The 57,671-nt window shown below is 70.6% G+C and carries 46 protein-coding genes and 1 pseudogene (1 of these 47 running past the window's edge); 29 read left to right on the forward strand and 18 right to left on the reverse strand.

The genetic code is table 11. The features are described from left to right. From BKH32_RS06745 to BKH32_RS06755, 3 genes are all read right to left on the reverse strand, one after another. Positions 1–1,238, reverse strand: a 1,238-nt coding sequence (locus BKH32_RS06745; RefSeq protein WP_075249228.1) for a UDP-N-acetylmuramate dehydrogenase, incomplete at its 3' end; no start/stop codon positions are given. A 103-nt stretch (positions 1,239–1,341) separates the two neighbouring features. Further along, the gene (locus BKH32_RS06750; protein WP_003792170.1) at positions 1,342–1,440 is read right to left on the reverse strand and encodes a 30S ribosomal protein bS22; all 99 of its coding nucleotides are present in this window, start codon (positions 1,438–1,440) and stop codon (positions 1,342–1,344) included. A gap of 147 nt (positions 1,441–1,587) precedes the next feature. Beyond that, positions 1,588–1,830, reverse strand: a complete 243-nt coding sequence (locus tag BKH32_RS06755; protein ID WP_009394114.1) for a helix-turn-helix domain-containing protein — start codon at positions 1,828–1,830, stop codon at positions 1,588–1,590. A gap of 272 nt (positions 1,831–2,102) precedes the next feature. On the opposite strand from BKH32_RS06755, the gene BKH32_RS06760 reads away from it, so the two are divergent. Beyond that, positions 2,103–3,725, forward strand: coding sequence for a TrkH family potassium uptake protein (locus tag BKH32_RS06760; RefSeq protein WP_075249229.1), 1,623 nt, complete (start codon positions 2,103–2,105; stop codon positions 3,723–3,725). A gap of 62 nt (positions 3,726–3,787) precedes the next feature. On the opposite strand, the gene BKH32_RS06765 is transcribed toward BKH32_RS06760, so the two are convergent. Next, a complete protein-coding gene (locus tag BKH32_RS06765; RefSeq protein WP_075249230.1) occupies positions 3,788–4,498 on the reverse strand; it encodes a TetR/AcrR family transcriptional regulator in 711 nt (236 codons plus the stop codon). Between the two features lie 121 nt (positions 4,499–4,619). Here BKH32_RS06765 and BKH32_RS06770 point away from each other — a divergent pair, with 121 nt between their 5' ends. Then, positions 4,620–6,215 carry an MFS transporter gene (locus BKH32_RS06770; protein WP_075249231.1) on the forward strand — a complete coding sequence of 532 codons (1,596 nt, stop codon included), beginning with the start codon at positions 4,620–4,622 and terminating at the stop codon, positions 6,213–6,215. A gap of 40 nt (positions 6,216–6,255) precedes the next feature. After that, positions 6,256–6,924, forward strand: coding sequence for a potassium channel family protein (locus BKH32_RS06775; RefSeq protein WP_003789240.1), 669 nt, complete (start codon positions 6,256–6,258; stop codon positions 6,922–6,924). Between the two features lie 45 nt (positions 6,925–6,969). Here the strand turns inward: BKH32_RS06775 and dhaM are convergent, their stop codons facing one another. From dhaM to dhaK, 3 genes are all read right to left on the reverse strand, one after another. After that, entirely contained in the window at positions 6,970–7,395 is a 426-nt protein-coding gene (gene dhaM, locus BKH32_RS06780; RefSeq protein WP_075249232.1) for a dihydroxyacetone kinase phosphoryl donor subunit DhaM, read from the reverse strand. Continuing rightward, positions 7,392–8,051: a dihydroxyacetone kinase subunit DhaL gene (gene dhaL, locus BKH32_RS06785; protein ID WP_075249233.1), complete on the reverse strand. Its 660-nt coding sequence runs from the start codon at positions 8,049–8,051 to the stop codon at positions 7,392–7,394. The genes dhaM and dhaL overlap by 4 nt, the downstream gene beginning before the upstream one ends. A 66-nt stretch (positions 8,052–8,117) precedes the next feature. Further along, the gene (gene dhaK / locus BKH32_RS06790) at positions 8,118–9,134 is read right to left on the reverse strand and encodes a dihydroxyacetone kinase subunit DhaK (protein ID WP_075249234.1); all 1,017 of its coding nucleotides are present in this window, start codon (positions 9,132–9,134) and stop codon (positions 8,118–8,120) included. Between the two features lie 287 nt (positions 9,135–9,421). Between dhaK and BKH32_RS14415 the strand changes: the two genes are divergently transcribed. The 4 genes from BKH32_RS14415 (at position 9,422) to BKH32_RS06810 (ending at position 15,284) form a co-directional block, all read left to right on the forward strand. Then, on the forward strand, positions 9,422–11,608 hold the full coding sequence (locus BKH32_RS14415; RefSeq protein WP_256691246.1) for a hypothetical protein: 2,187 nt from the start codon (positions 9,422–9,424) through the stop codon (positions 11,606–11,608). A gap of 105 nt (positions 11,609–11,713) precedes the next feature. Then, positions 11,714–12,217 carry a nodulation protein NfeD gene (locus BKH32_RS06800; protein WP_075249235.1) on the forward strand — a complete coding sequence of 168 codons (504 nt, stop codon included), beginning with the start codon at positions 11,714–11,716 and terminating at the stop codon, positions 12,215–12,217. 110 nt (positions 12,218–12,327) lie between these two features. Further along, positions 12,328–13,779, forward strand: coding sequence for a flotillin family protein (locus BKH32_RS06805; RefSeq protein ID WP_075249236.1), 1,452 nt, complete (start codon positions 12,328–12,330; stop codon positions 13,777–13,779). Positions 13,780–13,907: 128 nt separating this feature from the next. Continuing rightward, entirely contained in the window at positions 13,908–15,284 is a 1,377-nt protein-coding gene (locus BKH32_RS06810; protein WP_075249237.1) for a hypothetical protein, read from the forward strand. 37 nt (positions 15,285–15,321) lie between these two features. Here BKH32_RS06810 and BKH32_RS06815 read toward each other — a convergent pair whose 3' ends face one another. After that, the gene (locus BKH32_RS06815; RefSeq protein WP_081376727.1) at positions 15,322–16,704 is read right to left on the reverse strand and encodes an MFS transporter; all 1,383 of its coding nucleotides are present in this window, start codon (positions 16,702–16,704) and stop codon (positions 15,322–15,324) included. 211 nt (positions 16,705–16,915) lie between these two features. Here BKH32_RS06815 and tkt point away from each other — a divergent pair, with 211 nt between their 5' ends. The 3 genes from tkt (at position 16,916) to disA (ending at position 21,914) form a co-directional block, all read left to right on the forward strand. Next, positions 16,916–19,006 (forward strand): transketolase, encoded by a 2,091-nt coding sequence (tkt, locus tag BKH32_RS06820; protein WP_178384572.1) that lies wholly within the window; start codon positions 16,916–16,918, stop codon positions 19,004–19,006. Between the two features lie 143 nt (positions 19,007–19,149). Further along, on the forward strand, positions 19,150–20,529 hold the full coding sequence (radA, locus tag BKH32_RS06825) for a DNA repair protein RadA (protein WP_075249240.1): 1,380 nt from the start codon (positions 19,150–19,152) through the stop codon (positions 20,527–20,529). 314 nt (positions 20,530–20,843) lie between these two features. After that, entirely contained in the window at positions 20,844–21,914 is a 1,071-nt protein-coding gene (gene disA, locus BKH32_RS06830) for a DNA integrity scanning diadenylate cyclase DisA (protein ID WP_143222750.1), read from the forward strand. Positions 21,915–21,973: 59 nt separating this feature from the next. Here disA and BKH32_RS14420 read toward each other — a convergent pair whose 3' ends face one another. The 7 genes from BKH32_RS14420 to BKH32_RS06865 form a co-directional block, all read right to left on the reverse strand. After that, positions 21,974–23,236 (reverse strand): hypothetical protein, encoded by a 1,263-nt coding sequence (locus BKH32_RS14420; protein WP_256691247.1) that lies wholly within the window; start codon positions 23,234–23,236, stop codon positions 21,974–21,976. Positions 23,237–23,451: 215 nt separating this feature from the next. Beyond that, on the reverse strand, positions 23,452–24,339 hold the full coding sequence (locus BKH32_RS06840; RefSeq protein WP_075249276.1) for an A/G-specific adenine glycosylase: 888 nt from the start codon (positions 24,337–24,339) through the stop codon (positions 23,452–23,454). A gap of 196 nt (positions 24,340–24,535) precedes the next feature. Further along, positions 24,536–25,114 carry a hypothetical protein gene (locus tag BKH32_RS06845; protein ID WP_256691248.1) on the reverse strand — a complete coding sequence of 193 codons (579 nt, stop codon included), beginning with the start codon at positions 25,112–25,114 and terminating at the stop codon, positions 24,536–24,538. Between the two features lie 454 nt (positions 25,115–25,568). Further along, positions 25,569–26,531, reverse strand: a complete 963-nt coding sequence (locus BKH32_RS13570) for a hypothetical protein (RefSeq protein ID WP_143222749.1) — start codon at positions 26,529–26,531, stop codon at positions 25,569–25,571. Positions 26,532–26,653: 122 nt separating this feature from the next. Further along, positions 26,654–27,139: a hypothetical protein gene (locus BKH32_RS06855; protein WP_075249242.1), complete on the reverse strand. Its 486-nt coding sequence runs from the start codon at positions 27,137–27,139 to the stop codon at positions 26,654–26,656. A 108-nt stretch (positions 27,140–27,247) separates the two neighbouring features. Further along, positions 27,248–27,880, reverse strand: coding sequence for an amino-acid N-acetyltransferase (locus tag BKH32_RS06860; RefSeq protein ID WP_075249243.1), 633 nt, complete (start codon positions 27,878–27,880; stop codon positions 27,248–27,250). A 126-nt stretch (positions 27,881–28,006) separates the two neighbouring features. Then, positions 28,007–29,152 carry a sugar-binding transcriptional regulator gene (locus tag BKH32_RS06865; RefSeq protein ID WP_075249244.1) on the reverse strand — a complete coding sequence of 382 codons (1,146 nt, stop codon included), beginning with the start codon at positions 29,150–29,152 and terminating at the stop codon, positions 28,007–28,009. Between the two features lie 376 nt (positions 29,153–29,528). On the opposite strand from BKH32_RS06865, the gene BKH32_RS06870 reads away from it, so the two are divergent. The 5 genes from BKH32_RS06870 (at position 29,529) to BKH32_RS06890 (ending at position 38,389) form a co-directional block, all read left to right on the forward strand. After that, the gene (locus BKH32_RS06870) at positions 29,529–31,340 is read left to right on the forward strand and encodes a glycerol-3-phosphate dehydrogenase/oxidase (RefSeq protein ID WP_075249245.1); all 1,812 of its coding nucleotides are present in this window, start codon (positions 29,529–29,531) and stop codon (positions 31,338–31,340) included. A gap of 171 nt (positions 31,341–31,511) precedes the next feature. Continuing rightward, positions 31,512–32,252 (forward strand): MIP/aquaporin family protein, encoded by a 741-nt coding sequence (locus tag BKH32_RS06875; protein WP_075249246.1) that lies wholly within the window; start codon positions 31,512–31,514, stop codon positions 32,250–32,252. Positions 32,253–32,342: 90 nt separating this feature from the next. Next, positions 32,343–33,878, forward strand: coding sequence for a glycerol kinase GlpK (glpK, locus tag BKH32_RS06880; protein ID WP_075249247.1), 1,536 nt, complete (start codon positions 32,343–32,345; stop codon positions 33,876–33,878). 440 nt (positions 33,879–34,318) lie between these two features. Next, complete coding sequence (locus tag BKH32_RS06885; protein WP_081376728.1) at positions 34,319–36,400, forward strand: heavy metal translocating P-type ATPase; 2,082 nt, start codon at positions 34,319–34,321, stop codon at positions 36,398–36,400. Between the two features lie 279 nt (positions 36,401–36,679). Beyond that, positions 36,680–38,389 carry an L-lactate permease gene (locus tag BKH32_RS06890; protein ID WP_075249248.1) on the forward strand — a complete coding sequence of 570 codons (1,710 nt, stop codon included), beginning with the start codon at positions 36,680–36,682 and terminating at the stop codon, positions 38,387–38,389. A gap of 391 nt (positions 38,390–38,780) precedes the next feature. Here the strand turns inward: BKH32_RS06890 and BKH32_RS13915 are convergent, their stop codons facing one another. Together BKH32_RS13915 and BKH32_RS06895 are read right to left on the reverse strand one after the other, a co-directional pair. Then, positions 38,781–38,924, reverse strand: a complete 144-nt coding sequence (locus BKH32_RS13915; protein WP_178384573.1) for a hypothetical protein — start codon at positions 38,922–38,924, stop codon at positions 38,781–38,783. A gap of 214 nt (positions 38,925–39,138) precedes the next feature. After that, positions 39,139–39,696, reverse strand: coding sequence for a TetR/AcrR family transcriptional regulator (locus BKH32_RS06895; RefSeq protein ID WP_256691253.1), 558 nt, complete (start codon positions 39,694–39,696; stop codon positions 39,139–39,141). Positions 39,697–39,934: 238 nt separating this feature from the next. On the opposite strand from BKH32_RS06895, the gene BKH32_RS06900 reads away from it, so the two are divergent. From BKH32_RS06900 to BKH32_RS06965, 14 genes and pseudogenes are all read left to right on the forward strand, one after another. Then, positions 39,935–40,615, forward strand: a complete 681-nt coding sequence (locus BKH32_RS06900; protein WP_075249250.1) for a GAP family protein — start codon at positions 39,935–39,937, stop codon at positions 40,613–40,615. 472 nt (positions 40,616–41,087) lie between these two features. Next, entirely contained in the window at positions 41,088–41,918 is an 831-nt protein-coding gene (locus BKH32_RS06905; RefSeq protein WP_075249251.1) for a (Fe-S)-binding protein, read from the forward strand. Then, positions 41,915–43,648, forward strand: a complete 1,734-nt coding sequence (locus tag BKH32_RS06910) for a LutB/LldF family L-lactate oxidation iron-sulfur protein (RefSeq protein ID WP_075249252.1) — start codon at positions 41,915–41,917, stop codon at positions 43,646–43,648. The genes BKH32_RS06905 and BKH32_RS06910 overlap by 4 nt, the downstream gene beginning before the upstream one ends. Next, entirely contained in the window at positions 43,648–44,298 is a 651-nt protein-coding gene (locus tag BKH32_RS06915) for a LutC/YkgG family protein (protein WP_075249253.1), read from the forward strand. The genes BKH32_RS06910 and BKH32_RS06915 overlap by 1 nt, the downstream gene beginning before the upstream one ends. A 273-nt stretch (positions 44,299–44,571) precedes the next feature. Next, the gene (locus BKH32_RS06920; RefSeq protein ID WP_256691270.1) at positions 44,572–46,035 is read left to right on the forward strand and encodes a mannitol dehydrogenase family protein; all 1,464 of its coding nucleotides are present in this window, start codon (positions 44,572–44,574) and stop codon (positions 46,033–46,035) included. Between the two features lie 217 nt (positions 46,036–46,252). Then, a complete protein-coding gene (locus BKH32_RS06925; protein ID WP_075249254.1) occupies positions 46,253–47,521 on the forward strand; it encodes an alpha-hydroxy acid oxidase in 1,269 nt (422 codons plus the stop codon). Positions 47,522–47,905: 384 nt separating this feature from the next. Next, the gene (locus BKH32_RS06930; RefSeq protein ID WP_178384574.1) at positions 47,906–49,489 is read left to right on the forward strand and encodes a peptide MFS transporter; all 1,584 of its coding nucleotides are present in this window, start codon (positions 47,906–47,908) and stop codon (positions 49,487–49,489) included. Between the two features lie 314 nt (positions 49,490–49,803). Next, the gene (locus tag BKH32_RS06935; protein ID WP_075249256.1) at positions 49,804–51,375 is read left to right on the forward strand and encodes a peptide MFS transporter; all 1,572 of its coding nucleotides are present in this window, start codon (positions 49,804–49,806) and stop codon (positions 51,373–51,375) included. A gap of 105 nt (positions 51,376–51,480) precedes the next feature. Beyond that, positions 51,481–51,792, forward strand: a pseudogene (locus BKH32_RS06940) (ClbS/DfsB family four-helix bundle protein); the annotation flags it as partial. Positions 51,793–52,042: 250 nt separating this feature from the next. Then, positions 52,043–52,567 (forward strand): PadR family transcriptional regulator, encoded by a 525-nt coding sequence (locus BKH32_RS06945; protein ID WP_060958115.1) that lies wholly within the window; start codon positions 52,043–52,045, stop codon positions 52,565–52,567. After that, positions 52,564–53,409 carry an ABC transporter ATP-binding protein gene (locus BKH32_RS06950; protein ID WP_075249257.1) on the forward strand — a complete coding sequence of 282 codons (846 nt, stop codon included), beginning with the start codon at positions 52,564–52,566 and terminating at the stop codon, positions 53,407–53,409. Before BKH32_RS06945 ends, BKH32_RS06950 begins: the two co-directional genes overlap by 4 nt. After that, on the forward strand, positions 53,406–55,619 hold the full coding sequence (locus BKH32_RS06955; RefSeq protein ID WP_075249258.1) for an FtsX-like permease family protein: 2,214 nt from the start codon (positions 53,406–53,408) through the stop codon (positions 55,617–55,619). The genes BKH32_RS06950 and BKH32_RS06955 overlap by 4 nt, the downstream gene beginning before the upstream one ends. 203 nt (positions 55,620–55,822) lie before the next feature. Then, positions 55,823–56,560, forward strand: coding sequence for a pentapeptide repeat-containing protein (locus BKH32_RS06960; protein WP_075249259.1), 738 nt, complete (start codon positions 55,823–55,825; stop codon positions 56,558–56,560). Next, complete coding sequence (locus tag BKH32_RS06965) at positions 56,557–57,096, forward strand: DivIVA domain-containing protein (RefSeq protein WP_075249260.1); 540 nt, start codon at positions 56,557–56,559, stop codon at positions 57,094–57,096. The genes BKH32_RS06960 and BKH32_RS06965 overlap by 4 nt, the downstream gene beginning before the upstream one ends. Here BKH32_RS06965 and BKH32_RS06970 read toward each other — a convergent pair. Continuing rightward, a protein-coding gene (locus BKH32_RS06970; RefSeq protein WP_075249261.1) for an RloB family protein crosses the window boundary here: on the reverse strand, positions 57,093–57,671 show its 3' portion. 30 nt of this gene lie beyond the right edge of the window; 579 of the gene's 609 nt are visible here — the last part of the coding sequence; its start codon lies beyond the right edge, outside the window — the gene reads right to left on this strand; its stop codon occupies positions 57,093–57,095. The genes BKH32_RS06965 and BKH32_RS06970 overlap by 4 nt on opposite strands.

The following is a 57,671-nucleotide window of genomic DNA, read 5'->3' on the forward strand; positions in this document are numbered from 1 at the left end:
CCGGCCACCACCGCGTCGCGCAGGCGCGCCAGATCCGCCCCGGTCGCGCCGCCCCGGTTGGTCAGCGCCAGAACGTGCTTGGTGGACAGTCCGGCCGGGGCGCCGGCCTCCACGGCGAAGCCCTTGGTGAAGCCCGCGTGGTCGATGAGCCAGGCGGCGCTGGTCTTGACCAGCCCCTCGATGACGGGGGCATCCTTGGTGCCGAGCACCACCTGCGAGTGGTCGGTGACCGGGAAGCGGGGCGCGTCCTCGGGCAGGCGCTCGGCCTGCTGCGTGGTCAGGATCGGGTTGGTGAAGAAGGATCCGGCCGACCAGGTGTCATGGTCGGTGCCGTCCAGCACCATCCCCTTGGAGCGGCGCAGCTCGAGAACCGCCTCGCGCAGCTCGCGCTCGGGCACGCGCTCACCCAGCTCGACGCCGAGCGTCCCGGCCAGCTGGGAGTAGGCGATCCGGGAGGACAGGGAGCCCTGCCGCACGGCGAAGGTGGCGTCGAGGACCACCCAGCGCCCGGTCGGCCCCCACAGGCGCCCGCCGCCCGCCTCGGTGTCGGTGAGGGACTGCTTGAGGCGCGAGTCCCGGTAGGCCAGCCCCAACTCGCCCAGCGCCAGCCAGACCACCCGGTTGCGCAGGCGGTCCCAGGCGCGCACGCTGGCGATGAGCTCGGCGACCTCGGCGCCGTAGGCCCCGATGTTCTGCACGGGGGCGGCACCCACCGTGCCGGGGATCCCGGACAGGGGGGCGAACCCGGCCCACTGGCTGGCGATGGCCTCGCGCACCAGGTCGTCCCAGGTGGTGCCGGCGGTGGCGGTGACCTCGACGCCGCCGCACACCGAGTCCGAGACGAGTGAGACCTCGGCGCGGGCGTCCCGGATGACGAGCCCGTCGAAGCCTGCGTCGGAGGCCATGATGTTGGAGCCGCCACCGATGACGAGGACGGGCGTTCCGGCGGCGTCGGCCTCCCGGATCGCCTCGGTCAGCTCGCTCTGCGTAGTGGCCTCGACATAGGTGCCCACCGGGCCGCCCACGCGAAGCGTGGTCAGCTCGGCCAGGGTGGTCGGCAGGGCGCCGGAGCCGGGCGTGTGCGCCAGGGCCTGGAGGGGTGCGGGCCAGGCGGACGGGTCGACGTCGACGCTCAGCGGGACGGTGCAGTCGCCTTCCACCGGCTGCGGCTCGGTCGACGGTGCAGCCGGCGCGGTCGAGGCCTCAACGGGGGCGCGGTCATCTGGGGTGGTGGTCAACGAAGGTCTCCGCTCTTCCTGATCGGTTCCTCGTGAGACAAGCAGGGCCCCGCTCACACCAGCGGTGTGCACGGAGCCCCGAGACGCGGACGGGCCGCTCGTCTCACTTCTTGTTGCGACGCTGGTGACGCGTCTTGCGAAGCAGCTTGCGGTGCTTCTTCTTGGCCATGCGCTTGCGGCGCTTCTTGATGACGGATCCCATGAGATCTCCTCGCAGTTCGCTTCGTAGTGCCCGCAGACCCTCCCTGCGGGCCGAGGCAGGCCGGCGAGGGTTATGCCATGGGGCGGTTGGTCGGCGCGTGAGGCTCAGCGGCCGACCACGCAGGTGACCGCCTGAGTGTAGCGGCTCCTAGGACCCTGATGCCTCTGACGCATCGTGGCCCCAGTCACCCAGCCCCGCGGCCAGGTAGTCGTGAACGGCGCGCTCGGGGACGCGGAAGGAGCGTCCGACCTGCATCGCGGGCAGGTCGCCGGAGTGCACCATCCGGTAGACGGTCATCTTGGACACGCGCAGCATCGCCGCCACCTCAGCCACGGTGAGGAACGAGGGGGCGCCGGAGGCGCTGGGGGATGTGGGAAGGCCCGGTGCCATGAGCTTGAGGTCCGTTCGTCGCGGGTGGCCCCGTCGGGGCAGGAACACCGCCAATATATCCCCGCACCAGCCTTCGCACAGGGTTTCTCGGGCACCATTCACCACAGGCGTCGCATTTCACACTCAGTCACCAATTGTCTCTGCCGCAACCTCGCTGATCCGCCTCGGAGCCCAGCCGCCGCGGCGGTGAGCACCGAGCCCCGGACGCCGGCTCCGAACACGCCGGCTCACAACGCCGGGAAACGTGACGAAGTCGTACCAGCGGTACCACAATGGCCACCGTGCCCCAGACAGACACCGCCCAGGAGCCGGAGCCCGGCCGCGGACCCCGCGGCGGGGCGCCGACCGGGAAGCACGGCGCCCCGCAGGTCGGCAGGCGCCGTCAGGCCCACTGGCACGCCCCGCTCGTGGGCGTCGTCGGCCACCCGTGGAAGCGGCGCAAGAAGCACCCGACCACCACAGAGGGAGCCGGCCCCCTTGAGGAGCCGCCCACCCGCCCCCCACTGCCGGGCACGGAGCCCACCGGGCTGCGCCGCCTGCTCAGGCACATCGAGCCGCTCGGCCAGATCGCGCGGGCCGCCCGCTTCTACCCGGCCCGACTGGCCGTCACCATCTTCGCGGCCATCATCATGGTGGTCACGCTTCTGCTCAGCCTCCCGATCACCACGGCGAGCGGAAAGCACGCCGACTTCCTCGACGCCCTGTTCACCGCCACCTCGGCAGTGTGCGTCACCGGCCTGAACACGGTGGACACGGCGACCTACTGGTCCACCTTCGGGCACGTCGTCATCATCCTGGCCGCGGCCGTGGGTGGGTTGGGCGTCATGACCCTGGCTTCACTGCTGTCCCTGGCGGTGTCCCGGCACGTGGGACTGACTCAGCGGATGCTGGCGGCCTCGGAGAACCAGTCGCGCCTGGGCGAGGTGGGCCGACTGCTGCGCGCCGTCATCTACACGGCCACCGGTTGCGAGCTCCTCCTGACGCTCATGCTGCTGCCGCCCTTCCTCAGCCACGGCCTCGATGCGGGCCACGCCCTGTGGTACGCGGTCTTCATGGCGCTGTCGATCTTCAACAACGCCGGCTTCGTCATCATGCCCGAGGGCCTGGAGGCCTACTCCTCCGACTGGTGGATCGGCCTGCCGATCATCCTGGGGACCTTCATGGGCGCCGTCGGCTTCCCCGTCATCCTGGACATCATGGGCCGACGACGACGCCCCCGCACGTGGAGCCTGCACACCAAGCTCACCCTGACCACCTACCTGGCCCTCACGGCCGCCTCAGCCCTCGCCATCGCCACCTTCGAGTGGAACAACCCGCTCACCTACGGCTCCCTGCCCACGAGTGGGAAGATCATGACCGCGCTCGTCAACGGCGTCAACGCCCGCTCCTCGGGACTGTCCACGATCCCTCCCGAGCACATGCACGAGGCGACCTGGTTCCTCCAGGACGCCCTCATGTTCGTCGGGGGCGGCTCGGCCTCGACGGCCGGCGGCATCAAGGTGACGACCTTCGCGGTCCTGCTGCTGGCGATCCTCGCCGAGGCCCGCGGCGACCAGGACATTGAGGCCTTCGGGCGGCGTATCACCCCCTCGACCGTGCGCCTGAGCGTGGCGGTGGCCTTCATCGGCTCCAGCATCATCGGACTGGCCACGCTCCTGCTCCTGCAGATGACCAACCTGTCCCTGGACCGGATCCTCTTCGAGGTCATCAGCGCCTTCGCGACCGTGGGCCTGTCCACGGGCATCACGCCCTCCCTGCCGGACGGGGCCAAGTACGTCATCGTGGTGCTCATGTTCGTCGGCCGTGTGGGCACCATGACGGCGGCCAGCGCCCTGGCGCTGCGCGAGCGGCGCCGCGTCATCCGAATGCCCGAGGCCAGCCCGATGATCGGCTAGCGCCCGCCGCCCCGTTTTCCGCACTTGCTCACCCGAGAGCCCACAGGCACCAGCGGGAACGATCAGCTCCCCTCGGGTTCCGGCCCGTCCAGGGCGAGCAGGTGCCCGAGGGTCGCGGCCGCGTTCTCCACATCCGCACGGCCGGTGATGAGCTGCTCGACGATGAGACCGAAGGAGACGCTCTGGATGAGTGAGGCCAGCTGCTCGGGACTCAGACGGCGGGAGATCGCCCCCGCCCTCTGCCCGTTGCGGCACAAACGGGCAAGACCGTCGCGGATGTCGTGGTAGTTCTCCTGGACCATGACGCGCATCTCGGGATCACGAGTCAACTCGCCCCAGGCGTGGTAGGCCAGTGGCGCCCAGGCACTCAGTCCGACGTCGTCAGCATCCTTGCGGACCTCGCCTCGCCGAGCGGAGGCTCGCCGCGAGGTGGAGGCAGCCTCGCCGGCGTGCTGCTCAACGTCGTCACGCTCGTAGTTGAGCAGGACGAGCGCCTCGATGAATCCCTGCTTGAAGTCCGGCAGCGCCTCGGACTCGGCGAGCTGCTTGATCCGCTCGACGAGTGGCCCCATCCGCCGAGTCAGGACCTCGCGCACGAGCGAGCGCTTGCCCTCGGGGAAGTAGCGGTACACGGTCGACGACGACATCCCGGCCGCTGCGATGACCTCGTCCATGGAGGTGGCCTGGAAGCCGTTGCGGGCGAAGCACTCCTCGGCGGCCTGCAGGATGCGGAGTCTTTGTCGCTCCCGGTAGGCGGCGGTCACTCGTGGCATGCCCCCAGCATAGGTGCCCCAAAACATCACAAATCGAAACGATCGTTGTTGACTAGACATTGAAGGAAGCCTAAACTCCCGAACACAAACGAAAACGATAATTTTGATATGGAGGTTCGCAATGACACTCACAGCGACATCCACTCTCAAGCGGACCGAGCCGGCACAGGAGACACAGGAGGAGACCCCCGCGGCTGCGCGGCGCCCCAATCGCCGCGCGGTCATGGTCAGCGCGGTCCTCACCCAGCTGATGATCGTCCTGGATCTGACGATCATCGCGATCGGCCTGCCGCACATGCAGGAGGACCTGGGAATGACCGTGTCCCAGAGCCCGTGGACGGTGACCGGCTACAGCCTGGCCTTCGGCGGTCTGGTGCTCTTCGGGGGAAGACTCTGCGCCGTGGTCGGCATCCGCCGCTCCTACCAGGTCGGTCTGATCGGATTCGGGGTCGCCAGCCTCGCAGCCGGGATGGCAGCCTCCTTCCCCATCCTGCTGGTGGCCCGAGTGGCCCAGGGCTGCTTCGGAGCCCTGTTGGCCCCCACCTCGCAGTCACTGCTCAACGTCACCTTCACCGAGCGCACTGAGCGCGAGCGGGTCTTCGCGGTCTTCGGCGCCACTGGCGGCCTGGGAGCGGCCGTCGGACTGCTCGTCGGCGGGGCGCTGACCGACTGGTTCAGCTGGCGCTGGGCCCTCTACATCAACATTCTCCTGGCCGCCGCCGCTCTGCTCATCGGGCAGCGCAGCCTCCCGCCGGCCGACCAGCGCGACCGCGGCTCACGCATCACTGCCGACCTGACCGGCCTGGTCCTGGGTTGCGGGGCCTGCTTCAGTGCCGTCTACGGGCTCGACCGGGCCCAGCAGACCTCCTGGACCTCGACGTCCACCGTCAGCTGGCTGGCGCTCGGCGGCGTCGCAGCGGTGCTGTTCGTGGTGCGCGAGCGCTTCACGAGCCGCCCGGTGCTGCCCCTGTCGATGATGGCGCTGCCCGTGCGGGCGGCCTCCTACGCCACACAGTTCATCGCCGGCGCCGCCCAGATGGGGGCGATCATCTACCTAACCTACTACATGCAGAACCACTTCGGCTACTCCCCTCTCAGGACCGGGGTCGTCTTCCTGCCGATGGTCCTTGCGCTGATCGCCACCGCGATCCCGGCCGGGCGCGTCATCGTGCCCAGGCTCGGGGCGCGCGGCACCCTGCCGCTGGGGCTGGCGGTGCTGACCGGCTCCTTCCTCATCCTCTCGCGCATGACCACGGAATCGACTTACGAGCAGGTGGCGCTGCCCGGCCTCATCGTCTTCGGGATGGGCCTGGGGCTGACGATGCCGGTCACCTTCAACTCCGGCACTCGCGGGGTGGATGCGAAGCGGACCGGACTGGCCTCGGCGATCCTGAGCGCCGCCCAGCAGATCGGCGGGTCCTTCGGGGTGGCGCTCATGACCTCCTACGCCACCCAGCACGCCGAGGAGTACGTGACCGACCATGCCGCGCAGGTCAAGGCGGCAGCCATGGAGGCGATGATGCGGGCTCAGGCCCTGCCGCAGTCGCCCGCGGGCAAGCAGATCATCGACACCCTCAAGGCCCAGCTCATCGACCGGGCGCAGCTCGAGGCCTACTCCGGTGGCTTCACGATGATGGCCTGGATCCTGGCCGGGGCGGCGGCGGTCCTGGTGGTCTGCAGAATCAGCCTGAGCCTCCGCCGACGCCGCAGGAGGTAGCGTAGAGTCCACTGCCTCACGGCCGACCTCAGGAGACCTCATGCCTGCCCCACTCTCGCGCACCGACTCCACGCTCGTCATCGGGCTGGGACGCTTCGGCTCGGCCGTGGCCGCCACCCTGGACCGGCTGGGGCGCGAGGTGCTGGCCGTGGAGGCCAATCCCGCGACCGTGCGCCAGTGGACCGGCCGCATCCCCCTGGTGGAGGCCGACGCCACGGACGTGGAGGCCCTCGAGCAGCTGGGCGCCACTGAGTTCGGCACCGCGGTCGTGGGGGTGGCGACCTCCCTGGAGGCCTCCGTCCTCATCACCGGAAACCTCGTGGACCTGGAGACCCCCCAGATCTGGGCCAAGGCCATCTCCCGCGCCCACGGCCGCATCCTGCGCCGCATCGGCGCCCAGCACGTCGTCTACCCCGAGTTCGACGCCGGGCAGCGCGCCGCCCACCTCGTCTCGGGTCGCATGCTCGACTACATCGAGATGGAGAAGGGCGGCTTCACCATCGTCAAGATGCGTCCGCCCACGGAGCTGCACGGCTTCACCATCGGCCAGTCCAAGGTGCGCTCGCGCTACGGGATCACGGTCTTCGGCCTCATGAGCCCGGGCGAGCCCTTCGAGTACGCCACCCCCGACACCCTGGTCTCGGCCGAGGACGTGCTCGTCGTCGGCGGGGACGCCGCCCTCCTGGAGCGCTTCGCCAACCGTGCGTGAGCCGGCCGGGCGGCCCCTGAGGCAACGAGGCGCGTCAGAAGCACGTCAGAAGGCGGCCACCTGGGAGCGCTTGGCCTCGGCGGCGCCGTCGGCCTCAGTGGCCACGGCCTGAAGATCCTTACCGATCCCGGCGGCGCCGTAGGCGCCGAGCAGTCCCTCGACGAATGGCGCCGCCGACAGGCGCGTCCGCTCGGCCAGGGCCGGCTCGAGCATCTCCATGGCCATCTCGGCGCTCATGATCCCGCTGCCCAGGTCGGCCAGGACCAGGACGCCCCCGCAGCGCTCAGAGAGGCGCTCCACGGCCTCGACGACGGCCCCGGGATCGGTGCCCAGCCCTCCGTCGGCGAGGCCCGCGGCCGTCTCGACCGGGACGTCGACGGCCACGATGAGCCGGCGCGCCAGGTCCAGGGCGGCCTCGGCCAGGGCGCGGGAGTGGGAGACCAGGACGATACCGACGCTCACAGGGCTCACGACGCCCTTCCCGCCACGACGTCGTCGAGGGCCGTCAGCAGCAGGACGGTGGAGGCGGCACCGGGGTCGATGTGTCCCACCGAGCGCTCCCCCAGGTAGGAGGCCCGTCCCTTGGTGGCCACCATGGGTTTGGTGGCCTCGCGCCCCTCGGCTGCGGCTCGCGTGGCGGCCGCGACGCCGGCGGCGAGGTCGCCGGGATGAGCACGCAGGGCCTCCAGGGCCGGGCTCCAGGCGTCGAGCATGGTCTTCTCCCCCGTGGTGGCCCGCCCCCGCGCGGCGATACCGCCGACCCCGGCCTCCAGGGCGCCCGCGAGCGCCTGAGCGTCGAGCGTCTCCTGGCCGGCCACGGCGCCCCCGGCGCGCAGGAAGAAGGTGCCGTACAGGGGCCCGGAGGCGCCCCCGACGGTGGAGACCAGGGTGGTGCCGACCTTCTTGAGCAGGGCGTCGGCACTGGCGAAGCCACCGGCCCCCACCGCCTCGGCGGCGGCGGCCAGGCCGCGCTTCATGTTGGCGCCGTGGTCGGCGTCGCCGATGGCGGCGTCCAGCTCAGTGAGCTCCTCGGCGTGCTCGGCGATGAGTGCGGCGCTGCGGCGCACCCAGGTCGCCAGGTCCGCCACGCTCAGCCAGTGGCGGGCGGCTCCCACCTCTGCGGTCATGTCGCTTCTCCTTCAGTCTCCTTGGGGTGCCCGCAGGCGATCGGGCACCCCGATTGTGCCAGGTCCTCACACACCCCAGCGCAGGCCGGGGGTGTTGACTGGGGCGTCCCACAGGCTCAGCAGCTCGGCGTCGGCGCGCACCAGGGTCAGGGAGCAGCCGGCCATGTCGAGGCTGGTGATGTAGTTGCCCACGAGGTTGCGGGCCACGGTGATCCCGGCGCCCTGGAGGAGGCGGGCGATCTCGCCGTACATGAGGTAGAGCTCGAGCAGCGGAGTGGCGCCCATGCCGTTGACCATGGCGATGACGCCCTCGTCGGCGCCGGCGGTCTCCAGCTCGGTGAGCTCGGCCAGGATGGGGGTGACGAGGCGCTCGGCGATCTCGGCGGCGGGGGCGACCTTCTCGCGGTGGCGTCCGGGCTCGCCGTGGATGCCGATGCCGATCTCCATCTCGTCGTCGGGCAGGTCGAAGGAGGGCTTGCCGTTGGCCGGGACGGTGCAGGAGGTCAGGGCCATGCCCATGGACCTGCCGGCGGCGTTGACGCGCGCGGCGATACCGGCGACCTCGTCCAGCGGGCGCCCCTGCTCGGCGGCGGCTCCGGCGATCTTCTCCACCATGACGGTCACGCCCACGCCGCGGCGTCCGGCGGTGTAGAGGGAGTCCTCGACGGCGACGTCGTCGTCGGTGACGACGCTGGCGACCTGGATGCCGGAGTCGGCGTCGACGATCTCGGCGGCCATCTCGAAGTTCATGACGTCGCCGGTGTAGTTCTTGACGATGTGCAGCACGCCGGCTCCACGGTCGACGGCGCTGGTGGCGGCCACCATCTGGTCGGGGACCGGGGAGGTGAAGATCTCGCCGGCGCAGGCGGCGTCGAGCATGCCGGTGCCCACGAAGCCGCCGTGGAGGGGCTCGTGCCCGCTGCCTCCCCCGGAGATGATGGCGACCTTGCCCTTCTCCTTGGGCCGGCGGCGGTAGACGATGTGCTGGTCGAGGTCGACGGCGAGCTCGTGGGGGTGGGCCGCGGCCATGCCCCGCAGGGCGTCCGTGACCACGTTGTCAACGGCGTTGATGAGTTTCTTCATGGCGCTGACGCTACCGCGCCACGGGCCCGCGTGGGGTCCCTCAGGCACCGAGGACCTCACTCCGTGCACATCGGTGCAGCCCGCCGTGGTCACGCAGGAGCGAATGCGCACCGAAGCGGTCGGGCGCTCGCCTCCCGGCCCACCGGCCCAGCGGCGACGCCCCTCACCCCCTCAACGTGAGCACGCCCACCACCTGGCCTGGGCGTCACCCGCAGAGATTCTGGGGACTATCTGGAGAGGTCCTTTTTTCGCGGCATCACTGAGTCGATTACAGGCAGGATAGGGGTATGGATCTGTCCGTCGTCGCCGTCGTGGCCACTATCGCAGCCGGTGTCTCCGTCCTGGTCGCCGTTGCCGCCGTCGTCGCCGCACGGCGCTCGACGGCGCATGCGGACCTGGCCCTCAAGGAGGCCTCACGGATCTCTCGGGCGAGCATCTCGCGGATCAACGAGGTCCAGTCCGAGGCCAGCTCGGCCCGCCTGGCGGCACGTCACGCCGCCGAGCGGCTGCGCTCGATGACCAAGGAGCGCACGACCCCCGACAGCGTCGCCGCATACCGGGTCTTCCTTCGCGAGGTCGTCGAGGACTCCAAGCACCTGCTGGGTCCCGAGGGCACCGGGACGATGAAGAACGAGGCGCTGGACCGCCTGCGGGTGGGGGCCCTGGTGGGCGGCTCGGACGAGGTGCTGCGCGCCATGCGCAACTTCGCCCTCCTGCGCACCCAGCAGCCCGAGGCCCCGTGGCCCAGTGCCTACGCCATGGCCTACGCGCGCCTGGAGTCGGACCTGGTCACCGCGATCCGCAACGACCTGGGCTCCTCCGAGGAGTCCTTGACCGCCGACCAGATCTGGGGCGCCGTCAACGCCCGCTGCGTCGACCCCGCCTTCCGGCTGGCCCTGCTCAGCCCCCTGGAGGACGTGCTGCGCAACGCCGGGCAGGACCCGACCCACTACGACCTCGACCACATCGTCAGGTTCGCCGACTACCCGAGCCCCGTCTCCTCCGCCGGGGCCATTGGGACCACAGGGGCCACTGGGGTCACGAGGGCCGCGCCCGCCGCCGGAGGCGCCGGCGCCTCCGGCTCAGAGCCCCGGCGGCGCTCGCGGCGGGCGCACAGCCGCGTCGCGCGGAAGGCCTCGGCGGTGCCCTCCGGGCCGGCCACCATTGCCCTGTCCGACGCCGATGTCGTGTGGCCCCCGCTCACCCCCGGCCGTCGGGGCGGGCGCGCAGCGGCTGCGGCGGGCTCCACGGCTGTTCCCGATCCGGCCCGGCCAGCGGCGCCAACAGTGCCCGCGACGACGACGGCCACCGTCCCCTCGCATGAGCCGGTACCCGGACTGTCCCCTTCGGTCTCCGACCTGGGCGAGCGGCCCAGCGGCGCGGAGCCGTCGGACACGGCGGAGGCCGCGCTCCCCCAGGAGCCGCAGCCCGACGCACCCTCGGGGCCGTCCACCGTCTCACTGCCCGAGGCCCCTTCACAGGCCGCCGGCGCCCAGCCGGCACCACCGGCGGAGACCTCGGCACGTCACGACCAGTCCCAGCAGTCCCCCGCGGGCCCGACGAGTCACCGAGCGCCCCAGGCGCGCAGGAGAGTCTTCGAGGACCCGACCCCCAGTCGCATCTCCCGGCGCCGACGCGCCCAGGCCGCCCTGACCGGTTCATCCATGCAAGCGGCCGCGGCTCCCGATGCGGTCACGGTCACGGGAACGGTCACAGCATCGCCCCTGGCCGCCTCCACGGTGCCGGCCTCGGGAGCATCGACGGCCTCGGCCAACACCGAGGAGACCGAGCCGGTCCTCGCCTCGACTCCCTCCGAGACGCCGACCGGGCGCCACGCCACCGAGACGCCCGCCCCACTGGTCGCACCGGCCGCGTCCACCAGCGCTGCACCGGCGAGGCCCCACCCGGCGCAGCCGCGCCCCGACGCCCTCGCCCCGACGAGCCCACCGCCCGCGCGCCAGGACGTGCCGCCGGTGAGGGCCGCGGCGGTATCCGCGCAAACCGTCACGGTGGCCACAGGCCCCCTGCCGCCCCCGGTTGTGCCCGCCACTGCGGACCCGGCCACGGCCGCAGGTCCTACGGGGGCGTCCGGCTACGGATTCCTCCCGCCTCAGGACCCGGCCCAGGCGCCCGCCCAGGCACCCGGGGACACCAGCCGCCCCGTACCCGACCCGTCGGGCCTGCCCATCCTCACCGCCTCCCAGCAGGCCGAGCAGTCCTTCGCAGTGGCTGCCGCCGGCGCCGTCCCCGCCGACGCCGTCGGAGCTCACCGGGCAGCAGCGGTCACAGCCGCTACAGCCAGCACAGCCGCCCCTACCGGCCCTGAACAAGCAGCCGATCCGGCTATGCAGGAGACCATGACCATTCCCACCAACCCCTCTGCCGCGACGGCCATCCCGACGGCGACGTCCTGGTCCCGAGCCCCGCAGTCCCCGCAGGACTCCGGCCGGCTCCCCCGAGCCCGCGGCGCCTGAGTCCAATCGGATTCTTCTCCCCACCCATCGCGGCTTCACGCCCCCGGCCCACGTGGCAGAATCCAGGTGTTGGAGGCCGAGTGGCCTGCACGGAAGGGAGCTGGTGTGGGCATCTTCGCCTGGTGCGCGATCATCGGCTGCACCGTCCTGGTGGCCGGCATCCTGTTCGACGGGCCGCTGGACGCCCTCCTGCCCGATGGGCTCGTGCCGATCCTCGCTCTGCCGGTGGCCGTGTTCGGAGCCATCGGCATGGGGGTGACGGCGACGACGGGCTCGGCCGCCACGCAGGCGCCGGCGGCGGTGCTGTGGGGCGTCCCTGCCGTAGCGGCTCTCGGATCCGGGGCGCTCATGCGCTGGCTGTGGAACCGGCTCAGGCGCTCCATGCCGTTGAACACGGCTCCGCCCACCGCCGCGGAGCTGGTTGGTGACAAGGTCACCGTCCTGTGGTGGAAGGACGGCAGCGGCGAGGTTCGCGCCGTCACGCGCGGCCACCAGCTCACCTTGCCGGCGCGCTCCGAGCAGCCGCTGCACTCGGGGCAGAGCGCCTGGGTGCTCGACGCCGTCGACTCCACCCTCACCATCGTCCCCTGGGAGCAGATCAGCAGCTGAGCCCGCCGGGGGCCGCCGACAAACCGCAGGCCCCGCCCGATGCTCACGCCGACGCCCCGCCCGCCGTCCTCTTCCCTCATCCCATCTCCCCACACAGAAAGGAACCCCGCATGGGTGTATCAATCATCGGCCTGATCGTCATCGTCGCCATCATCGTGCTGGCGGCGGTCGCCTACCTGTTCAGCCGCATCGTCGTCGTCCCCTCCAACCTCACCGGCCTGGTCTCCGGGTCGAACCGGGGCACGGTCAAGATCATCCACCCCGGTGGGCGCGACTTCGTCCTGCCGGTCATCCAGTCCATCCAGTACCTGCCCTTCACCCAGACCACGATCGGTTTCAAGGTCACCGCCGAGGACGAGAACAAGATCCATGTCAACGTCGCCGCCGTGGCCGCCGTCAAGGTCGGTGACTCCGACGAGCAGGTGCGCGCCGCGGCCAAGCGCTTCCTGGGCAAGCCCAACACGGACCAGGCCATCGCCGACTCCGCCCGGGAGGCGCTCATCGGCTCCCTGCGCTCGATCATCGGCCACATGACGGTCACCGACCTCATCTCCGACCGCGACGCCCTTCAGCGCAACGTCTTCGACGACGCCAAGAGCATCATGGCCAACATGGGCCTGGAGATCGACATGCTCCAGGTCTCCGAGATCACCGACGCCGGCGGGTACATCGAGTCCCTGGGCGTGCCCGAGCAGCAGCGTGTCGAGAAGGACGCCCGCATCGCGCGGGCCAACGCCGAGCGCGAGGCCCGCGACGCCGAGGTCACCTCCCGGCAGCAGATCGCCGAGCGCGAGCGCGACCTGTCCCTGCGTCAGGCCCAGCTCAAGGCCGAGACGGACAAGGCCCAGGCCGACGCCGACTCCGCCGGCCCGATCGCCCGCGCCGCCAAGGAGCGCGAGATCGCCATCATCGGGCAGGAGGCGGCCGAGGCCAAGGCCGCCCTGACCGAGCGCGAGCTGGACTCCACGGTGCGCAAGCCCGCCGACGCCGCCCGCTACCAGCGTGAGCAGGAGGCTCAGGCCTCCAAGACCGAGGCGCTGCTGCGGGCCCAGGCCGAGGCCGAGCGCACCCGTCTGGACTCCGAGGCCCAGGCCCAGGCCACCGTGGCCCGCGCCGAGGCCGAGGCCAAGGCGACCGCGGCCCGGGCCCGCGCCGAGGCCGAGGCCATCGCGTCCCGGGGTCAGGCCGAGGCCGACACGATCCGCGCCGCCGGTGAGGCCGAGGCCAAGGCCATGAGTGACAAGGCGGACGCCCTGGCCAAGTACGGCGAGGCCGCCACCCGCCAGATGCTGCTGGACAAGGCCCCCGAGATCGCACGGGCCCTGAGCGAGCCGCTGGCCAGCGTGCGCGACCTGTCGATCATCTCCACCGAGGGCGCCTCCGCCCTGCCCAAGGCGGTGGCCAACAACGTCGAGCAGCTCGATCTCATCCTGCGCAGCCTCGTGGGCACCGGACTGACCGACATGGTGGGCGGTCACCTGCCGGGCTCGGACGCCTCCACCGACCGTGACAACCATGACGGCGGGGCCCCGGCCGACGTCGTCGACCACCCATCGCGCTGACGATCGGCCGGTCCGCAACAAATTGAGATCATCCACGTGGCCGGGTGCGGTATTTCTCCGTCCAACCGCGCCCGGTCACGTAACATGTCCCCCGTCAATCCAGCAGAGTCAGTACCGGGCAGGTCACCATGCGTCGTCGCATCTTCCTCACCGCCGCACTCGGCGCCACCGCGGGCGCCGGTGCCCTGTCCTTGAGCGGCTGCGCGAGCATCAAGCAGCGCATCGCACGCACGCTGATCCCTCAACCACCCACTGTCCTTCACGCATCACTGTCCACGCCCCCGGAAGCCACCGCCATCCCGACCAACTTCGGCAGTGAGGCGGTGTGGCCCCTGCGCGTCAAGGAGAATCAGAATCATCCGTGGCCGACCAACGCGATGGTCGAGACCACCCGCGGCTCCTTTCTCATCGCCTATGACGTCAACAGCGACGACGACACCGCCGGCTTGTCCGGCGACCGCCCCATCATCGTGGACCTGAAGGGGCCGACGACCTACACCCTCGTACCGGACGACTCCGAGCACGGGTATCGCATCGAGCCGATGACAGTCCCCCAGGTCGGTGGCGTTCCCGGAGGAAACCGCATCGCCCCCGGCACACTCATCACCGAGCAGTTCACCAGCGCCGCTGCGTGTGACGACGAGTTCGCCTATCTCATCACCGGTCGCGAGGACGTCGTCAACGAGCGCCCCGAGAACCGGGGACGAGTCAGTCTGCTCAAGATCCGCCTGGCCGACCGCCGCATCGTCGCCAGCACGCTGATCGGGGAGAATCTTGCCCTCAAGGCGAGGGCGTCGACCTACCGTGCCGGCTCCTCGATGACACTGACCTCCGACGGCGCCAGCCTCCTGATCACCAGCACCGTCCCGCACCGGGCCCTGCGACTGTCGACGAAGGACCTGTCCGTACAGTTCGACCTGGACTCCGTCACCTCCCAGCGCTTCTGCGCGGTGGACGGCGGCGAGGCGGTGGCCCTGCTCAGTGACGACGAGAAGGTCCACACGGCCATCGTCACCCTCGCCGACGGCGTCACCCACCCCATCGAGAACGTGAGCGCCCAGCTCGTGCACCAGGGTTATCTCTACGCCGTCGACAGCCGCGCGAAGGAGCCGCCCTACCCCGAGGTGTGCATCAACCTCGCCACCGGTGAGCGGACCGAGCTGACGGATCTGCCGGTCGACAAGGAGGACAAGCACGCCAGCCTCACCGCGAGCAACGGGTACGTCATCAGGAAGACCGACTACATCCAGGTCCGCAAGAACGGCTCCGCGACCGCGATGCTCACCCGGAAGTCCACCGAGAAGGAGTCCTACAAGAGCGCGGCGATCTACGGCTCCATCCTCTACCTCGCCCTCAATGGCGGCCGTCTACGTCTCATCAACCTGGACACCGGTGCGGTGATCCTGGAGTCCCCGACCGGCGGCCAGCACGAGATGGTGACGGTGACGCCCTACGGATTCAGCAACGAGGGCGCCTTCTACCCGGCCACCGCCTGGAAGTCCTGAGCCCGCGCCCGCTGAAGCCCTCGCACCGCTCGGGCACTCAGATGACCTCGAGGGGCTCGCCCTTGGTCTCACGGGCCAGCAGGTAGATGAAACCGCCCAGGACCAGCATGGCCGCGAAGAAGAGGAAGGCCGGGACGACGGCCGCCAGCGGGTGCGCCAGCTCCTGGAGGCTGCCGGAGCCGAGCATCGCCCCCATGAGCAGGGGGCCGAGGATCTTGGCGCTCGCACCGATGCCGTAGCCCAGGCCCAGACCGGTGCCCCGGGCGTCGTCGGGGAACTGCTCACCGCCGAAGGCGTTGAGGATCCCGAAGGCGCCGTCGCCGAAGCCCATCGTGATGCAGATGCCGGTGAAGAAGACGATCCACGAAGCCTCCCAGTGGGCGGAGAGGGCCACGATGACCGCACCGAGCGCCCCGATGAGACCGAAGGAGAAGATCGTCCAGCGCCGCCCGATCCGGTCGGCGAGCCAGGCCGAGGTCAGGCGCCCGAGCAGATCCACCAGGGAGACTCCCATGAAGAGCGTCCCCACGGCGTCGGCGCCGATGTCGGTGAAGCCGATCTCCAGGAGCGTCTGCCCCCAGGACTGCACGGTGAAGGAGCCCAGGATGAAGCAGAAGGAGCCGACCGAGACGATGAGCAGGTCCCGCAGGTGCTTGCGCAGCAGCTCGCGGTAGGCGATGCGCGGTCCGGTCCGCACCGGCGGCAGGGCTCCGACGGCGTCGGGGCTCAGCTCCAGGGCCCAGGCGATGGACTCGCGGGCCTCGCGCTCGCGGCCCTGGGAGAGCAGGAAGCGGGGCGACTCCGGGACGAGCCGGATCCAGGCCAGCAGGAGGATCGGGAGGACCCCCAGCGCAATGAGGCCGCGCCAGCTGTCATGCAGGGCCCGCTGCGCCAGGGAGCCCAGGAAGAGCCCCAGCGGGATGAACACTGAGCCGAGCCCGGACAGCAGACCGCGCTGCCTGGTGGGCACGAACTCCTGGACGTAAGGGATGGAGACGATGTTGAGGCCCCCGACGCCCACACCGACCAGCACCCGCAGGAGGGCCAGCATCATCCACCAGCCGGTGGGGGTGAACACCGAGGCCAGGGTGAAGACGGTGAAGAGCAGGACGCACCAGAAGAAGGTGCGTCGTCGGCCCATCCGGTCGGCGGCCCGGCCCCACAGGACCGAGCCGAGCACCGTCCCGAGCCCGGAGCAGGCCAGGATGACACCGGTCTCGAAACCGCCCAGGCTCCACTCCCTCTGGAGCTGGACGACGGCGAAGCCGATGAGGAACATGTCGAAGAACTCAGAGACGTTGGCGACAATCGCCAGAGCGATGATGCTTCGCTGATGGTCCGTCAGGGGCCGGGAGTCGATCTGCTCCAAAGCGCTCCCGCGAGCCGCCGCCGACACCGGGCGTCCCATTGCTGTACCCATATGCGGCCCACTCTAGGCCAAGGGGGCGGCCGCCCCGGGCACAGGCCCCGGCTGTGAGAGACACACGCGCTCATGGTTGTACTTGCCCGCCTCCACGGAAGCGGGAAGGATCATCCCTGATGCCCGCCCGCGGATGCACCGCGATGCACCGCCGTCACGGCGCCCGTGGCCACGGGCAAGACGCACCCTCATGCACAAGGAGTCCGCAGTTATGAGCGCTGAGCCGCTGCTCACCGACCTCGACCGTCAGACCATCGCGGTGTCCAAGGCCCTGGCCGCCGACGCCGTGGAGAAGGCCGGGTCGGGGCACCCCGGCACGCCGATCTCCCTGGCGGGGGTGGCGTGGCTGCTCTACCAGCGTGAAATGGTCCACGACCCGGCGGACCCGGGCTGGCTGGGACGCGACCGGTTCGTCCTGTCCATCGGGCACGCCTCACTGATGCAGTACATCCAGCTGTTCCTGGCCGGATACGACATCGACCTGGAGGGCTTCACGGCCTTCCGCTCCCCGGCCGGCCTGCCGGGTCACCCCGAGTTCGGTGAGGTCGCCGGGGTGGAGACCACCACGGGCCCGCTGGGGGCGGGTTTCGCCAACGCGGTGGGCCTGGCCATGGCGGCGCGCCGCGAGCACGGGCTGCTCGACGCCGGTACCCCACTGGGTGAGTCGGTCTTCGACCACTTCGTCTACACGGTCCTCGGCGACGGCTGCATGCAGGAGGGCGTGACCTCGGAGGCCGCCTCCCTGGCCGGGACCCAGCAGCTGGGCAACCTCATCGCCATCTACGACGACAACGACATCTCCATCGAGGGCGACACGGACATCGCCTTCACCGAGGACGTCTCGGCCCGCTTCGAGGCCTACGGCTGGCAGGTGCTCGACGTCGACTGGCGCACCGGCCCCGACGGTTACGCGGAGAACCTTGAGGCGCTGCACGAGGCCATCGTGGCGGCCCGCGCTGAGAGCACGCGCCCGTCGCTGATCCGCCTGCACACGGTCATCGCCTGGCCCTCCCCGACCAAGCAGGGCCAGGCCTCCTCCCACGGCGCCAGGCTCGGGGCCGAGGAGATCGCCGGGCTCAAGCGGGCCCTGGGCCTGGACCCCGAGCAGAGCTTCATCCTGCCCGACGACGTCGTCTCCCACGCCCGCAAGCGGGCCGCCGACAACGCCCGGGCCGCCCGAGTGGCCTGGGACGAGCGCTTCGCGACCTGGCGGCGGGCCAACCCCGCCGGCGCCGCGCTGCTGGAGCGTCTTGAGGCCCACCGCCTGCCCGAGGGCCTTCAGGAGGCCCTGCCGACCTGGGAGGTGGGTGAGTCCCTGGCCACCCGTGCGGCGTCGGGCAAGGTGCTCTCCGCCCTGGCCGGTGTGGTGCCCGAGCTGTGGGGCGGCTCGGCGGATCTGGCCGGCTCGAACAACACGACCATGGCCGGCGAGCCCTCCTTCCTACCCGCCTGCCTGGCGCAGTCCGAGGGCGACGGGCCCTTCGGGCGCACCCTCCACTTCGGTGTGCGCGAGCACGCCATGGGCTCGATCCTCAACGGGATCGCCCTGGACGGGCTCACCCGCCCCTACGGGGGCACCTTCATGGTGTTCTCCGACTACATGCGCCCGGCCGTGCGCCTGGCGGCGCTCATGGGCATCGGACCGGTCCTCGTGTGGTCCCACGACTCCATCGGGGTCGGCGAGGACGGCCCCACCCACCAGCCCGTCGAGCACCTGGCGGCACTGCGCGCGATCCCCGGCCTGGCCGTGGTGCGCCCCGGGGACGCCAACGAGACCGCCGCGGCCTGGGCGGAGATCCTGCGCCGTCACGACGAGCCGGCCGGCATCGCCCTGTCACGTCAGAACCTCACCGTGAGCGCCTCCGCCACGGCCGCCGCCGAGGGCGTGCGCCGCGGCGCCTACGTCCTGGCCGAGGCCGCCGACGCCGATGGGCGCCAGACGGCCCCGGAGGTCGTCCTGATCGCCACCGGCTCCGAGGTCGGGGTGGCCGTGGCCGCCCGAGACATCCTCCAGGAGCAGGGCACCCCCACCCGGGTGGTCTCCGCCCCCTGCCTGGAGTGGTTCGCCCAGCAGGACGCCGCCTACCGGGAGCAGGTGCTGCCGGTAGGCGCCGCCAGGGTCGCCGTCGAGGCGGGTATTGCCCTGGGATGGCGCGATCTCGTCGGCGACGCCGGCGAGATCGTCTCCCTGGAGCACTACGGCGCCTCCGCCACCGCCTCCGCCCTGTTCGAGGAGTACGGCTTCACCGCCGACAACGTCGCCCAGCGGGCCCGCCAGGCCCTGGCCCGCACCCGCGGCTGAGGCCCGCCGCGCCCGCAGCCGCCCCACCAGCACCGAGCCGGGCATTTTTCGCGTAGCCCTACAGAAAAACCGTAGGGCTACGCGAAAAATGCCCGGCTCGACGTGTGGGGATAGATGTCGGTGGGCCCCAATACTCTCCGGTCATGCCCGCATCGAAGAGTCCCAAGGTCCCCAAGGTCTCCTACTGCTGCACCGAGTGCGGCTGGTCCAGTCCCAAGTGGATGGGCCAGTGCCGGGAGTGCCGCGAGTGGGGAACCCTGGAGGAGACCCGGGCCGCCGGCGCCGTGCGACCGACGGTGGCCGCCCGGCCCATCGGGGAGGTCAGCGCCACGGAGGCCAGGGCCCGCCCCACCGGGGTGGGCGAGCTGGACCGGGTCCTGGGCGGCGGGATCGTCCCGGGCGCCGTCGTGCTGCTGGCCGGCGAGCCCGGGGTCGGCAAGTCCACGCTGCTGCTCGACGTCGCGGCGAAGGCGGCCGCCATGGCGCGCGAGCGCGGGGACGGGCCGGTCCTCTACGTCACCGGGGAGGAGTCGGCCTCGCAGGTGCGGCTGCGGGCCGAGCGCATCGACGCCCTGGATCCCGGGCTGCTCCTGGCCGCGGAGACCGAGCTCGGGGCCCTGCTGGGGCACGTGGAGGCGGCCGGGCCCTCCCTGCTGGTTGTGGACTCGGTCCAGACCATCGCCTCGGCCCAGGTCGAGGGCAGTGCCGGGGGCGTCACCCAGGTGCGGGCCGTGGCCGGCGCACTCATCGCGGTGGCCAAGGAGCGCAATATCCCGGTGCTGCTCGTGGGGCACGTGACCAAGGACGGTGGGATCGCCGGGCCCCGGGTCCTGGAGCACCTGGTCGACGTCGTCACCCAGTTCGAGGGTGACCGCCACGCCCGCCTACGGCTGCTGCGGGCCGTCAAGAACCGCTACGGCCCCACCGATGAGGTCGGCTGCTTCGACCTGGGCGAGCGGGGCATCGTGGGGCTGGCGGACCCCTCGGGCCTGTTCCTGTCCGCCGCCCGTTCCGAGGTGCCGGGTACCTGCGCCACCGTGACCCTGGAGGGGCGCCGTCCCATGCCGGTGGAGATCCAGGCGCTCGTGGCCCCCACCAACGCCGGCTCCCCACGACGCACCACCTCCGGGGTGGACCACTCGCGCACGGCCATGGCGCTGGCCGTCCTCAGCGCCCGGCTGCGGGTGGACACCTCCAGCGCGGACGTCTACGTCTCCACCGTGGGCGGGGCTCGCGCCGTCGAGCCGGCCACGGACCTGGCCGTGGCCATCTCCGTGGTCTCGGCCGCGCGCAACCTGCCCACGCCCGCAGGCCTGGTGGCCTTCGGCGAGGTGGGGCTCACCGGTGAGGTGCGTGCCACCGTCGGCATCCAGCGGCGCCTGGCGGAGGCCTCCCGTCTCGGCTTCGACCGGGCGATCGTGCCGCTGGCGGGCTCGGCCGAGCTGCGCGAGGTCTCCGGGATGCAGGTGCTGCCGGTGGCGCACGTGGGTGAGGCCATGGGGGCGGCGCTCCCGCATGGCTGACAGGACGGCGCGGACAACGCAGGCAACCCAGGCAGCACAGGCGATGCAGACGAACCCCGGGGCGAGGGGCGGCCACGAGGGTCGAGCAGGTGACGTGTCCGCCATGGTTCCGCCGGGCGGCGTCAACAGACCGAGTGGTCCAGTGTGGGAAGGCCCTCTCCGAAGGTCGGCCCGCCTGCCGATACCATGGGGGCGTGAGCACCGGGGTGCGCGCTCACCTGGATGCTGCAAGGCTCGAAGGCCCTCAGCACGGTCCGCGCCCCGGCGGGCTCACTGTGCGATCCCTTCCCCAGGACACCGCGAGATCAGGAGAGATGATGATCGAGGCCGCTGGCCAGCTGCACGAGACGCTTGCGCTCGTCGCTCCCGGCACCGTCCTTCGCGACGGCCTGGAGCGGATCCTGCGCGGACGTACGGGGGCGATCATCGTGCTGGGCTTCGACCCGGTCGTGGAGGCCATCTCCTCGGGCGGCTTCCACCTGGACGTCGAGCTCTCCGCCGCCCGCCTGCGTGAGCTGGCCAAGATGGACGGCGGCGTCGTCGTCGACATGGACACCGCCCGGATCCGGCGCGCCAACGTCCAGCTGCTGCCCAACGCCTCGATCCAGACCTCGGAGACGGGCATGCGTCACCGCACCGCCGAGCGCGTGGCCCGCCAGACCGGGTTCCCGGTCATCTCCGTGAGCCAGTCGATGCGGATCATCTCCCTGTACGTCGACGGCAAGCGCCACGTCCTGGAGCCCAGCGAGTCGATCCTGGCCAGCGCCAACCAGGCCCTGTCTGCCCTGGAGCGCTACAAGGCCCGCCTCGACCAGACCTCTGCCGGCCTGGACTCCCTGGAGATCGAGGACCTCGTCACCGTCCGTGACGTCACCTCGGTCCTCCAGCTCATGGAGATGGTTCGCCGCATCTCCGCCGACATCGACTCCTACGTCCTGGAGCTCGGCACCGACGGGCGCCTCCTGGCCCTCCAGGTCGAGGAGCTCACCCGGGGCCTGCTCGCCGAGCACGGCTTCCTCCTGGAGGACTACCTGCCCGAGGGGCTGGACACGACCACCGTGGATGCGCGCCTGAAGTGGGTGGGCTCCCCCGCCCTCCTGGACCTGGCGATGGTGGCGCGCTCCATGGGCCTGGGCGGTATCGACGGCCAGGACCTGGACGCCCAGGTCTCCCCGCGCGGCCTGCGGATCCTCTCCAAGATCCCGCGCCTGCCGGTGGTGACGGCGCGCGCCGTCGTCGAGCGGTGGGGGTCCCTGCAGGGGGTCCTCGGGGCCACCATCGAGGAGCTCGAGGCGGTCGAGGGCGTGGGCGCCCAGCGGGCCCGGACCCTGCGCGACGGCCTGTCACGGCTGGCGGAGATCTCCGTCGTCGAGCGCTACTCCTGAGCTCCCCGGTCGCGAGGCCTTTCCGCCGGCCGCTGCATGGCCCCGCCTGTAGCCGGCCGTCAGCCGACGACGAAGACCCGGTCCTCAGTGAGGTCCTTGTCCCCCATGACGAAGCGGAAGCGGTAGGTTCCCGCGCCCGCGGCGTTGCCGGGGGCGGTCTGCGCCTGGCCCGCCGAGGGGCTCGCAGAGGAGGAGCCGGTGGCACTCGGCGTGGAGGAGGCCGATGCACCGGCCGGGGAGGCCGGTGCGGCATTGGCCGCCGCGCAGTCGGAGGTGGCCGCGTTGCCGTTCCAGGTCACGGTGACCTCGGCGCCCTTGCCCGCCGGCAGAAGGAGGGCCCGCTCGGTCTGGCCCACGGGACACGTCAGGGAGTCCCACACCTGCTGAGAGCCCGAGGAGACCCGCACCCCCAGGGCCTGGCTGCCGACATCGATCAGGCAGGGCGCCTGGCCGCTGTTGACCAGGGAGATGGAGAAGGTCGCCCCGGCGCCCACACCGACGGACTCGGGCCCCTGCACCGTGCTCGACAGGGCCGCGGGGTCGCAGGTTCCCGGCGTGGGGTAGACGGTGTGCACCTGGGCGGCGGCGCGCTCCTCATCCTGGGTGCGGATGGTGCTGCGGATCCAGAGGTAGCCGACAACGATGGCCACGATGAACAGCAGGAGGAGCAGCAGGACTCCGCCCAGTACCAGGGCACGGCGCAGACCGTAGCGGGGTTGGGGCGGGATCGGCTTGCGCAGGCGCCCGCTGTGGGGCTGGTCGGGGCCCTGCGGGATCGAGTCGGGGGCGCCGGTGAGCCGTCCGCCGCCGATGCGGGCCCACTGGATGCCCGCGCCCCATCCGTTTCGACGACGATCGGAGCGAGCCGTCTGAGTCGAGCTCGTCCGGGCGGAGCGAGCGGTTCCCGGCGCGGCCTGCCGCGAGCGCGCCGTCGAGGCCCCCTGGTTGCCCTGGGAGGGGCGGCGGTTCTTGGCGGTCTGTCCCTTCTGCGCCCTTTGGTCCCGGCCGGCCCGGGTCGGCGTGCCCGAGTGCTCGCCGGAGGGCCTGCCCGTCTGCTTCGAGTGCGGGGGACGTCTGGTCGACTTGGTGCCCGAAGCGCGGCCGCCGCGCCCCTTGGTCTGGGAGGATCGGGGCGTCCCGCCGGAGCGGGCTGAGGAGGACTGCCCGGCGCCCGACCGCGGCCCACCGCCGGAAGCGCTCTGCCGGTGGGGCCGGGACTGGGAGCCCGAGGACGAGCGCCCCGATGAGGACCCTGCGCCGCGACGGGCCGAGCCTCGTCGTCCTGCGCTTTCCCCATGGTTGCGTCCGCGTCCTTTGGCCATGGTCACGACTCTACCGGCGCCGCGGTCCCAGGCTCGTGAGCGCCCCGCCCCGGCGATGCGCAGGCCCGTGAGACCTTCGTCGTTGTCCGCGCGGGCCCGGGGTCAGCCGCCCGGCGCACCGCGGGTGGCGAGAGCTGATCCACCGCCGCTGCCCTCCGCAAGCCCTCTGGTGCGTCCCCGGCAGGCGGCCGGGCGGTACGCGGGTCGGCAGGCGGTTAGGGAAGCCGGTAGGTGGCGCCGTCGTCGTCGGTGGCGATGAGCCCGTCGGCCAGGAGCGTGGCCAGGGCGCGCGTCGGCTGCTCGGGGTCGGGAGTACCGCTGGAGGCTCGCGCCCCCGCCCTGGCGGCGCAGGCCATGAGCTCACCGGCCTCGACGCACCGCCCGTCGGCGGCCTGCCGCAGGCGGGCCATGACCAGTCCGCGGGCCTGTCGGTCGGTGCCGTGCCAGGCCTGGCTGCGACGTCGGCCCGCGTGGATGTCCGCGGGGCGGCCGGCCGCCAGCCAGGCGCAGCTCGCCCGCCACGGGCAGGCACCGCAGTCCGGCTCGCGGGCGGTGCACACCAGGGCGCCGAGCTCCATGACGGCCACCGACCAGTGAGCGGCGGTGGGGTCGTCGTCGGGCAGCAGGTTCAGTGCCCGCTCGCGCTCGGCCCGGTTGAGGCTGGGAGCGGGCAGGGCCTGGCCTCCGACGGCGCGGGCCAGGACCCGCCTGACATTCGTGTCCAGCACGAGGGCGCGCCGACCGTGGGCGAAGGCCAGGACCGCGCCGGCCGTGTACTCCCCCACCCCGGGCAGGGCCAGGAGGGCGTCCAGGTCATCGGGCAGGACACCGCCGTGCTGCTCGACGACGCTGCGGGCGCACTCGATGAGCCGCAGGGCCCGGCGCGGGTAGCCCAGGCGACCCCAGACCCGCAGCACCTCAGCGGTGGGGGCATGGGCGAGCTCGGCGGGGCCGGGCCAGCGCCGCATCCACTCCTGCCAGGCGGGGACGACGCGGGTCACCGGGGTCTGCTGGCTCATGACCTCCGAGACCAGGACCTCCCACGGCGTCGTACCGGGCCGGCGCCACGGCAGGTCGCGGGCGTGGGCGTCATACCAGGCCATGACGGCCTGCGCCGAGGGATCAGCGGTGATCGTGTCAGGACAGGCGGGGCGGGCGGGCACGGGGGACACCGTAGCGGCAAGGGCTTGGACGGGGCCGGATACCTTCGTCACCAGCCGGCTGAGAGTCGTCGCACTCCTCGCGATCGTACGGTAGGACTCCGGTTCGTACCCTTACCCTACGAACCCGAGGCTTAACCTACGATCGCACGGGCGTACCCGTCTCCTGGGTGTAGCCGCGGGCCACGGCCCAGGTCCAGATGCGGTCCAGCTCGGCATCTCCCCGGCGCACCATCGTGGACCTCAGCAGGCCTCGACGAGTCAGCCCCGGCAACCAGACGGCTCGCCCTTGAGGGACCCTGACGTAGGCCCTGGCACTCAGGCTCACGCCGGCAGCGTCCCCAGCGTCCCCGGCGAGGAGGGCCAGGACTATGAGGACGAGTCCCAGGAGAATCACCAGCAGCGGGGGCGCACTGGGACGCTTGACGAACAGGTCACTGCGGGACCGGGGCCAGGGGATGTCGCGCCGGAAGCCGAGAACTCGCGTGTGGATGCCACTGGAGTCGAACTCGGTCCGCATGGACATCATCATCAAAACCGGCACCAGGAGTATCAGCCCGGTGATGAGCATGGTGAAGCCGAACGTGGAATCGTCCCCGCCGCCAACGATCGTCTTGAGCCCGGACGCCAGGAGCAGCAACCCGACGGCGCAACACAGGACGAGCACGATACAGCCGGACCCGGTCGCGGCGGTACGGCGGACCAACCTGTCGGTCACCGGCACAGCGGATGCTCGCCCGGGACGATGCACCGGCGGCGTGGACGTCTGGACCTCGGGGACTCCCTGGAGCGCAGCGACGGGAACGGGGGCAGAAGGGGCCGATGGCTGCTGGCTGCTCGATCGGCCGTCCTTCGATCGACCGCCACCAGCCCGGCCGTACCCGACCGAGTCGTACTGACCGGGCGCCCCCTGAGGGGCAGGGCGGCCGTAGGAAGCGGGTCGGCTCCCGGACTGGCGACAGGGGGCGGGTCGGCCGTAGGAAGAGCCTGTCGGTGGTTGCGTCATGGGAACCTCCTCATCAAGGCGGTCCGCACCAGACCGCGGGTGGTGGAGTGCCGTGAGCGTATTCCACACCGACCGCGACCGCACCGCTTCCAAGGGGCCAGTCCTCCCCATGGACCGGGAATGCTGGAGGAGGCTGCGCTTCCTCGACGTCCGCGCCCGCCGCGAGTCAGAGGCGGTTCAGGCCCTGACGGCGCTCCTGACGCTCCCGGAGCCCCTGCTGGACACCGAGAACGCCTTTGAGCTCGACGTACTCACCCGTCTCCTGGGTGTATCCGCGCGCGACGGCCCACTCCCAGATGCGGTCCAGCTCGGCAGTGCCCTTCGCCTCCAGCGCCTGGGCGCTGATACCGGACCAGGTCAGACCGGCCAAAGTGACGGCCCTGCCCTCGGGGTCGACGACGTGACCCTCGGCGTGACGGATCTCGACCCTGCCTGCGGCGGCATTCAGGGCCGCCGGCGCACCGGAGACCTTGACGAACAGACCCGTGCGCGACCGTGGCCAGGGGATGTCGCGGCCTCTGCCGCCGGCCCCGATGTGGATGCCGGTGGCGTCGAGAACCGTGCGCACCGACATGAGGAACAGGACGCCCAGCAGCAGGAACAGCCCGAGGAGCAGCAGGACGACGAATGCAGTGATCGTTCCCTCATCACCGAGGTGGATGAGGTTCCATACCGCTCCGGCCAGGCACACCAGCCCGAAGCCTCCGCCCACGATGAGCTGGATGCGGCTGGCCGTCGTCGCCGTGGGCTTGAGGACCAGCCTGTCCTGGTCCACGGGGATGGGGCCGAGCTGGGAGGGCTGGTAGTCGGGCTGCGGGGCCGGGGACGACTGCGGCGCACCCGGAACGCCGTAGGATGCCGGCTGAGCCACGGCGGGCTGTCCTGCCTGCTGTCCGTACTGGAAGGGTTGACCGTACTGGCCGGTAGCGGTCTGACTCGTCTGGCCGTACTGCGCCTGAGGTCCGGGGGCACCGGCTTGACCGTACTGGCCGTTCTGGCCGTTCTGGCCGGGCTGGCCGTACTGGCCGGGCTGGTTGTAGGGGCCGGGCTGACCGTACTGGTTCTGCTGGCCGGCTTGGCCGTACTGGCCGGGCTGGTTGTAGGGGCCGTTGACCGGTGGATGACTCATGAGCGCTTTCCTCACAGGTTCTTCGGATGCACGGGAATGCGACAAGGCCTCGTCAGGCTACCGTGACGGCCTCTATACAGCCCCGGCGGAACTCCCCATCGCCCCTTGGCCGCCCTCGGCGGCTATCTGCCACCGGTGAGACGGCGCAGCACCCTCACCCGCGGGGACCATGTCGCGGGACGGACGACCGTGCCGGTGGTCTCACGTTCGGCGTTGTCGAAAAGGTCCTCGACGACGGCGTCATGCAGAGGCTCGACCACGGCCGAGAACAGAAGCCGCATGGTGCCACGGGGACGGCCGATGAGGATGTGGCGGATGCGGGTGCGCTCATCGTCCAGGGCGTCGAGACTCAGCTCGTGGGCACCGATGATCCCGGTGCGGGGACGGAAGGTGAACCGTACTCGTCGGCCGGGCTCGTACTCGCTGACGTAGTAGCGGATGGCTCCGTGGCCGCCGTCGGCCCCGAGCGCCAGAGGCCGGTCCAGGACCATCGGCGGCCAGTGCCGCGAGGGCCAGAGGCGATCGTCCTTCTGCCCCAGAGCGTCGAGCAGGATGCCCAGGGGCTCGAGCGGAGCGTTGATGACGCGTTCGTGAACGTTGCGGATCATGGGTGCTCCTCCACGGTTGTCGCACGGCTGTCACACAGTTGTCGGCTGCTTGTCCGAAAGGACCGCGCCCGATCATGAAACCGCACCCGGCCACTCAGCCTGATCGGCTCACAGGTGCAGGAGCATGCGGGCGTTGCCCAGGGTGTTGGGCTTGACCCGGGCCAGGTCGAGGAAGGCGGCCAGGCCGTCGTCGTGGGAGCGCAGCATCTCGGAGAAGGCGTCCGCCCCCACCGGGGTGCCCTCGATCGGCTCGAAGCCGTGAGCCCCGAAGAAGGGCTCCTCGAAGGTCAGGCAGAACACCCGCTTGAGCCCCATCTCCCGGGCCTGCGCGATGAGCTCACGCAGGATGGCCGAGCCCAGTCCGGTCCCCACGGCGTCGGGGTGGACGGCCAGGGTGCGCACCTCGGCGAGGTCGTCCCACATGACGTGCAACGCCCCACAGCCCACGATCCTGGGCACGGCCGGCGCCTCCCCGCCATCTGCCCCACCGGGCCCGGCGGCGTCGGGGATCTCCTCGGCGACGATGAACTCCTGGATGTCCTCGAAGTAGGAGATGAGGTCCTTGGAGACCAGGACGCGCCGCTCGGCGTAGGGACGCACCAGCTCAGCGATGGCACGCACGTCCGCCGGGCGCGCCGGGCGCAGGACGCGGTGGAAGCCGTCGACCCCGTAGACCTCGGCCCGACGTGTCGCCCGGCCGGCGAGCAGGTGTTCATGTGTCATGACAGCAGTGCTGTTCATCGTTGTCCGCATTCAGTAGGGCTCAGTTCTGGTCTTGGACCCCGAGAGCCGGCGCTCCACCGGCGACGTCGGAGCCGTGAGCAGACCGCAGCGCGATCCGGGCCCACATCCTGCCACGTTCGCGGCTCATCGAGAACCGCCTCCCGTCTGGCCCCGGGCCTCGGCGAGCTCCAGGACGGCGCGGGCGGTGGCGTCGTCGACGATGAGATCGGTGGCGGTCCGGGCGCGCAGCGCGGCCAGCAGGGCGCGGGCCTTGCCGGTCCCCGCGGCCACGCACAGGCGGCGCGGGATCCGGGCGAGCTGGGCGGGAGTCGGGCCGGTTGCCCGGGCGTTGAGGGTGACGTCGCGCCAGGAGCCGTCGGCGCGCAGCAGGACGGTGCACACGTCCCCCACCACGTTCTGGCGGCGCAGGACGGCCTGCTCCCGGGCGGTGAGGTGACCACCCTCATAGACCTGGGAGGGCAGGGCCCCGTTGAGGGCATCGAGGGCGCCGACGCCGAAGACGGCCAGGCTCGCGCGCCGCGCCACCGACAGGACCCGCTTGACCGAGCGCTCCGACCACATGGCCTCTCGGGTGGCCACATGGTCGAAGAAGGCCGGCACCGGAAAGGAGATCGTGCGCGCCCCCAGCGACAGGCGCATCTGGGAGAGCACCTCGCCGGCGCTGGGCCCCTCACGCATGGGATCCGAGGCGCCGTTGAGCTGGACGACGGTCAGCCCCGGAACGGGCCGTGAGGGCAGGGCGGCGCTGACCTCCGACATGGTGGTGCCCCAGGCGACGCCGACGACGACGCCTCCTGCGCCGACGTCCCGGCCCTCCCCGCCGACCCCGCCGCGGTTCTCGTCCTCGGAGCCACCCGGGTCAGGTGCACCGGCTCCTTCGGCCCCGTCCTGCTCGGCCAGGGCCCCGACGAGGTCGACCATGTGCGCGGCGGCGACAGAGGCGACCTGCTGGAGGCGGTGGATCTCCGTGGTGCCCTCGCGCACCGGGACGATATGCGTGCGGACCCCGAAGACCTGCGCCATCCGCCCCTCCAGGGAGCCTGCGCCACCGGGCTGGACCAGGCTGACCCGCACGACGCCCTCCTGGCGGGCACGCGCCAGAAGCCGGGAGACGGTCGAGCGCGACACCCCCAGGTGGTGGGCGATCACCTCCATCGTCTCGCCCTGGACGTAGTACATGGAGGCCGCCTCATAGGCGCGCAGGAGACCACCGGGGTCGGCGGTACTCGCCGCGCTCCCGGCGGCGTCATCAGCGGTTCTGCCAGTCACGTCATCCTCCTTCTCCTCCCGCCGACGACGGTGCCGTTCCGCACAGCCGTTCCGCACGGCGGGAGGGCACGAGCCTCCCGGGCACGACAGCAGACGTCCCGGCGAGAAGGACTGTACGCACAGGTAAGCGGACATTCTTGTGGATACCTCGAAAGCCGCCTGCACATTAGTGCACGTACCTTGCGCATTCTCCCACACGCGGCGGACAGTGGTGCTCGCCACCACAGACGGACCGTGCGAGCGCGACGGAACACGGCGGGCCCGGCACCGGCAGCCGGGACCCGACCCGCATCCGAGCCGGCACCCCGGTCAACGCCGACCGGTCCCGCACAGCCTCACCAGTTTCGACCTCACGACACGTAGGAGCCCAGGAGCCATGACCTCCACCCGCAAGCCCTCCTCCAAGAAGACCCCCTCCCGCAGCTCCGGCCCGGCTGGCCCCGCCGTCCCCTCCTACCCCGCCCCCATCCAGGACACCGCGCTCAACGCCGCCCAGCGCGAGCGCGCCCTGGAGGAGATGGCCTCGGCCGAGGGCCTGGACGTCCTCGTCGTCGGCGGAGGCGTCACCGGCGCCGGCATCGCCCTGGACGCGGCGGCCCGCGGCCTGCGCACCGGCATCGTGGAGATGGGCGACTGGGCCTCGGGCACCTCCTCGTGGTCCTCCAAGCTCGTCCACGGCGGCCTGCGCTACCTCTACCAGCTCAACTTCGCCCTCGTGCACGAGGCCCTCACCGAGCGCGGCCGCCTGCTGAGCACCACCGCACCGCACCTGGTCAAGGCCCAGCCCTTCCTGTGGCCGCTCAAGCACCACTACGAGCGCTCCTACTCCGCCGTCGGCGTGGGCATGTACGACGCCCTGGCCCTGGCCGGCTCCCGCGGCCGCAAGACCGTGCCGATCCAGCGCCACCTGGGCCGCAAGGGCACCTCCGCCCTGGCTCCCTCCCTGAACACCAGCGGCCTGGCCGGCTCCATCCGCTTCTTCGACGCCCGGGTCGACGACGCCCGCCTGGTCATCGACCTGGTGCGCACCGCCGTCGGACTGGGGGCGCTGGCCGCCAACCGCACGAAGGTCACCGGTTTCCTCACCGACGAGCGCGGCCACGTCCACGGCGCCCGCGTCACCGACCTGGCCACCGGCACCGCCCACGAGATCCGGGCCAAGCGCACCATCAACGCCGCCGGCGTGTGGACCGAGGACGTCCAGGACCTGGCCACCGACGCGGGCGGCCTGAAGGTCCTGGCCTCCAAGGGCATCCACATCGTGGTCCCCAAGGAGGCCATCGACGCCGAGACCGGCGTCTTCCTGCGCACCGAGAAGTCCGTCCTGTTCATCATCCCCTGGCCCGAGTACTGGGTCATCGGCACCACCGACACCCCCTGGGACCTGGACGTCTCCAAGCCCGTGGCCACCGCCGCCGACGTCGACTACATCCTCGAGCACGCCAACTCCGTGCTGTCGCGGCCCATCACCCGCGACGACATCATCGGCGTCTACGCGGGCCTGCGCCCCTTGCTCCAGCCCAAGCTCAAGCCGGGTGCGCAGGCCGCCTCCACGAAGGTCTCCCGCGAGCACACGGTCACCCGGGTCGCCCCGGGGCTGACTGCCATCGCCGGCGGCAAGCTGACCACCTACCGGGTCATGGCCTCCGACGCCGTCGACCACGCCCTGGGCGAGGCCCTGTCCCACGCCCACCCCTGCGCCACGCAGGAGCTGCCCCTGGTGGGTGCGGCCGGCTACCACGCCCTGGCCAAGCGGGCCGGACGGATCGCCGGCGAGCGCGGCTGGACCCTGGAGCGGGTCACCCACCTGCTGGACCGCTACGGCGACGAGACCCCGGCCCTGCTGGAGGCCATCGACGCCGCCGGCCCCGAGGAGCGCCTGGGCGAGCCGCTGGCGGAGGCCCCCACCTACCTGCGCGCCGAGGTCGTCTGGGCCGTCACCCACGAGGGCGCCGAGAGCCTCGACGACGTCCTGCTGCGCCGGGTGCGCCTGGACCTCTCGCACCGCGACCGGGGCCTGGCCGCCGCCGACGAGATCCTGGCGATCATGGCACCGCTGCTGAACTGGTCGGACAAGGACGTCGCCACCCAGAAGGAGGCCTACGCTCAGCGCGTGGCTCAGATCGCCGCGGCCGAGGCCGAGCTGACCGACGCCGCCGCAGTGGCGCACATCACCGAGCCGATCTAGTCTCCTGCTGGCCGAGCGGACCGCACCCGGTTCCGCTCGGCCCACGGGATCCCCGTGGTGCCCGCAGATTCCGGCGGAGGCGGGCACCACGGCCACCCAACCACCGCCGACAAACCGGACCTCGCAGTCCTGAATGAACCCGCACACCGTCGTGCAGAAAGAGAGCCGCACATGTCTGCGAGCCTGACCCAGATCTTCGCCTCGGAGGCCTTCGGGACCTTCCTTCTCATCCTTCTGGGCTGCGGCGTCGTCGCCGGTGTCGCGCTGCCCGGATCCAAGGCCAAGGACGGCGGCTGGATCGTCATCACCATGGCCTGGGGCCTGGCGGTCTTCGTGGGCGTCTACGCCGCCTACAAGACCGGAGCGCACCTCAACCCGGCCGTCACCATCGGTCTGGCAGTCGCAGGACGGGACCTGGCCGAGGGGATCCCCGCCTCGGCGACCACCATCCTGGTTTACTTCGCCGCCCAGATGGTGGGCGCCATCCTGGGCGCCACCGCCGTGTGGCTGTCCTACAAGAAGCAGTTCGACCAGAAGGCCGACGCCGCCGCCAAGCTCGGAGTGTTCGCCACCGGCCCGGCGGTGCGCTCCTACGGGTGGAACGTCGTGACCGAGGCCGTGGGCACCTTCGTCCTGCTGGCCTGGATCATCGCCTCGGGCAAGACCCCCTCCGGCCTCGGCCCGCTGGCCGTGGCCCTGGTCATCGTCGTCATCGGTCTGAGCCTGGGCGGCCCCACCGGCTACGCCATCAACCCGGCCCGTGACCTGGGCCCGCGCATCGCACACGCCCTCCTGCCGATCCCCGGCAAGGGCGACTCGGACTGGGCCTACTCCTGGGTCCCGGTCGTCGGCCCCATCATCGGCGCCGTCGCCGCTGGGCTCATCGTCCCCCACATCGCCGGACTGTTCTGAGCCCGCCAGCCCCTTGACCGCATCGACATCATCGCTGCCCAGCGCAGCTCTCACCACCGCCCCCTCACAACGAAGTGAAAGGACACTCCTTTGAGCCCCAACAGCACTGAGAAGAAGTACGTTCTGGCCATCGACCAGGGTACGACCTCCTCACGCGCCATCCTGTTCAACCACGACGGCGGGATCGTCGCCGTCGACCAGAAGGAGCACAAGCAGATCTTCCCGCGCGCCGGCTGGGTCGAGCACGACGCGAACGAGATCTGGGACAACATCCGCTCCGTCGTCGGCGGGGTGCTGGTCAAGGCGCAGATCAACCGCCACGAGATCGCCTCGGTGGGCATCACCAACCAGCGTGAGAGCACCGTCGTGTGGGACAAGAACACCGGCGAGCCCGTCTACAACGTCATCGTCTGGCAGGACACCCGCACCCAGAAGATCTGCGACCGACTGGCCGGCGAGGACGGCCCGGACAAGTACAAGGACCGCGTCGGCCTGGGGCTGGCCACCTACTTCTCCGGTCCCAAGGTCGCCTGGATCCTGGAGAACGTCGCGGGTGCCCGCGAGCGCGCCGAGGCCGGCGACCTCCTCATGGGCACCATGGACACCTGGACGCTGTGGAACCTCACCGGCGGGGTCAACGGCGGTGTGCACGCAACCGACGTCACCAACGCCTCGCGCACGATGCTCATGAACATCGACACCCTGGACTGGAACCCGGAGATCTGCGCGGACATGGGCATCCCCATGTCCATGCTCCCCGAGATCCGCCCCTCCTCGGGCGTCTTCGGCTACGGACGCAAGAACGGTCTGCTGGTGGACACCCCCATCGGCGGCATCCTCGGCGACCAGCAGGCGGCCACCTTCGGGCAGGCCTGCTTCGAGAAGGGCCAGGCCAAGAACACCTACGGCACCGGCTGCTTCATGCTCATGAACACGGGCACCACCCCGGTGCGCAGTGAGAACGGGCTGCTGACCACCGTGTGCTACCAGATCGGGGACGAGCCGGCCGTCTACGCCCTGGAGGGCTCGATCGCGGTGGCCGGCTCGCTGGTGCAGTGGCTGCGCGACAACCTGGGCATCATCGCCGACTCCAAGGACATCGAGGCCCTGGCCTCCAGCGTCGAGGACAACGGCGGGGCCTACTTCGTGCCGGCCTTCTCCGGGCTGTTCGCCCCGCACTGGCGCCCTGACGCCCGCGGCGCCCTGGTGGGTCTGACCCGCTACGTCAACAAGGCGCACATCGCCCGGGCCGTGGAGGAGTCCACCGCCTACCAGACCCGTGAGGTCCTCGAGGCCATGAATGCCGACTCAGGGCACGCCCTCACCGAGCTCAAGGTCGACGGCGGCATGACCCGTGACGAGCTGCTCATGCAGTTCCAGGCCGACCAGGTGGGTGTGCCCGTGGTGCGCCCGAAGGTCGCCGAGACCACGGCGCTGGGGGCCGCCTACGCCTCCGGTATCGCGGTGGGCTTCTGGTCGGGCACCCAGGACGTCATCGACAACTGGGCCGAGGACAAGCGCTGGGAGCCGACCATGGAGGAGACCGAGCGCGAGCGGCTCTTCCGCAACTGGAACAAGGCCGTCCAGCGCACCCTGGACTGGGTCGACGAGGACGTCGTCGAGTAACAACTGACAGACCGCGTAGCGTCCAGCAGCGCTCGGTCGGTGGCAGCGATGGCTGCCGCCGCCTGAGCGCCCAGCTCCCTGACGCCGCCGACGGGTCCCGACTCCTCCTCGGGCCCGCCAGCGGCGCCATTCACCATGTCTCGGACAGCTGATGCTCAGCATTTCCCGGTCGATGTGTCACGGATGGCGACTTTTACCCCGCGCAATGCTCATCTCTCCAGTGCCTCACGCGCATCAGTGCAGGTCAGCGCGGTTCCGCCGGGAAGAGGCTCTCAGATCCGAGCTGAAAAGTCTCCCGTTGTGACACAGCGACGGGTCTCAGAGGCTCGCCTAGTCCTCTCATACACTGTCGAGCCGCATGAATGGTCGGTAGATTCCAGGGTGGTGCTCCCCGGCCCGCCCCGGGGAGTCCTTCCCGTCCCCCTGCGAGGAGTCCCTGTATGACGGCTCACCCACCCGCTGCCCATGTGTCCCCACCCGCCTCGGCCCCGTCGGCCTCGACACCGGCACTGCCCGTCGACGACTCCGACGAGCTCTCCGGCACCGGCGCCCGCTCAGGTGCCCGCACGGGCGAGCGGATCCTCGAACGGATCGAGTGGGCCGACGTCGTGCGTATCGCGGCGGTGGGCCTGGCGGCGGTGGGCGCCTGGATCGCGGGAGCGGCCGGCACGCACGGTTGGGCGGTGGCCGCCGTCGGGGCGGTGGCGCTGGCGACGGGCTGCTGGCCGATCCTCGTCAAGGCCATCGGCGACCTGCGCGAGCGGCGCATGAGCATGGAGCTGTCGATGCTGCTGGCCATCGTGGCGGCCGCCGTCATCGGCGAGTGGGTGACAGCCCTGGCCGTGACCGTCTTCGCGCTGTGTGCCGAGGTCCTGGAGGACCTGTCCATGGATCGGGGGCGCGACGCCCTGACCGATCTCATGTCCTTCCTGCCGCAGACCGCGCGGGTGGTGGGGGCTCCGGAGGCCTTCGACTCCACCGACTCCACTGAGTCCACTGAGTCCGCCGGGTCGTGGACGTCCTCCGGGGTCACTGAGGTTCCCCTGGACGAGGTGCGCCCGGGGCAGGTCATCGCCCTGAGCCCCGGGGGCCGGGTGCCGGTCGATGGCGTCGTGCGCACCGGCCGGGCCGACGTCGACCAGTCCCGAATCACCGGGGAGGCGCTGCCCGTGCAGGTCGGGCCGGGCGACCGGGTCCCGGCCGGCTCCATCACCCGCGGCGCCCTGGAGCTCGAGGTGGAGAGGGTCGGCGAGGAGTCCTCCTACGGGCGGATCGTGGCGGCGGTGCGCCACGCCCAGTCGTCGCGCGCTCCGGTCCAGCGCCTGGCCGACCGGCTGGCGGCCCGCATCGTCTACCTGGCGCTGGCGGCAGCCCTCGTCACCTTCCTGGCCACCCGGGACGTGCGCGCCACGATCTCGGTCATCATCGTGGCCGGGGCCTGCGGGGTGGCCGCGGGCACTCCCCTGGCGGTCCTGGCGGCCATCGCCCGCGCCGCCCGCTGCGGGGCCTTCGTCAAGGACGGCACCCACCTCGAGCAGCTCTCCGCGGTGAACACGGTGGTGGTGGACAAGACCGGGACCCTCACCGTGGGAGCGCCCCGGGTCGTGAGCGTCCGCCCCACCGAGGCCGCCGCCGGGGAGAACGAGGTGCTGGCCCTGGCGGCTGCGGCGGAGTGGAACTCCGAGCACCCGATCGGCCGGGCCATCTACGCCGAGGCCGCCGTCCGCGACCTGACGGTGCCGATGCCCGGCGACGTCTCCTACTCCCCCGGAGCCGGCGTGAGCACCCACATCGAAGGACGCCGGATCACCGTGGGACGCTGCCGAGGGCAGGAGAACCAGCCGGAGCGGGACGCCGCCGACTGCGACGACGAGGCCGCCCTGAGCACCGAGTCCGACCCGGAGGCGCCGTCGGCCACCTCGGTGGTGGAGGTGCGGGCCGATGGGCAGCTCCTGGGCACCATCGCCCTGGCCGACAGGCTGCGTCAGGGGGCGGCCACCGCCGTGCGCGACCTGGGTGACATGGGTCTGGAGGTCCTCATGCTCACCGGCGACTCGGCCGCCTCCGCACGTCACGTGGCCAGCCTGCTCGGCCTGACCGAGGAACAGGTGCGCGCCGACCTGCTGCCCACCGACAAGGAGGAGGTCATCGACTCGCTGCGCCGAGCGGGCAAGCGCGTGGCCATGGTGGGCGACGGCGTCAACGACGCCCCGGCCCTGGGCGCCGCCGACGTCGGCGTCGCCATGGGCACCGGCACGGACGTGGCCCGCGAGGCCGGGGACGTGGTGCTCGTGGGCTCAGCCCCGGCCGACCTGGTCGAGACCGTGCGGGTGGCCCGCCGGGCCCGGGGCATCATCATGGTGAACTTCGTGGGCACGGTGGTGGTCGACGTCGTCGGTATGATCGCCGCCGGGCTGGGGCTGCTGGGGCCGGTGGCCGCGGCCCTCGTGCACGTCGTCTCCGAGTCCGCCTTCATCCTCAACTCGGCCCGACTGGTGCCCCGGCGCACCCGCAGGCGCTGAGCCGGCCGACCACCGACGCGAACCACGACGCCGGCTCCTCGTGCGCCCGTCCCGGAGCGCCATGACGCTCCGGGCTGCTCCGAGCGTCACACCGCACCACCCCTACTTTCCCCCGAAAGGCCGCGCGAGAACGGCACGCGGTCGTCTCATATGGTGCACAAGTCACCGTCTCCATGGCATGATCATTGGGCCTTAGTACCCAGGACGCAGCAGCGCGGCTGCCAGCGCAGCCCCGCTGACGACCTGGACGCCCCCATCAGTACTCACAGTGGAGTAGCCATGACGCCAGCCGTCCTGTCAGCCCTGCCGATGCACCCAGCACCGCTCGCCCCAGCCTTGGCGGGACTGCCCGCCGCCTTCACGCCGTCGACCACCGCCGTGGGAGGCAACGTCTACCTCACCGCCGCCGTGGGCCTGCTGCCGCTGGTGGTGTTCTTCGTCCTCATGGGCGTGTTCAAGGTGGCCACCCACTGGTGCGCCATCATCTCCCTGGTGATCGCCGCCATCACCGCGGTCGCGCTGTTCCACATGCCGGTGGGCATGACGATCATGAGCGCCACCCAGGGCATGGCGCTGGGATTCGTCCCGATCATCTACATCATCATCGCGGCCGTGTGGCTCTACAACCTCACTGACGTCTCGGGGCGCTCCAAGGACCTCAAGGCCGTGTTCAACGTGATCGGCAAGGGCGACATGCGCGCCCAGGCCCTCATCGTGGCCTTCTCCTTCTGCGGCCTGCTCGAGGGGCTGGCCGGCTTCGGCGCCCCGGTGGCGATCGCCGCCGCCATGGTGGCGACCCTGGGCCTGCCCAAGCTCAAGGCGGCCGTCGTCGTCATGGTCGGTAACGCCATCAACGTGGGCTTCGGCGCCATGGCCATTCCCACCACGACGGCCGGCAAGCTCGGCGGCCAGGACCCGGTGACGGTCGCCACCGCCATGGGGCACCTGACCTGGGTGTTCTGCGCCTTCATCCCGCTCCTGCTGCTGTTCATCCTCGACGGCACCCGCGGCGTCAAGCAGCTGTGGCCGCTGGCGATCGTGGCGGGGCTGGCCACCGGGGTGGGCCACTTCTTCACCCCCTCGATCTCCTACGAGCTCACCGCCGTGCTGGCCTCCCTGCTGGGACTGGCCGCCTCCTACATCTTCCTGCTGGTGTGGACCCCGAAGACCCCTGAGGAGTACCGCTCCCAGGTGGCCGCCGACGACGCCCCCGACCGCGAGCGCGTCATCCTGGCCCTGCTGCCCTACGTCCTGGTGGTGGTCATCATCGCCACGACCAAGCTGTGGACCCTGGGCGTCAATCTCGACAAGGCCTTCAAGGCCACCGACCTGCCCCTGAAGTGGCCCGGCGTGTACGGCCAGCTCCTCAACGCCAAGGGCGAGGCCTCCAAGAGCGCCATCTACACGCTTCAGACCCTGTCCAACCCGGGCACCTGGATCTTCCTGACCGCCATCATCGTCACCTTCATCTACGCGGCGCGCTCGGTACCGGGCAAGTTCGAGATGAGCGTGGGCAAGGGCTTCGCCACGCTGGCCAAGACCTGCTACACGCTGCGCATGGCGATCCTGACGATCGCCGCCGTCATGGCCCTGGCCTACGTCATGAACTTCTCCGGCCAGACCTCCGCGATCGGTGCGGCCCTGGCGGCCACGGGCGCCGCCTACGCCTTCCTCTCCCCGGCCCTGGGCTGGGTGGGGACGGCCGTGGCCGGCTCGGCGACGAGCGCGGGCGCCCTGTTCGCCAACCTGCAGGCCACCGCCGCCCAGGGGGCCGGGCTCGACCCGAGGATCCTGCTGGCCGCCAACACCATCGGTGGCGGGCTGGGCAAGATCGTCTCCCCGCAGAACCTGGCCATCGCCTCGACCGCGGTGGACGCCCCCGGTACGGACGCCGAGATCCTCAAGAAGGCGGCCCCCTACTCCATCGGGCTGCTGCTGGTGCTGGGCACGCTCGTGCTCCTGGCCTCCCAAGTCGGGCTGGGCATCTGAGGCCGCCGGAGCCTGACTCGCACTCCCGCGTACAGCGCCCCCGGATCCTTCGCGGTCCCGGGGGCGTCGTGCGTGTACCCACGCCTGCGGCGTCGGATCGGGAACGTACTTCCCAGCCGAGGACTGCGATCCCCCACCGACGACTGCGCCCCGGCACGCACATTCTGACGACAAGCGCAGTCCTCGCCGCAAAAGTACGTCCTCGACGGCGGCCTCACTGGCCAGGGCGACACGATTCTGTTGGGATGGGCGCGAAGGAGGCCCCGATCCTCCTTCGCAGGCGTTCCTGATGAGTCTCGTCGTGATGTGGACAGGGCGGAGCGGCGCCGGCCATAATGGTCGGGAGCCACCCGGGTGCTAGCCGGGCGACTCCCCCAGCAAGCAGCCAGCCTCAGCTGAACCACTTGCTCAGGGCATCCACCAGGACACCGACGGCCCGGATCAGGCGAGCAATAGCGGTCAAGACTTTGCTCACCTTCCGGGCCGTTACCTTGCCCCGGCGGACTTTCACATTCCGGCCTTTCGGCTTGGACACGGCCCTCACCTCCTTCCCAGCTCCTCTCCTCCCCGGCCAGGACACTGCACGTGTTCCGGGGGAAGGAGCCGAAGGGAGGCGCCCCCAATCATGCCAGCCGGCACTGACATCCTGAGCTCGGCCCTACCGCAGTTGTGGGCCGCATAGCCGCGCATTCCCTCCGGGTCTCGTGCATCTCACGCCATCGCCGACGTCCTCGCGGGCATCTCGGGTCTCACAGGCCTCGCAGGATCAGGCCCAGCCCCGCGCGCAGCTGGCCGATCACCTCGTCGGACTCCGTTGGCGGGGCGTTGAGCAGGTCGAGGGTCAGCCCGTTGACGACGGCGGTCACCAGGCGCGCTCCCTCGGCGGGTGACAGGTCCACGCGCATACGACCGGCCTTCCGAGCGTCCGCCAGAATGCCCTCGACCCAGGTACGCATGGTCTGGAGCGCCTCCCAGTAGGGATCGGCCAGCCAAGGCCTGGTGGATGCAGCGGCACCGAAGGCGACCCAGGCAGCCGCGTCCTCGCGCTGCACGGCCCCGGTCGGCAGAAGCTCGGCAAGAGCCCTCACCAGGGTCTCCGGCTGTGCGGGATCCACCTCATGAGAGAGCACACGGCCACCCTGGCGCTGGACGGAACGGACGAGGGCGTCGGTCAGCAGAGTTCGCCGGCTCGGCGAGCGGTACTGAACGGTGCCCGGGGCGACGCCGAGCCGGGCCGCCACTCTGCGAACACTGACCCGGTCGAAGCCCTCCTCGGCGATGATCGCGATGGTGGCGTCAGCGGTCATGATCGCTGCCGATGACATCAGGGCGTTAAGGACCGATCGCCGGCCCGTTTCCTGGTCCATGACGCTGCCCTCCGCGGTTGTCCCTTTCAGTGCCTTCGCAGGCGCCCTCCACCGTCGTTACTCCCACCGACATCTCGGGCGCTCAATAACGGTTGCCTCACCAGACTATCCCTCATACGATCGTATGAGAACTGTCATACGGTCGTACGACAGCAATCGGTTAACGAGCGAGGTACCCATGGAACACGCCGCCACACTCGCAGGACTCGCCCTGCTGGACTCCACCAGCCTGGGCACGCTGGTCATCCCGATCGCGCTCGTCGTGCGCAGCCGTCGCGTGGACCGTGGGCCGATGACCATCTACCTGACCACCGTGTGCCTGGTGTACCTCGGCCTCGGGATCGCCCTCGTGGCCGGCTTCGACCTCATCGGCTCCGCTGCGGCGCGCCTGGCCCGCACCGAGACGGCACAGTGGGCGACCCTCGTCATCGGTGTGGTGCTGGCGGGTTTCAGCATCCTCAGCCCCAACCCGCCCAAGCCCGAGCCCGGAACGGATTCTCTGGGAAACCGGCCCACTCCCGCCTCAGCCGGGGCGATGGTCGTTCTGGGGCTGGGAGCCTCACTCGCCGAAGCCGCCACCATGGTCCCCTACATCGCGGCGACCGGGATCATCGCCTCCTCCCCAGAGGCTTGGCCGGCACGGATCGTCACCTTGATCCTGTACTGCCTGGTCATGATCGCACCCGCCCTCGTCATGCTCGGCCTGGCCGATACGCTGGGGCAGCGTTTTCTACCCAAGCTGGCCAGAATCGCCCCCAGGCTGGAGTATGAGACCAAGGTCACCCTCCTGTGGATCGCAGCGCCCCTCGGCCTCCACCTCGCCGCGCGCAGCGCAGGCGCCCTGGGCCTCTTGGGTTAGCCGCACCGATCGGGGACGTACTTCCCAGCCGAGGACTGCGATCCCCCACCGGCGACTGCGCCCCGGCGCGCGCATTCTGACAACAAGCGCAGTCCTCACCGCAAAAGTACGTCCTCGCGGCGAAAGCACGTTCTCGACGGCGCCGGTCGCACTCCCGACGGGGCCTCCCCGACCCCCATCACGGATAAGGGCAGTGATGCATGACGCAATCCGCATCTAGGACTTACCTCCCACACGCCGCGGACGCCTCTCTCCCGAACCAACACTGTCCTGCACAGATCTGCACCATCCCGCCGAAAAGCCCGCACCGAAGGTCAGGACCGGCCGACCAGGAGCCCCACGTTGTCCGACGACCGCCGCCATCGGCCCGTAGCCTGAGGCGCAGCCGAGGCCGCATCACGTCCTGCTACGAAGCAGGTAAGTCCGGGCGGTCCTCGTGACAGTCTCAGCTACGACGTCGTGGAGGCATATCGTGCGAATCGCCCTTTTCGCCACCTGTCTTGCGGACACCATGTTCCCGCAGGCAGCGCAGGCAACCGTCACCATCCTGGAGAGGCTCGGCCACCAGGTCTGCTTCCCCGAGGGACAGGTCTGCTGCGGCCAGATGCACGCCAACACCGGCTACTTCAAGCAGGCCGCCAAGATCACCCGCAACCACGTGGATACCTTCTCCCCCGTGCTCGACGGCGAGTGGGACGCGATCGTCATCCCCTCGGGCTCGTGCACCGGCGCGGCCCGTCACGAGCAGGGGCTCGTGGCCGAGCATGTGGGCGACACGGCCCTGGCCAAGCGGGTCGAGCAGATCGCCGCGCACACCTACGACCTCACCGAGCTGCTCATCGACGTCCTGGGCACCGAGGACGTGGGCGCCTACTTCCCCCACACGGTCACCTACCACCCCACCTGCCACTCGCTGCGCATCGCCAAGGTCGCCGACCGCCCCTACCGCCTCCTCAAGGCCGTCGAGGCGCTCACCCTCATCGACCTGCCCGACGCCGAGGTCTGCTGCGGGTTCGGCGGCACCTTCTCCATGAAGAACTCCGAGACCTCCACCGCGATGCTCGCCGACAAGATGAGCAACGTGATGTCCACGCGCGCCGAGGTCCTGTGCGCCGGCGACTACTCCTGCCTCATGCACATCGGCGGTGGCCTGTCCCGTGTCAACTCCGGGGTGCGCATCATGCACCTGGCCGAGATCCTGGCCTCCACCAAGGACGCGCCCTTCGAGGGCAACATCTCCTTCGCCCCCAAGCACGTCCAGCACACCGGTAACTCTCAGCACACACAGGCGGTGGCACGATGACACAGGTATTTCTCGGCATGCCCCACACGGGCGGGTGGCGCACCGAGGTCGAGCAGCCCGAGGACACGCTGCGCTGGGGGCACACCTTCCCCGAGGGCGCGCACAAGACGCTGGCCAACACCCAGATGCGCCGCAACCTGGGTCACGCCACACGCACCATCCGCTCCAAGCGCGCCGACCGCGTGGCCGAGATGCCCGACTGGGAGGACCTGCGCAACGCCGCTGAGGCCGTCAAGTTCGAGGTCGCCTCGCGCCTGCCCGAGCTGTTGGAGCAGTTCGAGGCCAACGTGACCGCCCGCGGTGGAATCGTCCACTGGGCGCGCGACGCCGCCGAGGCCAACCGGATCATCACCGACATCATCGCCTCAAAGGGCGTCGACGACATCGTCAAGATCAAGTCGATGGCCACCCAGGAGACGAACCTCAACGAGTACCTGGCCGACCGGGGCATCACCGCCCACGAGACGGACCTGGCCGAGATGATCGTCCAGCTCGCCGACGACATGCCCTCGCACATCGTGGTGCCCGCCATCCACCGCAACCGCTCCGAGGTGCGCGGCATCTTCCTGGACCGCATGGAGGACGCCCCCGCGGACCTCTCCGACGACCCCAAGGAGCTCACGGCCGCGGCCCGCTCGCACCTGCGCAACAAGTTCCTGCACGCCTCGGTGGCCGTCTCCGGCACGAACATGGGTGTGGCCGAGACCGGCACGGTCTCCATCTTCGAGTCCGAGGGCAACGGGCGCATGTGCCTGACCCTGCCGGACACGCTCATCACCCTCATGGGGATCGAGAAGCTGGTGCCCCGGTTCCAGGACGTGGAGATCTTCTCCCAGCTCCTGCCGCGCTCGGCCACCGGTGAGCGCATGAACCCCTACACCTCCATGTGGACCGGTGTCACCGAGGGCGACGGCCCCAAGGAGTTCCACCTGGTGCTCATGGACAACGGGCGCACCAAGACCCTGGCCGACCCGGTGGGCCGCCAGGCCCTGGCCTGCATCCGCTGCGGGTCGTGCATGAACATCTGCCCCGTCTACCAGCACACCGGTGGACACGCCTACGGCTCGGTCTACCCCGGCCCGATCGGCTCGATCATCACGCCTCAGCTCACGCAGGGGCTGGCCGACGACGACCCGGTCCACACCCTGCCCTTCGCCTCCTCCCTGTGCGGGGCCTGCGGCGAGGTGTGCCCGGTCAAGATCGACATCCCCACGATCCTCGTCCACCTGCGGGCCCGCTCCGTGGACGTCAAGCGCCGCATCGTGCCGGACGTGTGGGACGTGGCCATGAACGTCTCGGCCCCGGTGATGTCGAAGAGCTCGCTGTGGGAGGCCGCCTCGCAGACGGTCAAGGCCTCCGCGCTGCTGGGCGGCAAGGACGGCAAGATCGGCGCCCTGCCCTTCCCGGCCTCCCTGTGGACCGGGGCACGCGACCTGCCGGTGGCCCCCTCGGAGACCTTCCGCCAGTGGTGGAGGCGCACCCACCCCGAGGGCGAGACTCCCCTGAGCCAGGTCGCCGGCGCCCAGGTCGGCCGCGGACACGCGGACGGCTTCCCGGCCGATCCACCACCGTCTCCCGGAAAGCCGGTGTCCGGCAGCGCGAGCGCCGACGGCGAGCCCACCCCGGCCGCGCTGGACGCACGCTCGGCCATCAACAACCCTGAGCCGATCGCCCCGGAGGCATCCGCCACCCAGGCCCCGGCCGGCTCGACCAGCGAGGAGGAGCTGTGATGGATGCGAAGTCCGCGATCCTGGCCCGCGCCCGCGACGCGATCTCGCGGTCCCAGACCCGACCGGTGGGGCCGATCCCGCGCAACTACATCCGCTCCGGGGACAATCCCCCCGGCTCCAAGCCCGTGGTTGAGGAGATGATCGAGAAGCTCGAGGACTACTCGGCCGAGGTCATCGTCGCCCCCAAGGACGCGGCGATCCTGGATGCCATTGACGAGCTGCTCGGTGAGGCGCGCTCCGTCGTCGTCCCCGCCGGGCTGCCCGAGGACTACAAGAAGGCGGCGGCCCGGGGCGGCCGCACCGTGGTGGAGGACTCCCGCGAGGAGGCCATCGCCACCCTCGACCTCAATGAGATCGACGCCGTGCTGACCTGCTCGCGTGTGGGCATCTCGATCTCGGGAACGATCGTCCTCGACGGCGAACCGGACCAGGGCCGCCGGGCCATCTCGCTGGTGCCGGACAAGCACGTCGTGGTTCTGGAGCGCGAGACGATCATGCCGACGGTGCCGCAGGCCGTCGACGTCCTGGGCAAGCATCCCACGCGCCCGATGACGTGGATCGCCGGCGGCTCGGCCACCAGCGACATCGAGCTGGTGCGCGTCAACGGCGTGCACGGCCCGCGCAACCTGCGCGTCGTCATCGCCCACTGAGGTTCATCAAGACCGCCCGCACTCCGCGTCGCCCGATTGCTCACTGCTCGGGCGGCGCGGAGCCTTGTCGGCTCTTCCCTGCTCCCGCAAGAGTTTCACGGGGATCCGGGTGAGGGGCGGACCGTTCCGCTGAGGCCTCCCGGGGCGGACGCACACCGGATTTCCAAGGAGGCCGGGTTGACTGAGGGCGACTGGTGGCAGCGCGGAAAGGACCTCTTCTTGACCATCTCACTGACTGAGTCACCCCTGGCCCCCGACTACGACCGCTCCGACATGACCACCGGGATCGTCCACATCGGTGTGGGCGGCTTTCACCGCGCCCACGAGGCCGCCTACCTCGACAGGCTCATGCGCCGGCGCGCCGGGTCCGACCCTGGTGACGGCGGAGCACTCGCCGCACCGGGCGGCTCCTGCCTGGAGTGGGGGATCTGCGGCGTCGGCCTGTTGCCCGAGGACGCTCGGATGCGTGACGTGCTGGCGGCTCAGGACCACCTCTACACCCTGGTTCTCAAGCACCCCGGTGGGCTGCGCGATCCGGCGGTCATCGGCTCGATCCACGACTACCTCTTCGCCCCGGATGACCCCGAGGCGGTCCTGTCCCTCATGAGCGAGCCGACCACCCGGATCGTCTCACTGACGGTCACCGAGGGCGGCTACAACGTTGACGACGCCACCGGCACGTTCCGCACTGAGGCACCCGGAGCCGTCCACGACGCCGAGCACCCGGGCGGGCCGAGGACCGCCTTCGGCTACATCGTTGAGGCGCTGCGGCGCCGTCGGGCGGCCGGGATCATGCCGTTCACGGTCATGAGCTGCGACAACCTTCCCGGCAACGGGACGGTGGCGCGCAAGGCGGTCGTCTCACAGGCCGCGATGAGCGACCCGGAGCTGGCCGACTGGATCGACGCCAACGTCGCCTTCCCCAGCTGCATGGTCGACCGGATCACCCCGCGCACCACGCGGGCCGACGTCGCCGAGCTGCGGCGGGCACTCGGTGTTGAGGACGCCTGGCCGGTGGTCTGCGAGCCCTTCACCCAGTGGGTGATCGAGGACGACTTCCCCGCCGGGCGGCCGCCGTGGGAGGAGGTCGGGGTGCAGATGGTCGACGACGTCGTCCCCTACGAGCTCATGAAGCTGCGTCTGCTCAACGCCTCCCACCAGGGGCTGGCCCACTGGGGGCGGCTGCTGGGGATCGAGTACGCGCACGAGGCCGCGGCCGATGCGGATATCGCCGCCTGGGTAAGGGCCTATCTTGAGCGAGAGGCGCGGGCCACCCTGCGCTCGGTGCCGGGAATCGACCTGGACGACTACATCAACACGCTCTTCAAGCGCTTCACCAACGAGGCGATCGCGGACACGCTCTTCCGCCTGGCACAGGACGCCTCCAGCCGGATGCCGAAGTTCGTCCTGGGCACGGTGCGCGACAACCTCACCGCCGGTGGGCCGATCCGTCTGGGGACCGCGATGGTGGCTGCCTGGGCGCTGGGCGATGAGGGCGTCGACGAGAACGGCAAGGCGATCACCATCGACGACCCGCTGGCCGACGAGCTGCTGCTCCTGGCTGCCGCACAGAAGTCCGGCCACGAGACGGCCTTCATCTCCCACGAGGGCGTCTTCGGGGACCTGGCGACCAACGAGCGCTTCCGGCGCACCTTCGTCGAGGAGCTGGATGCCCTGCGACGCCAGGGCGCGCGGGCGCGTCTGCGCGCTCTGACCGGCCGCACCCGAGCGGCCTAGCCCCGGGCCGGTGCCCGGGCCGTCGACCCGGGCACCGGCCGGCTCGACGCACCACCCCATCAGAAAGATTGCTTAGGCTAACCTTGCTTCAGTGACCTTTGTCCCATAGCATGAAGCGGTTCGTGGACCTCAGGGCCGGCCACGGGGGCCGGTCGCCTTCCACGAGCGCTCCGCGTCGCGCGGAGCGTCCAGAATCCGACTCACCGATGAGGTTCCTATGGTCAAGCGCCAGCTGCCCAACCCGAGCGAGATCTTCGAGCTGCTCCACTTCAAGACGCCCGAGCTCAACCCCAAGCGTCGACGCCTCGACGCCGCACTGACCACCTGGGACCTGCGCAAGATCGCCAAGCGCCGCACTCCGGCCGCGGCCTTCGACTACACCGACGGCGCCGCCGAGGGCGAGATCTCCCTGCGTCGCGCCCGCCAGGCCTTCCGAGACATCGAGTTCCACCCCGATATCCTGCACCCCGCCGTCGACGTCGACACCTCCTGCGAGATCCTGGGCGGACGCTCGGCCATGCCCTTCGGCATCGCCCCCACCGGCTTCACCCGCCTCATGCAGACCGAGGGCGAGGTCGCCGGGGCCGGGGCCGCCGGCGCCGCCGGGATCCCCTTCACCCTGTCCACGCTGGGCACCGCCTCCATCGAGGACGTCAAGGCCGCCAACCCTCACGGGCGCAACTGGTTCCAGCTCTACGTCATGCGCCGGCGCGAGATCTCCTACGGGCTGGTCGAGCGCGCCGCGGCCGCCGGCTTCGACACCCTCATGTTCACCGTGGACACCCCCGTGGCCGGGGCCCGCCTGCGCGACAAGCGCAACGGCTTCTCCATCCCACCCCAGATCACGGCCGGCACCGTCCTCAACGCGATCCCCCGCCCGTGGTGGTGGTTCGACTTCCTGACCACGCCCAAGCTGGAGTTCGCCTCCCTGAAGTCCACCGGCGGCACCGTGGGCGAGCTGCTTGACAGCGCCATGGACCCCACCATCAGCGACGAGGACCTCAAGGTCATCCGCTCCATGTGGCCCGGCAAGATCGTCATCAAGGGCGTGCAGACGGTGGAGGACTCCAAGCGCCTCATCGACCTGGGCGTCGACGGCGTCCTGCTGTCCAACCACGGCGGACGCCAGCTCGACCGCGCCCCCGTCCCCTTCCGCCTCCTGCCCGAGGTGGTCCGTGAGGTCGGCAAGGACGCCACGATCATGGTGGACACCGGCATCATGAACGGCGCCGACGTCGTGGCCGCCGTCGCCCTGGGCGCCAAGTTCGGGCTCGTGGGCCGCGCCTACCTCTACGGCCTCATGGCCGGCGGGCGCGAGGGCGTGGACCGCATGATCGAGATCCTCTCCGACGAGGTCGTCCGCACCATGAAGCTCCTGGGCGTCTCCAGCCTGGACGAGCTCGAGCCGCGCCACGTCACCCAGCTGACCCGCCTGACCCCGGTGCGCCCGCAGGTCAAGGCGGCGGCCGACGCCCTGGCCCGCTGACGGCCCGCTCCGCGCAGGCCCCACCCCACCCCACCGGCCCAGTCCCTCCGCCCGGCGTCGGAGGAGTCCCCGCCGTCCGCCCTGCGCGGCGGCGCCCGGTGACCCCGGAGAAGAGACCCCAGCGGTCGCCTCTCCGGGGCCGCCGCCGTCGTGCCGAGAAACGGAAGCATGCCGGAAACAGGCCGGGCGCTATGGTCGTGGCACCATCACTTCTGTCCTCGGCGACAGGTCTGTGCCTCCTCGCATCAGACGGAGCACCCGGCGCCCTGGATCACCCCTGCGGCCGGTCCCGAGCGGCCACCGCCCCGAGGAAGGGACAGCGCCATGGCACAGTCCGAGTCCGGCTCAACGTCCGGCTCAACGTCCGGTTCGACATCCGGCCCGATGTCGGGCACCGCGACGGCGGTCGACGACCGCGAGGACGAGCTCGCCGGGCCCGGCCGCCTCATCTCCAGCCGGTGGCGGCCCCGCAACCTGCGCACGACGCCGTCGAGGCAGGACCGGGGGCTGTTCGACCAGCCCCGAGGGCTTCCCTGGATGCTCAACGTGGAGATGTGGGAGCGCTTCTCCTACTACGGCATGCGCGCCATCCTGCTCTACTTCATCACCGACACCCTGGCCGGCGGCGGCCTGGGCCTGAGCGAGACCAGCGGGCAGGTCGTCATCGCGCTCTACGGGATGGCCGTCTACTTCCTGGCGATCCCCGGGGGCATCTTCGCCGACCGCATCATCGGGCCCTGGCTGTCCACCCTCTACGGCGGCGTCGTCATCATGGCAGGCCACATCTGCCTGTCCATCCCCAGCACCGTGACGTCCTGGACGGGGATCGTGCTGGTGGCCGTGGGCACCGGCTTCATCAAACCGAACCTGACGACCATCGTCGGCGGCCTCTACGACGACGATGACATCCGGCGCGACGCGGGCTTCCAGCTGTTCTACATGTCCATCAACGTCGGCGCCTTCGCCTCTCCCCTGCTGACCGGCTGGCTGCGCGAGCACTACGGCTACCACGCCGGCTTCTCCTCGGCCGCCGTCGGCATGGCCTTCGCCCTGGGCGCCTTCGTCTACGGCCGCCACAAGCTCTCAGCCTTCGCCTTCACCGTCCCGAGCCCCATCCGCCCCCAGGAGCGCCGGCGGCTGCTACTGGGATCCCTCGGCGTCCTGGTCGCCGTCGGCGCCGTCATCGCCGTTCTCCAGGCGCTCACCGGCAACCTGGTGACCACCGTCGCCACGGCGGGCCTGCTCGTGCCGGTCGGTGCGGCCGTGGCCTACTTCGTGGTCATGTTCCGCTCCCCGAAGGTCACCGCCCCCGAGCGCACCCACCTGCGCGCCTACATCCCCCTGTGGATCGGCGCGGTCCTGTTCTTCATGATCACCGAGCAGGCGGCAGGCAAGATGGCCACCTTCGCCGACTCCCACACGGATCTGCGTCTGCCCCTGTTCGGCTGGTCGATCACCGCTGAGGCCTATCAGTCGGTCAACCCCGCGGCGATCGTGATCCTGGCCCCGCTGATCGGCATGCTCTTCACCCGGCGGGCGGGCCGGTTCCCCTCCACCATCATGAAGTTCGTCATCGCGGTGCTCATCGTCGGGCTCTCGGCGCTCATGCTGGGATACGGGTTCCAGATCTGGCCGGGCGGGCGGTATCTGTCCCCCTGGTGGTTCCTGACGCTGGTCTACGTCATCCAGACCGTCGCCGAGCTCTTCCTGACCCCGGTCGGCCTGGCCACGACGACCGCCCTGGCCCCCAAGAGCTTCGCCTCCCAGGCGATGGGGCTGTGGTGGCTCAGCGTCGCCACCGGGCAGGGCGTCGCCGGGTTCGTCATCGCCCAGACCGAGGACGCCTCCGACGCCACCTACTACTACGGCCTGGGCGTGGCCACGCTGCTCATGGCCCTGGTGCTGTTCGCCGTCGCCCCGTGGACCCAGCGGCAGATGGCCGACGTCGAGGTCGCCGCGCAGGACTAGGCGCGGCTGGGGCGCCGCGAGTTCGTAGGTTAGGTCTCGGGTTCGTAGGTTAGGTCTCGGGTTCGTAGGTTCAGGGCACGACCGCGAGGACTAACCCACGACCGCGCGCCTCCGACTGCTGCCGACGGACCCCAGAGAGGGGAGATGAGCATCATCCCGGCCTCACCGACCTCGTTCGCCGCTTCGCTCAGCCGCCCTCGCGTCCTCCCGAAGTAATCGCACGGTCAGGGTAGGGTGCACAGGTACCTGCGGTTCTTGCCGAACACTGACAGTCCGGCGGCACACCTCACCCGACCACAGGAAGAGAGAGTCTCATGTCAACGACCCCGGCTCCCGTCGAGGACGGTCTCGATACCGGTCGGATGATCACCAGCCGGTGGCGCCCCGCCACCCTGCGCACAACTCCGTCGAAGGCGGACCAGGGGCTGTTCGGCCACCCCCGGGGACTGCCCTGGATGCTCAACGTGGAGATGTGGGAGCGCTTCTCCTACTACGGCATGCGCGCCATCCTGCTCTACTTCATCACCGACACCGTGGCCGGCGGCGGCCTGGGCCTGAGCAACAACTCCGGGCAGGTCATCCTGGCCTCCTACAGCGCGGCCGTCTACCTGCTGGCGATCCCCGGGGGCATCTTCGCCGACCGCATCATCGGGCCCTGGCTGTCCACCCTCTACGGCGGCGTCGTCATCATGGCCGGCCACATCTGCCTGTCCATCCCCGCGCCCGCCTTCTCCTGGACGGGGATCGTGCTGGTGGCCGTGGGCACCGGCTTCATCAAGCCGAACCTGTCCACGATCGTCGGAGGTCTCTACGATGATGACGACCCGCGGCGCGACGCCGGATTCCAGCTGTTCTACATGTCGGTCAACCTCGGATCACTGGCGTCTCCGCTGGTGACCGGCTGGCTGCGCGAGCACTACGGCTACCACGCCGGCTTCTCCTCGGCCGCCGTCGGCATGGGGGTGGCCCTGGTCGCCTTCGTCTACGGCCGCCACAAGCTCTCCGCCTTCGCCTTCACCGTCCCCAACCCCATCCGCCCCCAGGAGCGCCGGAGGTTCGTGCTCGCCTCGATGCTGGCCGTGGCGGCAGCGGCAGCACTCGTCGTGGTCCTCGACATCCTGACCGGCAGTCTGCTCGACGCCATCTCCACGACCATGCTCATCATCCCGGCCGGCGCCGCCCTGGGCTACTTCATCCTCATGTTCCGCTCCCCCAGGGTCACGGCCCGCGAGCGCACCCACCTGCGCGCCTACATCCCCCTGTGGATCGGCGCGGTCCTGTTCTTCATGATCTCTGAGCAGGCGGCAGGCAAGATGGCCACCTTCGCCAAGGACAACACCGACGGCCGCATCCCGTTGCTCGGCTGGGCCATCACCCCAGAGACCTACCAGTCCATCAACCCGGCCACGATCGTCATCCTGGCCCCATTCATCGGCTGGCTCTTCACCCGGCGGGCGGGCCGGTTCCCCTCCACCATCATGAAGTTCGCCATCTCGGTGCTCATCATCGGGGTATCGGCCTTCATCCTGGGCTACGGCTTCCAGACCTGGCCGGGCGGGCAGGACCTGTCCCCCTGGTGGTTCCTGGCCGTGGTCTTCATCATCCAGACCGTCGCCGAGCTCTTCCTGTCCCCGGTGGGCCTGTCCACGACGTCGGCGCTGGCGCCCAAGAGCTTCGCCTCCCAGACGATGAGCCTGTGGCTGCTGACGACGGCCACCGGTCAGGGCCTGGCCGGCTTCATCATCTCCAGGACGGGGAACGTCGCGAACTCCACCTACTACTACGGCTTGGGGGTCGTGACGGTCGCCGTGGCCATCATCCTGTTCATCGTCGCCCCGTGGACGGAGCGGAAGATGGCCGACGTCGGAGTCACGGTGCAGGACTAGTCGCGGCCGAGGCGCCGCGAGTTCGTAGGTTAGGTCTCGGGTTCGTAGGTTCAGGGCACGACCGCGAGGGCTAACCCACGACCGCGCGCCTCCGGCTGCCGCCGGCGGGCCGGGCGCGAGGTGGTCACACCCGCTCCCGGTCACCGGTGGAACCGGCTCGGCGATCTCTACAGCGCCTTCTACGAGCAGTGGCGTGACGCCTCGCTGCCCCACATCCAGGAGACCTTTCGGGACAGGGTCGACGACGTCGTCGCTCTCGTGGTATCGCTGAGCCGGGAGGAGCTCTTCACCTCAGGGCAGCGGACGTGGGCCTCCTCGACGCCGTCGGCCTGGCCTGTGGCCAAGTGGGTGCATATCGACACGGGGGCGCCCTTCACCTCCTTCCGCACGAAGATCCGCGCCTGGAAACGCCGCTGAGCAATCGGATCGCTCACCCCGGGGAGGACTCACAGTACGAGGGCGCTCCGGGGTCGCATCTCCCACCATGAACCTGTCGTCAGCGACAACCATCAGCTGAGGGGACGTACGACCTGCCGACGACCCCAGAGGCCGGCACGGCCCGGACAACAAAGGCCCACCGCCTCGGCACAGACTCACGATCACACCTCAGTTTCTCCTCCTCACGGAGTATGTCGTCGGTGTATACACTCAGCGTATAGTTGCGGGCATGGAATCCAGACTCACTCTTCTTGGGCTGCTCAGCGCCGGACCGGGGCACGGATACGACCTCAAGCGCTCCTGGGACCACTGGTTCGCCGCCTCCAAGCCGCTGGCCTACGGTCAGGTCTACGCCACGCTCGCCCGCCTGGTGCGCGACGGGCTCATCACGCAGGTCGAGGCCGAGCCCGGCGCCGGCCCGGAGCGCAAGCGCTACGAGGTCACTGACGCCGGACGCCAGAGCGTCGAGCAGTGGCTGCTGACCCCGGTCACCCCGGCCGGTGACGTCCAGGCCGACATCTTCGCCAAGACCGTCATCGCCCTCATGCTCGACGACGACGCCGGACGCCTCCTCGACCTTCAGCGCGCCGAGCACATGGCGCGCATGCGCGAGCTGACCCGCCTCAAGCAGGACGGCGACCTGCGCACGGTGCTGCTGGCCGACCACGCCCTGTTCCACATCGAGGCCGACCTGCGCTGGATGGAGACCACGGCGGCCCGCCTGAGCGAGCTGCGTGAGGAGGTGCGCTCATGAACGCCACCGCCGTCATCACCGACGTCACGGCCGCCGGCGTCGACCCCGCACCCGGTCAGGGCGGGGCGGACCTGCCGGGCGAGGTCATCATGCGCGCCCGCGGCCTGGAGATGAGCTTCGGGCAGACCCACGCGCTGCGCGGCGTCGACCTGGACGTCCTGGCCGGTGAGGTTCTGGCCGTCACCGGCCCGTCGGGCTCGGGGAAGTCCACGCTCCTGCACGTCATGGCCGGGGTCCTCGTGCCCGACGCCGGGCGCGTCGACTACCACGGAGGCGGCGCGCCGCAGGACATCGCGGCCCTCGACGAGGCGGCCCGCAGCCGCCTGCGCCTGAAGGAGTTCGGCTTCATCTTCCAGTTCGGCCAGCTCCTGCCGGACCTCTCCGCCCTGGACAACGTCACCATCCCCCTGCTCCTGGCGGGCGCCCCGCGCCGGCGGGCGCTGGCCCAGTCCCGCGAGATCCTGGGCGAGCTGGGGCTGAGCGAGCACCTGGACAAGCGCCCCACCCAGCTCTCGGGCGGGCAGGCGCAGCGGGCCGCCGTCGCACGGGCGCTGGTGACCAACCCGCGACTCCTCTTCGCCGACGAGCCCACCGGCTCCCTGGACTCCCTGGCCGCCGAACGCACCATGGAGGTGCTCCTGAGCTCGGTGCGCTCCCGAGGTGCCGGACTGGTCATCATCACCCATGACGCGCGCGTCGCCGCCTACGCCGACCGGGAGGTCACCGTGCGCGACGGTCGCATCGGTCCCGGGGCCACGCACGCCGCAGCCGGCCCGAGCCGGCCGGGACACGCCGAGCCGGGACGCCCGGGAAGTCCAGGCGGTCAGAGGAGCCGGTCATGAGCCGCATCGCCCTGACCCGGCTGCTTGTCGCCAACGACCGCTCCGCCCGGCGCCGCCTGGCCGGGATCGTCGCCGGCGTCATGGTGGGGGTGGCGCTGTTCCTCATGCTGCTGGCCGCCGCCCAGGCCTTCCCCGAGCGCAGCATGCGCTCCAGCTGGGCGTCCACCGCCCTCATGCCCGGCATCTCCGAGCAGTCGAACCACGCGGACCTCCAGCCCGACCATGCCCTCACCGACAGCGAGCTGGCGGTCGCCAGCAACGTCGACGTCGTCGACAACCAGCCGATCACCATCCTGAGGGTGGCCCTGCCGGAGTCGGGCACCACCTCGGTGAGGATCCCGGGCTCCGACGTCGTCCCGAAGCGGGGCGAGTACCTGGCCTCACCGGCCCTGGCCAAGCGCATCGCCTCCCTTCCCGCCGACCAGCTCGGTGACCGCTACGGCAAGCAGGTGGGGGTCCTGTCCCCAGAGGCCGTTGAGGGCCCGGACTCGCTGGTGGCCGTCGTCGGGACGGACCTGGGGACCGTGACCGCCTCCGAGTTCTACATCCCGCCCCAGGTGGTCACCTCCTTCCAGGGCATCCCCTACGAGAACGATGCGTATCGGATCGCCACGCTCATCGGCGCCATCGCGGTGCTCGTGCCCGCGCTGCTGCTCGTCGGTATCGTCACCGACCTGGGGGCGGCGCAGCGGGCCGAGCGCTTCGCCACGCTGCGCCTCATCGGGGCCACGCCCCAGCAGGTGGCCCGCACCGCGGCCCTGGAGATCGGGGCCACCACCTTCGTCGGCGCCATCGCGGGCGTGGCCCTCTACCTGGCCACGATCCCGCTGGCCGCGCAGATCACGTTGAGAACCAGCCGCTTCTACTACTCCGACCTGCTGCGCTCCCCGGTCAACGCGGTCCTCGCCGTCGTGGTGACCACGGCTGGGGCTGCGGCCGTGGCCTGGTGGCGCACGCGACGGGCCGACCTCGGCCCGCTGGGCGGGTCCCGTGAGCGCACCGAGCACCGTCCCCGCCTCATCTCGCTGGCACCCGTGATCCTGGGGACGGCGGGACTGGTCAGCACCCCGTCGGTGGCCCGTCAGGACTCCGACCTGACCATCTACCTGCTGCCCGTCTCCTTCCTGTGCGCGATGCTGGGGCTGCTGTGGGCCGGGCCGGTCCTGACCTGGTGGGTGGCACGAGGCGGCAGGGCCCTGGCCCGTTCTGCGGCGCAGGTCATCGGCTTCAACCGGATCACTCAGCACCCCAGGGCGGTCTTCCGGGCGGTGGCGGGCGTCGTCATCGCCGTCTACGCCATGACGGTGTTCGCCGTCGCCATCACGGCCGCCGCGGGGACCCGCGACGTCACGCAGGGCGGTGGACACCTGAGCCCCACGACGCTCGGGGCGACGCCTGCGGTCAGCGACGAGGGCGCCCTGAACAGCGCCGTGGCTCGGCTCGCTGCCGTGCCCGGGGTGACGACGGTCGCCGTGGGGAGGATCAGCGGGGACAGCAAGCAGGACAGTCAGATCATCCTCGAGGCCGACAAGGCCGAGGCCCTCGGGGCACCGCATGTAGTGGCCCCCGATGGCGCGGTGAGCATCAGTACCCAGTGGCTGTATGAGAACGCGGCCGCCTCGCCGTCGCCGGTCAGCGCCGAGGAGCTGGCGAGCGCCCGTGAGCACGGCGCGCCCGTCATCCTGGTGGGCACCGACCCGGCCAGCCCCGGGGCCATCGATCGGGCCCGCACCTGCCTGGCCACCTCCGGCCTGCCCCTGGGGACCGCCCCGACCTCACCCAGCTCGATCCAGGCCCTCCAGGGCAGCGCCATGGAGAACCAGTTCGCCCAGCTCGGCTACATCGGCATCCTCATCGCCGCGGGCATCTCCGCGGTCTCGCTCGGGGTCTCGACGGTGGCGGCGCTGTTGGGGCGCCGGCGGGTCCTCGGTCTGCTGAGGCTGGTCGGCATGCCGGCGGCGACACTGCGCTCCATGGTCTCCTACGAGGCGACGCTGCCGACGGCCACTGCCCTGGTCATGAGCATCGGCCTGGGCTGGCTGACCGCATGGTCGCTGATCGGCGGTGTCTCGGGCCGCCACATCGGCCGGCCCGGAGGCGGCTACTGGCTGGTGCTGGGGGCGTGCCTGGCGCTGGTGGTGGTGGCGACCCTGGCCAGTGCCCGCTACGGCCGGCGCATGCTGGCCGGAACCACCGTCAGATTCGAGTAGCGGCGGCCCACGGTGTCCATATCGGTGACAAAGGCCCTGACCGGGCTCGGTCGCGGAAAAGAAAACCGCATGATTCCGCGGTTCTTCTCGGCGGAGTGATGGCCTCGCCGCTCCTTTGTCACCGATATGGACACGTACCCCTCCTGGGGACTGGGGAGCGCATTCCCCGACCCCCGCCAGGTGATCTGCGGTAGAAAAGGACCATGACCGCAGGACGGACCGATACGGCCGAGGACGCCTCCCCCTTGGCCGCACCGAGGCCACCGGTCCTCGCGGCACCGGACCTGGGTCGCCTGCGCGAGGGCGGGGCCGATGAGCTCACCGCCGGTGAGATGGTCGAGGACCTGGAGCTGGTCGAGGCGGATCTGAGCGGCGAGGACCTGTCTGCGATCAGTCTGCTCAGCTGCCGGTTCTCGGAGGTCTTCGCCAACGACACCGACCTGGCTGCGGCGCGGCTGGTCGACTGCCGCCTGGAGCGCCTGAGCGCCACCTATCTTCACAGTCCGCGCTCCACCTGGCGCACGGTGGAGCTGCTCGACTCCCGTATCGGGGCCTGGGAGCTCTACGACGCCGACGTCGAATCCGTCCTCATTGAGGAATGCCGCCTGGGCTTCACCAACCTCGCCGGAACCGCTGTGCGCGACCTCCTCATCCGGGGCACCCGGATCGACGAGCTGGACCTGAGCGGCATCGAGGCCCAACGGGTCCGCTTCGAGGACTGCCGGGTGGGCACGCTGCGCCTGCACGGCGGGAGCCTGAGCGACGTCGACCTGCGCGGCCTGGAGATGACAGTGATCAGCGGCGTCGGCTCCCTGACTGGGGCGACTGTCAGCAGCGGGCAGCTCACCGAGCTCGCACCGCTCCTGGCGCAGCACCTGGGGCTGCGGGTCGAGGACCGGGACCATGTACAGCATGCGACGACAAGGAGTACAAGAGCATGACGCTACTGACAGCCGACGACGTTCTCACCGTGAAGTTCGAGGTCTCCTCATTCAAGGAGGGCTACAACCAGGATGAGGTCGACGAGTTCCTCGACGAGATAACCACCACGATGAGGGAGCTCGAGGAGCGGCTCGGCACGTCACGAGGTTCCTCGGACCCCTCGCACCGGCGGGCCGAGAGCCTCCTGACGTCCGAGGCCATCAGGAACATCCGGTTCTCGACCACCCGGTGGTCGGGCTACCACGTCGACCAGGTTGATGCTTTCCTCACTCAGGTGGTCTCGACTATGGAGGCCCTTGAGGCGCAGCTGAGCGCCGGCTCCTCCGCCGGCCAGCCCGGCTCCGGCGGCGGAGCCTATGGCACGAGCCCGGCCCAGACCGGGTACGCCCCGGGGCCCGCCGGAGCCGGTGGAGCTCAGTACGCCGAGGCGATCGCCCAGCGCGACCAGTACATCTCCCAGCTCCAGCAGGAGAACGCCTACCTGCGCGCCGAGCTCGAGGCCGCCCAGCGCCGCCTGGGGACGGCTGGGTTCTAGAGCCCGTCAGCGCTGAGAAGTCCAAGACTGCGGAGCAGGTGGGGCATCGTTGTCGATGGGCAAGGCCCTTGAGTATCAGGCTCAGGAAGGCTGTCCGTCGGCAGATGGCACCTGGCCGCGGCCTGCGTGACCTTGTCCCAGGGAAAGTCATCAGGGAGCGTCTTGGCGTCCTTACTGCTCAGGCCCGTCAGCTCCCGGTAGTGAGCCTGAGCGTCTGCCTGGTTCTGGTAGTTCTTCACGGGGACGTAGTGGGCGTTGAGCCAGACCTCGAAGCAGGGCACGGAGACGATGCCATGGACAACGGTCCGCTTGCTGCTCAGCCTTCGGCATGCGGCCAGAAAGCCATAACGGTCCTGGCCATCGTGGTCGACGACGATCCACACCTCCCTGTATTCGCTGAGGTCTGACCGAGGTCCGCTGAGCTCCTTGACGACGGTGAGCGGGTCACCCTCGATGACCTTCACTTGGGCTGAAATCCTGTCATGGCCCACACGTCGGCAGAGCTGCTGCAGGTAGGCGCTCTCGGTGACCCGCCCGTTGGTTACCAGGAGAACGGTGCGCCGCTCGGCTCGTTG

Origin of the sequence: Actinomyces oris, assembly GCF_001929375.1 — a bacterium.
Classification (GTDB): Bacteria; Actinomycetota; Actinomycetes; order Actinomycetales; family Actinomycetaceae; genus Actinomyces; species Actinomyces oris_B.

Bases quoted from the DNA above. Each gene is read 5' to 3' on its own strand.
- tkt (WP_178384572.1), top strand. From the start codon at position 16,916: ATGAGCGCTGAGCCGCTGCTCACCGACCTCGACCGTCAGACCATCGCG.
- BKH32_RS06895 (WP_256691253.1), bottom strand. From the start codon at position 39,696: ATGACCGCTGACGCCACCATCGCGATCATCGCCGAGGAGGGCTTCGAC.
- BKH32_RS06755 (WP_009394114.1), bottom strand. From the start codon at position 1,830: ATGGCACCGGGCCTTCCCACATCCCCCAGCGCCTCCGGCGCCCCCTCG.
- BKH32_RS14415 (WP_256691246.1), top strand. From the start codon at position 9,422: ATGGATCTGTCCGTCGTCGCCGTCGTGGCCACTATCGCAGCCGGTGTC.
- BKH32_RS06840 (WP_075249276.1), bottom strand. From the start codon at position 24,339: ATGGCCTGGTATGACGCCCACGCCCGCGACCTGCCGTGGCGCCGGCCC.
- BKH32_RS06855 (WP_075249242.1), bottom strand. From the start codon at position 27,139: ATGATCCGCAACGTTCACGAACGCGTCATCAACGCTCCGCTCGAGCCC.
- BKH32_RS06965 (WP_075249260.1), top strand. From the start codon at position 56,557: ATGACGCTACTGACAGCCGACGACGTTCTCACCGTGAAGTTCGAGGTC.
- disA (WP_143222750.1), top strand. From the start codon at position 20,844: ATGATGATCGAGGCCGCTGGCCAGCTGCACGAGACGCTTGCGCTCGTC.
- BKH32_RS06920 (WP_256691270.1), top strand. From the start codon at position 44,572: ATGACCACCGGGATCGTCCACATCGGTGTGGGCGGCTTTCACCGCGCC.
- BKH32_RS06960 (WP_075249259.1), top strand. From the start codon at position 55,823: ATGACCGCAGGACGGACCGATACGGCCGAGGACGCCTCCCCCTTGGCC.
- BKH32_RS06805 (WP_075249236.1), top strand. From the start codon at position 12,328: ATGGGTGTATCAATCATCGGCCTGATCGTCATCGTCGCCATCATCGTG.
- BKH32_RS06910 (WP_075249252.1), top strand. From the start codon at position 41,915: ATGACACAGGTATTTCTCGGCATGCCCCACACGGGCGGGTGGCGCACC.
- BKH32_RS06885 (WP_081376728.1), top strand. From the start codon at position 34,319: ATGACGGCTCACCCACCCGCTGCCCATGTGTCCCCACCCGCCTCGGCC.
- BKH32_RS06810 (WP_075249237.1), top strand. From the start codon at position 13,908: ATGCGTCGTCGCATCTTCCTCACCGCCGCACTCGGCGCCACCGCGGGC.
- BKH32_RS06890 (WP_075249248.1), top strand. From the start codon at position 36,680: ATGACGCCAGCCGTCCTGTCAGCCCTGCCGATGCACCCAGCACCGCTC.
- BKH32_RS13570 (WP_143222749.1), bottom strand. From the start codon at position 26,531: ATGAGTCATCCACCGGTCAACGGCCCCTACAACCAGCCCGGCCAGTAC.
- BKH32_RS06765 (WP_075249230.1), bottom strand. From the start codon at position 4,498: ATGCCACGAGTGACCGCCGCCTACCGGGAGCGACAAAGACTCCGCATC.
- BKH32_RS06935 (WP_075249256.1), top strand. From the start codon at position 49,804: ATGTCAACGACCCCGGCTCCCGTCGAGGACGGTCTCGATACCGGTCGG.
- BKH32_RS06875 (WP_075249246.1), top strand. From the start codon at position 31,512: ATGTCTGCGAGCCTGACCCAGATCTTCGCCTCGGAGGCCTTCGGGACC.
- BKH32_RS06925 (WP_075249254.1), top strand. From the start codon at position 46,253: ATGGTCAAGCGCCAGCTGCCCAACCCGAGCGAGATCTTCGAGCTGCTC.
- BKH32_RS06750 (WP_003792170.1), bottom strand. From the start codon at position 1,440: ATGGGATCCGTCATCAAGAAGCGCCGCAAGCGCATGGCCAAGAAGAAG.
- BKH32_RS06955 (WP_075249258.1), top strand. From the start codon at position 53,406: ATGAGCCGCATCGCCCTGACCCGGCTGCTTGTCGCCAACGACCGCTCC.
- BKH32_RS14420 (WP_256691247.1), bottom strand. From the start codon at position 23,236: ATGGCCAAAGGACGCGGACGCAACCATGGGGAAAGCGCAGGACGACGA.
- BKH32_RS06915 (WP_075249253.1), top strand. From the start codon at position 43,648: ATGGATGCGAAGTCCGCGATCCTGGCCCGCGCCCGCGACGCGATCTCG.
- BKH32_RS06860 (WP_075249243.1), bottom strand. From the start codon at position 27,880: ATGAACAGCACTGCTGTCATGACACATGAACACCTGCTCGCCGGCCGG.
- BKH32_RS06775 (WP_003789240.1), top strand. From the start codon at position 6,256: ATGCCTGCCCCACTCTCGCGCACCGACTCCACGCTCGTCATCGGGCTG.
- BKH32_RS06770 (WP_075249231.1), top strand. From the start codon at position 4,620: ATGACACTCACAGCGACATCCACTCTCAAGCGGACCGAGCCGGCACAG.
- BKH32_RS06870 (WP_075249245.1), top strand. From the start codon at position 29,529: ATGACCTCCACCCGCAAGCCCTCCTCCAAGAAGACCCCCTCCCGCAGC.
- radA (WP_075249240.1), top strand. From the start codon at position 19,150: ATGCCCGCATCGAAGAGTCCCAAGGTCCCCAAGGTCTCCTACTGCTGC.
- BKH32_RS06945 (WP_060958115.1), top strand. From the start codon at position 52,043: ATGGAATCCAGACTCACTCTTCTTGGGCTGCTCAGCGCCGGACCGGGG.
- dhaK (WP_075249234.1), bottom strand. From the start codon at position 9,134: ATGAAGAAACTCATCAACGCCGTTGACAACGTGGTCACGGACGCCCTG.
- BKH32_RS06950 (WP_075249257.1), top strand. From the start codon at position 52,564: ATGAACGCCACCGCCGTCATCACCGACGTCACGGCCGCCGGCGTCGAC.
- BKH32_RS06900 (WP_075249250.1), top strand. From the start codon at position 39,935: ATGGAACACGCCGCCACACTCGCAGGACTCGCCCTGCTGGACTCCACC.
- BKH32_RS06815 (WP_081376727.1), bottom strand. From the start codon at position 16,704: ATGGGTACAGCAATGGGACGCCCGGTGTCGGCGGCGGCTCGCGGGAGC.
- BKH32_RS06930 (WP_178384574.1), top strand. From the start codon at position 47,906: ATGTCGGGCACCGCGACGGCGGTCGACGACCGCGAGGACGAGCTCGCC.
- dhaL (WP_075249233.1), bottom strand. From the start codon at position 8,051: ATGACCGCAGAGGTGGGAGCCGCCCGCCACTGGCTGAGCGTGGCGGAC.
- BKH32_RS06760 (WP_075249229.1), top strand. From the start codon at position 2,103: ATGGCCACCGTGCCCCAGACAGACACCGCCCAGGAGCCGGAGCCCGGC.